Source organism: Grimontia sp. SpTr1 (genome assembly GCF_947387585.1).
GTDB lineage: Bacteria > Pseudomonadota > Gammaproteobacteria > Enterobacterales > Vibrionaceae > Enterovibrio > Enterovibrio indicus.
Genome location: NZ_CANDOD010000022.1, coordinates 1 through 57,671, shown reverse-complemented (window position 1 = coordinate 57,671; position 57,671 = coordinate 1). Strand labels below are relative to the sequence as shown.

The following is a 57,671-nucleotide window of genomic DNA, read 5'->3' as shown; positions in this document are numbered from 1 at the left end:
GGGGATCAAGCTCTTACTTCCCACCTATGCAAATTGATCAATCCCTACCCCGGTGTTAGCGTTTTTGTTAAAGAGGTATTAACGAAATCGCCATGGACGCTCAATACACCATTGTCATCGCTGACGACCACCCTTTGTTTCGCAATGCACTGTTTCAATCTGTGCATATGGCGATCAGTGGTGCCAATTTGCTGGAAGCAGACTCGCTAGACAGTCTGACTGCCCTGCTTGAAAAAGAACCCGACATTGATTTGCTGCTGCTGGATCTGAAAATGCCCGGCGCTAATGGCATGTCCGGTCTTATCCACCTTCGTGTCCAATACCCAGAGCTCCCCATCGTAGTGATTTCAGCCAGTGAAGAGGCCAGTGTGGTCCGTCAGGTGAAAGCCAATGGCGCGATTGGTTTTATTCCGAAATCCAGTGACATGCGCGAGCTGATAAACAGCCTCAACCACGTGCTTGAGGGTGAAACTTGTTTCCCTGCCGGGATTGATTTCAGTGATGACAGTGATGAAGAGTCACTGATGGATAAGATCTCTTCTCTCACGCCACAGCAATACAAAGTGCTCAACATGCTCAATGATGGCCTGCTGAACAAGCAGATTGCCTATGAACTAGATGTGTCTGAAGCAACGATTAAGGCTCATATGACAGCCATTTTCCGCAAACTTGGGGTGAAAAACCGCACTCAAGCGGTCATTCTCTTGCAGCAAATGGACCAAGACGCTTAACGTCTCCCCGCACACTTAAATCGAAGATTTTCTCAATCCCCTTCAGGCGCCGTTCAGTCAACTCGTGTACAATCACGCCTCATGGCTCGTCGTCCTGACGAGCCCTAATTGACCTTCTCTTGGTTCCAAGGAGGCCAACATGTTAAGCGCACTTATCACCCAATTTGTTGTTCTCTGGGCTGTTATCGATCCTATTGGCTCAGTCCCTGTTTATCTCTCACAAACCAGCCATATGACTGAAAAGCAACGGCGAATCGTGGCTTTGAAAGCCGTTGGTATTGCAACGCTGATACTACTGTTCTTTCTGATTGCAGGGCAGTTTTTACTGGAAGCCATGCAAATCCCTTTACCTGCCTTTCAGGCAGCAGGTGGGCTTGTATTACTACTGTTTGCCTTGAGCATGATTTTTGGTGAAAGCAAACCCGATCAGGAAACCAAACTATGCAGTCACTCACTCTCACATTCTGATCTGGCCGAAGCGGCGGTATATCCTTTGGCGGTGCCTTCTATCGCCTCACCAGGTGCCATGATGGCGATTGTCATGTTGACCGACAATCATCGTTTCGCCGTAATGGAACAAGTCGTCACCGCAGGCATTATGCTACTGGTATTAATCGTCACTTTATTACTGCTTTTCAGCGCTGGATTTATCCATCGAATCATCGGCCGCGTGGGCGCTTCGATCATAAGCCGCGTTATGGGTCTCATCCTTGCAGCCGTTGCAACAAGTAATTTGCTACAAGGCATACTCGACTTTTACACCTTAGCCTAAAGCCTATTAGACCTTGGTCTAGCTTAACATTTCATTAACACGACACTTTCTTGTCTCAAATCACAGAAACCCCCTAATAGCAGGGGGTTAGCCTCATTTCTCAGTCGACTAAAGTTGCAGTGTCTCCTTGTACCTTGGCTGCTATTGTCGAATCGTAACAATCCGTTAACTCGTCACTTAAGGAGATGGTGATGTCTGAGGAACAGAAACAAGATAACGCCAAAGCCTATTGGCAAAAGAACGTCAGGCTGATGATGTATTTGCTTGCCGTTTGGTTCGTGGTGTCGTTTGGATGCGGCATCCTGTTTGTTGATCAACTCAATGAAATTCGTATCGGCGGCTACAAGCTGGGCTTCTGGTTCGCACAACAGGGGTCAATTTATACCTTCTTGGCCATCATTTTTATTTACGCCTTTCAGATGCGCAAACTCGATAAAGAGTTTGGCGTAGATGATGACGAGTAAGGAGCAGTAGTCATGGATTTGAAAACCGTTACTTACCTTGTCGTAGGTTTCACGTTCGTTCTCTATATCGGGATCGCAATCTGGGCCCGCGCAGGTTCTACCAAAGAGTTCTATGTTGCTGGCGGTGGTGTAAACCCTGTTGCAAACGGTATGGCAACGGCAGCGGACTGGATGTCTGCAGCTTCCTTTATTTCAATGGCAGGTCTGATCGGCTTTATGGGATACGGTGGTTCTGTATTCCTGATGGGCTGGACAGGCGGCTACGTGCTTCTGGCACTGCTGCTTGCGCCTTACCTGCGTAAGTTCGGTAAGTTCACTGTTCCAGAGTTCATCGGTGAGCGTTTCTATTCGAACACAGCACGTGTGGTAGCCGTAATCTGTCTGATCATCGCATCGGTGACTTACGTTATCGGTCAGATGAAAGGTGTGGGCGTGGCATTTGGTCGCTTCCTGGAAGTTGACTACGCAACGGGCCTTTACATCGGTATGGCGATCGTATTCATGTACGCAGTACTTGGCGGCATGAAAGGTATCACTTACACCCAGATTGCTCAGTACTGTGTCCTGATCCTGGCATACACCATTCCAGCTATCTTTATCTCGCTGCAACTGACTGGCCACCCTCTGCCACAAATTGGTTTGGGTAGTACCATGTCCGGCACGGATACCTATTTGCTCGACCGGCTCGATCAGGTGGTCTCTGAACTTGGGTTCAGTGAATACACCACATCAGTCCGCGGTGACACCCTTAACATGTTCGTTTACACCATGTCACTGATGATCGGTACTGCAGGTCTACCACACGTCATCATCCGTTTCTTCACGGTACCAAAAGTACGTGATGCGCGTATCTCTGCAGGTTGGGCACTGTTCTTCATCGCGATTCTGTACACCACTGCACCAGCAGTTGCAGCAATGGCGCGCCTGAATCTGATGGATACAGTTAACCCTGCACCAGGCCAGCACCTTGCTTATGATGAGCGTCCTGACTGGTTCAAGAACTGGGAAAAAACCGGTCTGCTTGGCTTCGATGACAAGAACAACGACGGCAAGATCAACTACACCTCTGACAAAGCAACGAACGAGCTGAAAGTTGACCGTGACATCATGGTTCTGGCGAACCCTGAAATCGCGAAACTCCCTAACTGGGTTATCGCGCTGGTTGCAGCGGGTGGTCTGGCAGCGGCACTGTCAACAGCAGCAGGTCTGCTTCTGGCTATCTCGTCGGCGGTATCGCATGACTTGTTGAAAGGGGTCTTCAGGCCTGATATTTCAGAGAAAAATGAGCTCATGGCGAGCCGGATTGCGATGGCGGTAGCGATTGCCTTCGCGGGTTATCTGGGTCTCCATCCACCGGGCTTCGCAGCCGGTACGGTCGCCCTCGCCTTTGGCTTGGCCGCCTCGTCAATCTTCCCTGCACTGATGATGGGCATCTTCTCCAAGTCCATCAACAAGGAAGGTGCGATTGCCGGTATGATCGCGGGTATCAGTGTGACACTGTTCTACGTATTCCAGCACAAAGGCATCCTGTTCATCGCGGACTGGAAATACCTGGAAAGCTGGGGCAGCAACTGGTTCCTGGGCATTGAGCCAAATGCATTTGGTGCAATCGGTGCACTTGTGAACTTCACGGTTGCTATCGCGGTATCGCGCGTTACTGCAGAAACCCCACAACACGTTAAAGATCTGGTTGAGCACGTTCGTATCCCTGGCGGTGCGGGTGAAGCGCAAGACCACTAATCAATAACGCTGAGCACTTAGATAAGAGCGTCACGTTAACGCTAAAAAGCCCCGCTCAGGGGCTTTTTTTATCCTCGAGGGACTACCGCACTATGGTATGTTACCCCTTAGCCCAAGGACGAAAGCGAACTCTTTATCATGTTAAAAAACAAACACGTAATTGCCGCCATGCTCGTGGCCCCAATTCTTGCCTTGATAGCCTATTTTGGCGTGGACTTAGCAGTCAGTGAGAAACCCCACGCAGCAAAAGAAGGGGAAACCTACAAACTCGCCGCTGACTCAAACTGTCGATACACCAGTGGTATTTGCTCGCTGGAAAATGGCGACTTCAAACTCAAGCTGCGTTCAGAAAGTCTGTCTGACAGTGAAGTGGTGTTAAAGCTGACGTCAGAATACCCATTGGAAGGGGCAAAAATCAGTCTTATCCAGAAAGAAGGCGACCGTTCAAATCCGGTCGATATGGATGTTAACGGAGCAAACACGAAAGAATGGTGGGTTGATCTGCCAGCACCCAACTCAGAAGACAGTGAAATCCATCTGGTCGTGAAATCAGACGGTACGCTGTATTACGGTGAAACGACGGCAGTTTTCGTCGAGTACAAAACACTGTTGAACGAGGAGCAGCAATAAGCCGCTCCTACCTTTCCAGCAGTCATTTTATTGAGTGACGAGGTAGAGTTTGGTGGCGGTTAGAATTTCCGCCACTCTCGCTTCGTGTTCTTGCTCTGACAGCCAAAAAGTCACATCCACCCAACCGTCTGTGCCCATCTGATCAATTTCAACCAGTTGGATTTCTCCAGTCACTGGATCCCAGGTCCCTTCGACCCGTACCAAGCCCACATCGGTATCTAATCGGGGAATCGTAAACGCTTCCATATCAGCTTACCCCTTGTTGAAGCAGCGCTCTTAGTTTCAGCGGTTTTACTGGCTTGGCGATATAACCAAAGCCTAGCTCCCGCACCAGATTTCGTGTTTCTTGTGTTCTGTCGGCGGTGATCACTGCACCGACGAAGTCATCTCCCAGCATTTCACGGCAACGTTGCAAAACATCGAGCCCCGTCAGTTCCGGCGCCAAGTGATAGTCACTGAGGATGGCATTCGGCCTCTGGCCTTGTTCAATCAACGCAACAACGCCATCGAGATCTTCTGCCACATCAACCTGACACCCCCACCGTGTCAGCAGACTTTCCATACCCGCCAGGATGTCCCTTTCATTATCTACACAGAGCACGCGAACCCCAGCGAGTGGCTCACTATTTTTGTCCTTTTCTTCACGCTCAACGCCAGTGTCACAAACCTGAGGCGCAGATTCGATGCGGGCTGTAATGGAAAAAACGGTGCCTTCTCCCGGCCAGGAACGCAGGTTGAGAGGCTGGTTCAGAATACGGCTGATCCCGCGGGCAATCGCCAGACCGAGGCCTAAACCGAGCTCAGCACCTTTACGGTCAATGCGGGTAAATTCATTGAAGATGTCCTGCTGCATTTCTTGTGGAATGCCCGGACCGTTATCCCACACCTCGATGCGGCACTGCGAACCATGACGACGCACGCCCAACAGCACACGGCCATTCGGGTTATAGCGAAAGGCATTGGTGAGAAAGTTCTGCAATACGCGGCGTAGTAATCGTCTGTCAGAGCGAATGCGAAGGCCCGTTGGCTGAACACGGAAATCGATGCCCTGCTCGTTAGCGATAACGCCAAATTCTGCGGCCAGCGTTGAGAAGACTTCATCGAGCTCGAAGTTGGTGATTTTGGCCTTCATCTTGCCCGATTCAATGCGGGAAATATCCAGCAAATCACCAATAAGATCTTCTGCCGCTCCTAACGCACTCTCGATGTGACCCGCCATTTTTTGGGTTTCTTTTTCTTCAGCCATTTCGTTCAGGGAGGACGCAAAAAGACGCGCGGCGTTCATCGGTTGCATCAAGTCATGACTTACTGCCGCCAATAGCCGGCTTTTCGATTGCGAGGCCTGCTCGGCCTTGGCGGTGGCACTGATAAGGCGACGGTTCAAGGTTTCAAGCTCTTTGGTCCGCTCTATAACCCTTGCTTCCAGTGTTTCATTGGATTGCTTCAGCGCTTCTTCTGCATCTCGGAAGGCGGTGATGTCAGTAAAGCTCATAACGAATCCACCGCCCGGCATCGGATTACCCTGCACCTCAATCACCCGGCCATCAGGGTGAACACGGGAAGAAGTATGCGGCGAACCTTGACGCAAATAGCCCACGCGTTTTTTTACGTGCTCTTCAATATCACCAGGGCCACACAAACCGCGCTCGGCGTTGTAGCGGACCACATCCGCAATCGGTCTGCCAACCTGAATCAAATCCGGCGGGAAATTGAAAAGCTCCACATAACGCTGGTTCCATGCCACCAGCCTGAGTTGTTTATCGACAACGGAAATACCCTGACTGATGTGTTCGATTGCGCCTTGAAGCAAGCCACGGCTGAAATCGAAAAGCTCGGAAGCTTCATCCACGATGGTGGCGATTTCCTCCAGCTGCATGTTCCTGCCCTGCAGCGCAGAAGTCAGTACCAGCTTGGCAGACGATGCACCGAATACACCAGCCAATACACGTTCGGTATGACGAATCAGCGCAGCACTCGCCTGCTGCTGTGGCAACAAGACTTCACCGCGTTGCTCGCCGAAGGTGCGGAATGTTTGACGCATGCGAGTGCGTCCAACAAAGCGGGCGGCTAACATTTCAAGCTCTGCCACTGTCACACGGCTTTGATACAGGCTGGAATCATCCCCTTCCGGGAGCGGTGTACCCACAAAACTCGCTGCTTGCAGACGCTCACTGAGCGAAGGCCGGGTCGCCATCGACACCAGCACAAAGCAGAAGGTATTGACCATCACACTCAGGATCATGCCCCAGTTCACCGGGCTTAATGACTGGAAGAACGGGATATCCGGCGGTGCCAGAATCCAGAGCACCAGGTTGGTATCTTCGTTGCCGGCCAACATGCCCGTCTGCATCATCAGAGTCATCAACCAGACAATGAAACCGGCGAAGAGCCCGGCATATACGCCTTTCTTATTGGCCTGACGCCAGTAAATTCCCGCGACCAGTGGCGGCGCGAACTGGGCAATTGCAGCAAAGGAGAGAAAACCAATCGCCGAGAGTGACGGCACTTCAAGGATCAGTTGATAGAAGCCCCAAGCCCCGATAAGCAAGAGGAAAATCAGCGCGCGGCGCACGTTCAGCAACAAACCGGAGAATTGGGTAAAGTTGCGATTCGACACCCGCATGCGGCGAAGCAGTTGTGGCAGTACCAGATCGTTCGACACCATGATCGCAAGGGCAATGGTCGACACAATTACCATGCCGCTTGCCGCCGATGCACCACCCAAGAATGCCAGCAGTGCAATGCCTTCATTGCCGGTGGAAAGCGGCAGCTGAATAACATGGGTTTCAGCAGACATGTTAGGCAGGAAGGCCTGACCTGCATACGCCAATGGCAAAACGAACATGCCCATCAACACAAGGTAAAGCGGAAACACCCAGCGTGCGGTATGCAAATCCTGCGCACGGGCGTTTTCTACTACCATGGTGTGGAACTGGCGCGGCAAACAGATAATCGCCGCCATGGTCAGCAGAGTATGAACCAGCAAAGCGCCCCAATCCGGTGCTCCGACGACATTGGCTTCTTTCAATGTCGGCAATGGCCCTGGAGCATCGAGTAACAAGCCCACAGCAAAGAAGCCCACAACCAAAAACGCAACCAGCTTGACGATGGACTCAAAGGCCACCGCCATCATCATGCCGCGGTGGTGCTCGGTGGAGTCGATATGGCGGGTACCAAACAACACGGTAAACATCGCCAGTGACATGCAGACCAGCCAGGCAATCTGTCCTTCGTTAAGCCCTGCACTCTCGCCAATGTCAGGCGCAATCACATCCAGTCCCATGGTGATCCCGCGAAGCTGCAGCGCGATGTATGGCAGAATACCCACCACCGCTATCACAGTGACCATCACCGCTAGGCCTTGGGATTTCCCATACCTGGCGGCAATAAAATCGGCAATCGAGGTGATGTGCTCGCGCTTGGCTATCAGGATGATCCGGGCGAGAAACCGCCAGCCAATGGTAAAAACAAGGATCGGCGCAAGGTAAATAGGCAGGAATGACCAAGGCTGACTCGACGCCTGCCCCACGGTGCCAAAGAAGGTCCAGGAGGTACAATAAACGGCGATAGAAAGGCTGTATATCCACGGACGCCAGCCACGCAGCCAGCGCGGTCGACTATCTCCATACCAGGCGATAAGAAACAAAACGCCCAGGTATGCCAGTGCCACCGGCACCACTATCCATCCCGCCGACATAATCCCTTCCATGACAAACTTTTAACTAGAGTCTGTTTACCATGCTCTCAGTTGTACAACAACGCGCCACTTTATCTCCGTGAGCGAGCTCTAAATGCGTACCGCAAATTCAGGACCTTACTGCTTCTTCCGCGGTGTCGGCTTTCAATGTCAGCAGGAGAACAGGCAAGCCAAGAAGCGCCATGGCATAGAAACTGTCCCCGCCTAACTGTTCGTAGAGTTCACCGCTCACGACCGTCAGCAGTGCCATGACCACCCCCATGGGGATTGCGCTATACAATGCCTGCAACGCCATGATCTTGTCGCTTGTCTGCTGCTGGATATAGCGCATCGCGGCGATATGGGCGACGCCAAACGTCAGACCATGAAGTGACTGTGCCGTAAACAGCACACCGAGATCGGTGCTCCACCCAGTCAAACACCAACGCAGAATCACCGCCAGCGCTGCCAGTCGAAACAGTGATTGCACCTGCCAACTTCCGAATAACTTTGCGGCCAGTGCAAACATCATCACTTCCACCACTACGCCAAAGCTCCACAGGTAGCCCACCATCACGTCGGAAACGCCTGCCTGGGTCCAATGAATCGCGCTGAATGCATAATAAGCGGCGTGGCTGCCTTGAATGAAGGAGACGATAGCAAGAAACACCAACACGGATTTCACGCGAAGTACCTGAAGCAATGGCGTTCTAACCATCGCTTGGGTTTCTTCTTTCGCGGGTAGTTGCTGAGGCGAAGACAGGCTCCAACACCAGGTCAACAGTAACGCCCCTGCAGCGAGAGGTACAATGATTGGCGGCCCAAATCGCTCCACCAAGGTTCCTGCCATCATGGAACCCACCACAAACGCCAGCGAGCCCCAGAGCCTCGCCCGCCCATAATCAATCAGCTTCCGGCGGTTGTAATGATTGGCTAATGCATCTGAAACGGGAATGGATGGCCCTATCACGCTGTTAATCGCAATAGAAAGCGCGGTTAGCCAGAGTAAATCCGGCGTTGCCATCAAATGCAGAAAACCAATCACTGTGGCTAAAAATGACAGCCACCGAATAGCGGGAAGCAAATGCTCGGGTAAGTGAAAACGAGGCGTGAGGGTCAGGTTCACCACAAAGCGCGCCATAACGCCTGCACCCAACACGATACCGATGTCATCTGCAGAGAGGCCAAGCCACGCCAGCCATACTGACCAAAAAGGCAGATAAACCCCGAACGCAAAGAAATAGGCGCCGTAATAAATAGATAGCCAATGGTAGGGGGTGGGACGGGGGTAACTCATTCTGGCGCATCCTTTCTGCCGCAACGAGGATGGCTATTTTGACAGCGATTCATCCAAACTTACAGTCTCAACTTAGCATGGATTAATAGACTAAAGTCGGCTGGCAAGGTAGATTGCCGTACGACACACTGAGAGTTGCAAAGACACGCTGCACGCGTGGTTAATAACACGGAGTTTGCCGCCATGCCTGAACCGTTCGACACTTCCTCTCCCCCATTTGACCGCCTTGATGCCAAGCAAGCAAAGCATCTGCTGTCCTCATTGGATATCACCTATTACCGCCGTGGTGATGTACTGATAGAAAAAGGGGAAGGCAATAATGCCCTTTATATCGTCATCAAAGGACGCGTTCAGGAGGTCAACCCTGATACCAAGGAAGTGCAGGCGCAGTATATTAAAGACGATCTGTTTGATGCCCGTGCACTGCTGAAAGGCCATGCACACCATAGATACCGCGTGGTAGAAGACACGCTTTGTTATGTGCTGCCTAAAGCCGTGTTTCTCGAACTCTATGACCAAAACCAGTCGTTTGCTGACTACTTCAATACCAGTTTCAGTAAACGAAAACGCATGCTGGAAAAGGCGCAACAACAGCAGAACCTTGCCGAATTCATCCTGACTCAAGTGGATGAAACCAACATCCAGCCCATCATGACCATGCCCCATGGCACCTCGATTCAGGATGCCACGTTAAACCTTCGCCGCGAGCGTCAGGACTGCGCACTGGTCGCCCTCGAAGGCAAGCCGCACGATATTGGCATCATTACTCGAACCAACTTGCTGCACGCATTGGTTGAGGATGGCTGCACCTTAGCATCTCCTATCGGAGAAGTTGCAACTTCTCCGGTCATCAGTGTCGAGATGGGCGAGTACCTGTTCAACGTGATGATCCTGATGACCCGTGACCGGGTAAAACGGGTGCGCGTCACCGAAGGTGGCGAGACGGTCGGCATGCTGGATATGACTCAGGTGCTGAGTCTCTTTTCCACGCACTCTCACGTACTCACACTCCAAATCAACCGCGCGCACTCGATTGAGGAACTCGCGCTCGCAGCCAATAACCAACATCAGCTCGTCGCCAATCTCACGAATAACGGTATCCACACCCAATTTGTCATGGAACTGATTTCCGCCGTCAACGAACAGATCATCGAAAAAGCCTTCCGTCTCACCATTCCAGAAAGCTTCCACAATCTGTGCTGCCTGTTTGTGATGGGCTCGGAAGGGCGCGGTGAGCAGGTGCTGAAAACCGATCAGGACAACGGACTTATTCTCGCTGACGATGCCGATTGGCCCGACGTTCAACATTACATGGAAAGATTCAGTGAAGTGCTGAGTCGTCTCGGCTACCCGCCCTGCCCCGGCAATGTCATGGTTAACAATCCGCGCTGGGTGAAAACCCAATCTGAGTGGATGAAAGAAATGGTCGCCCTGAGCAAAATTTCTGACGAACGCACCTTGATGGACCTAGCCATCATTGCTGATAGTCATGCTGTGGCTGGCAATAAAACGTTGCTGGAGCCTGTGATGGAAAAGCTTCATGCCACACTCAAAAACAATATGCTGACGCTCAATACCTTCGTCCGCCCCTGCCTTGCGTTCCGTGTTCCTCTGACGCTTTTCGGTAGCCTAAAGGCGGATAAAGAAGGGTTGGATGTCAAAAAAGGCGGCATCTTTCCACTGGTGCATGGCGTTCGCACCTTGGCACTGGAAAAAGGGCTCACCGAAACCAACACTTTTGAAAGGCTGGATGCACTGGTCGAATGCAAGGCACTGGATCAGGAAACCGCCAACAACCTCTCCGAAGCGTTAAAGCTTTTCGTGAAAGTGCGCCTGAAACAACAGCTCGACAGCGATGCCAGCACGGGCAACCAGTTAGACGTCACCCAGCTTTCGCGGACAGAAAGGGATTTGTTGCGAGATTGCCTCGGCGTTGTCAAAAAGTTCAAAGAACGGCTGGCTTCGCACTATCAGGTAAGGGACTAGCATGAACCTGGTGGAAAGGCTCTGGCTCAGGTACAAGTGGCGCGACAGCGAGTATGCCCCCCTGTTTTCTTCACCCAGTGATGAAGAGTTGGTTTCATTGGATTGCGAAACCACCAGCCTGGACCCGCACAAAGCCGAGCTGGTCACCATCGCCGCCACCAAAATCCGCGGCAATAAAATTGTCACCAGCGAGCCTTTCACCATTTCCCTTCGCGCGCCCAACTCGCTGAGCGCCCAGTCGGTGAAAATTCACGGCATCAGACATCAGGATCTGAGCGATGGCGTCTCTGAAAAAGAAGCCATGCTCAAGCTGATCGAGTTTATTGGTAATCGGCCCATTGTTGGGTATTACATCCAGTACGACAAAGCGATCCTTGACCGCTATGCCAAAAAGCATCTTGGCTTCAAACTGCCCAACCGCACGATAGAAGTGAGTGATATATACCGTCGCAAGCTGGAACACATCCTGCCGAATGCCTATTACGACCTGAGTATGGAGGCGATAGGACACCACCTCGACCTGCCCCTTTCCGGGCGGCATGACGCCCTCGATGATGCCATTAGTGCGGCGCTGATCTATGTTCGACTAAAGTACGGTGATGTACCAATGCCCACTTATTGATAATTTCCCCGCAACCCGCTGCATGTAAATGAGAGCGACGCCTCACTGTGACTGTTGAAAGGTCACAAAACCCAGAGAAAACGGCCTCTTCATCCTAAAGTCTAATTGTCGAGAATCCCTAACTATCCGACCTTAATGGAACAAGACCGTTAGACCGTACCCTATATTCTAATTTGTCGTGGTCGAATATTTGACGATGCCAGACAGCATCACGCAGGAACACAAGGAGAAAGATAATGAGTGAGGTTCACCTGCATCCGGTAATGCCGGAAATCGAAGCCAAAGCGCACGCAAACAACGACACCTACCGCGAGATGTATCAGCAGTCTGTTGTTAACCCAGAAGGATTCTGGCGTGAGCATGGCCAGATCGTAGATTGGATCAAACCTTTCACTAAGGTGAAGAACACCTCTTTTGATACCGGACACGTCGACATCAGATGGTTCGAGGACGGCACATTAAACGTTTCTGCCAACTGTATTGACCGCCACCTTGAGACAAAAGGCGACCAGGTTGCCCTGATCTGGGAAGGCGATGACCCGAACGACGACAAATCCCTGACTTACAAAGAGCTGCACACTGAAGTGTGTAAGTTCGCCAATGCACTAAAAGGCCAAGGCGTGCGCAAAGGCGATGTTGTGTGTCTTTACATGCCTATGGTAATGGAAGCGGCGATTGCGATGCTGGCATGTACCCGCATCGGTGCCGTTCACACCATCGTATTCGGTGGCTTCTCTCCAGAAGCACTGGCTGGCCGTATCGTCGACTCCAACGCAAAAGTGGTTGTCACTGCCGATGAAGGCGTGCGCGGCGGCCGTGCGGTACCATTAAAACAAAACGTGGATGCAGCGCTTGCAAACCCATCAGTCACGTCAGTTGAAAAAGTCGTTGTTTACCAACGCACTGGTAACACTATCGAGTGGAACTCAGACCGCGATGTATGGTGGCACGAAGCAACAGCCGTGGTGTCTGCGAACTGTGAACCAGAAGAGATGAACGCAGAAGACCCGCTGTTCATTCTGTACACATCAGGCTCTACCGGCACACCAAAAGGTGTTCTTCACACTACCGGTGGTTACCTGGTTTACGCGACCATGACCTTCAAATACGTGTTCGACTATCAGGAAGGCGAAGTCTTCTGGTGTACTGCTGATGTAGGTTGGATCACCGGTCACAGCTACCTGATCTACGGACCGCTGGCAAACGGTGCGAAAACCATTCTGTTCGAAGGCGTGCCTAACTACCCATCAACTGCCCGTATGAGCGAAGTGGTTGATAAGCACCAGGTGAACATTCTGTACACCGCACCAACCGCAATCCGCGCCCTAATGGCGAAAGGTAACGAAGCGGTTGAAGGCACCAAGCGTGACTCACTGCGCATCATGGGTTCTGTGGGTGAGCCAATCAACCCAGAAGCGTGGGAGTGGTACTACAAGACAATCGGTGACAGCAAGTGTCCTATCGTGGATACCTGGTGGCAAACCGAAACCGGCGGCATCCTGATCACTCCACTGCCAGGTGCAACGGCACTGAAGCCAGGTTCGGCAACTCGTCCATTCTTCGGTGTTCAACCAGCACTGGTTGATAACATGGGTAACATCATCGAAGGCGCGACAGAAGGTAACCTGGTCATGCTGGATTCTTGGCCGGGCCAGATGCGTACCGTTAATGGTGACCACGAGCGTTTCGAGCAGACTTACTTCTCCACCTTCAAAGGCATGTACTTCACCGGTGACGGTGCACGTCGTGATGAGGACGGTTACTACTGGATCACAGGCCGTGTAGATGACGTACTGAACGTTTCCGGTCACCGCATGGGTACCGCAGAAATCGAATCCGCACTGGTGGCATTCGACAAGATTGCAGAAGCGGCAATTGTTGGTGTTCCACACGATATCAAAGGCCAGGCTATCTATGCCTACATCACGCTGAATTCAGGTGAAGTGCCAAGTGCAGAGCTGACCAAAGAAGTGAAAAACTGGGTACGTAAGGAAATCGGTCCTATCGCAACACCAGATTTCATCCACTGGACAGACGCACTGCCGAAAACCCGCTCAGGCAAAATCATGCGTCGTATCCTGCGTAAGATTGCAACCGGCGATACTGGTAGCTTGGGTGACACTTCTACCCTGGCGGACCCAAGCGTGGTCGACAAACTGATCGCGGAGAAATCCAGCGTGGTATAACCACCAAGGTTTGATCCCGAAGGGCCGCTATACGCGGCCCTTTTTTTGGCTGAAATGCATGACCACAGGCTTGGGCGGCATCAATCGCGCTAACAGGTTATCGCGAAGCCAGAACTGGTGATACAAGGCGGCACCGATGTGCATGACCACGACAATCCCCAACACCGCACAACTCGCTCGGTGAACAAAGAAGAAGAAATCATTAATGACCATATCAGTGACCGGATTAGGTATCTTAACCAGCCAGAAGAACCAGTAAGGCTCTTTGAGCATCAAATAACCGGAAACAAACACTAAGAACATTAAAAGGTAGATAACACTGTGGATGAACTTGGCGATGTTTTTTTCAAACGTAGTCGTTGAGTTAACCGACTCAACCTTTGGGCGAAAATAACTCCAAACCCATCGCATGATGAACAAGACAGTACCTATCGTTGCAAATGACATGTTCAGCACGGATAGCACATCAAACGCCTTTGTCCCCACCACCAAATGCATGACATAACCCGCCACCGTCGTATAAATGATGATGGCCGCCATACTCCAATGTAACAATCGACTCAATGAGTCATAGCGCTTCTGAATCATATTCCCCTCCCAATAATCTTGGGGCTCGCACCCAATGACGCTTGCTAAAACGAGGTGTTGCAGCACCTCGATGCCTTAATTATCGTACAAGTGAATCATTTTTTGAGCGCTTAATTGATTGGTTTTCAGATAGTGCGGTATCGCTTCCGCAAACAGAACACCATCCCATTTAAAAACCTAAAACCCCGCTACATTGAGCCAGAAATAAAAAAATAGTGGATTATATGGCATGAAAATTGAGCCTAACTGCTCACCTTGACTAACTATTTCATCCTTAAGCTGTTTTCATTTGATGTCTCAATAATTAGACAAAAAGAGCACCAAAGAGGTCGGTAAGATGAGTAGCGTAAGACAGTGCGTTTAAAACGCCGGATGAGATCTGCCTAACAGATTCACCCTCCTAACTGGTCATTTCGTGAACTACTGCCACGAAATGCCTGTCATATCTGCGTAATCTGTACACTGGATTGTCAGATTTTGTCTGATAAGACCAGTATTTTGCTGCCATTTGCGGTGAATTCTCTATAATTGCGAATCAGCAAATGGCTGGAGTGCCATTTTTCAGGTTCTCGCACCCTTGGGTGCTGAAAAGCAGAAGTTAACGCCTTTTCGCAACAAGAACAGGAACAAAGCGATCAATATGACGACAAATCGCAAAGTTTTACTTATTAATGGTCCGAACCTGAACATGCTTGGGGTTCGCGAACCAGGCCATTACGGACAGCAATCGTTAGATCAGATCGTCGCCGATCTGACGACACTAGCAGCATCTTTCAACATCCAACTTGAACACGTGCAGTCCAATGCGGAGCACGTCCTGATTGATACCCTCCATCAGGCCATGGGAAAGGTTGATTTCATCATTATCAACCCAGCCGCGTTCACGCACACCAGCGTGGCGTTGCGAGATGCCATTCTCGCTGTCGGCATTCCCTTTATTGAGGTGCACCTTTCAAACGTTCACGCCCGTGAGCCATTCCGTCATCACTCTTACTTCTCTGATAAAGCAGAAGGCGTGATTGTCGGACTGGGCGCTGACGGTTACGAATTTGCTCTACGTGCGGTCGCCAAGCGTCTGCAAGCAGAGAATAACTGAACAATAATTTCAAAGAGATAGACATCATGGATATTCGTAAAATCAAAAAACTGATTGAGCTTGTTGAAGAATCTGGCATCGCTGAGCTGGAAATCTCTGAAGGTGAAGAGTCAGTACGCATCAGCCGCGCAACCGCGCCAGTTGCCACTCAGGTTTACGCAGCACCAGCGGCTGCTCCTGCTCCAGTTGCCGCACCAGCAGCTCCTGCGGCGGCTCCGGCAGCAGCAGAAGCACCAGCAGTTGAAGCAGAAGTTGCGGGTCACCAGGTTCTGTCTCCAATGGTGGGGACTTTCTACCGTTCTCCAAGCCCAGAAGCGAAGTCTTTCGTTGAAGTGGGTCAATCAGTCAACGTTGGCGATACCCTTTGCATCGTTGAAGCGATGAAAATGATGAACCAAATCCAAGCAGACAAAGCGGGTGTAGTGAAAGCTATCCTGTGTGAAGACGGCCAAGCAGTAGAGTTTGACCAAGCTCTGGTCATCATCGAGTAATCGAGGACAGCTATGTTAGATAAAATTGTCATCGCTAACCGCGGTGAAATTGCGCTTCGCATCCTTCGTGCGTGTAAAGAGCTCGGCATCAAAACGGTTGCCGTTCACTCCACCGCCGATCGCGATCTGAAGCACGTATTGCTGGCAGACGAATCTATCTGTATCGGTCCTGCATCAAGCGTTGAAAGTTACCTGAACATCCCACGTATCATCAGTGCTGCAGAAGTGACTGGTGCGGTGGCTATCCACCCAGGTTACGGCTTCCTGTCAGAGAATGCAGATTTTGCAGAGCAGGTAGAGCAATCAGGCTTCATTTTCGTCGGTCCTCGCGCTGAAACTATCCGCCTGATGGGTGACAAAGTGTCTGCCATCAACGCGATGAAAAAAGCGGGCGTACCTTGTGTACCAGGTTCTGATGGTCCACTTGACGACGACGAGTCTAAGAACAAGGCTTTCGCAAAACGCATCGGCTACCCTGTGATCATCAAAGCATCCGGTGGTGGTGGTGGTCGCGGTATGCGTGTGGTTCGTTCTGAAGCAGAACTGACTGACGCTATTGCCATGACCCGCGCAGAAGCAAAAGCTGCCTTCAACAATGACATGGTTTACATGGAGAAATTCCTAGAAAACCCACGCCACGTTGAAGTGCAGGTTCTGGCTGATGGTCAGGGCGGTGCGATTCACTTAGGTGAGCGTGACTGTTCGATGCAGCGCCGTCACCAGAAGGTTGTTGAAGAAGCGCCAGCGCCGGGTATCACTGCTGAAATGCGCAAGTACATCGGTGAACGTTGTTGCCGCGCGTGTCTGGAAATCGGCTACCGCGGTGCAGGTACGTTTGAGTTCCTGTACGAAAACGGTGAATTCTACTTCATTGAGATGAACACCCGTATTCAGGTTGAACACCCTGTGACCGAAATGGTAACCGGCGTTGACCTGATCAAAGAACAGCTTCGCATTGCCGCTGGCCAGCCTCTGTCATTCACGCAAGATGACATCCAAATCCGCGGCCACGCGATTGAGTGTCGTATCAACGCGGAAGACCCAGAGCGCTTCCTGCCAAGCCCAGGCAAAATCGATCGCTTCCATGCGCCAGGCGGCATGGGTGTGCGTTGGGAATCTCATGTGTACTCAGGCTATTCAGTGCCACCACACTATGATTCCATGATTGGTAAACTGATCTGCTTTGGTGAAAACCGTGACGTGGCGATTGCGCGTATGCGTAACGCCCTGCAGGAAACCATCATCGATGGCATCAAAACCAACATTCCTCTTCAGCTGGAAATCATGAAAGATGAGAACTTCCAGCACGGTGGTGCAAACATCCACTACCTGGAGAAGAAGCTGGGCATTCAGAAGTAATTCTGAGCCAAAGCCAAAAGGTCGCGTTTACGCGGCCTTTTTTGTTTTTCGCGCCCAAACCCTGCACGTATAAATCTGTCACATTCTCCGTGGTTTTGTCACAATAGACCCCTTATCAACACTCTCTTATCGCGTTAAGTAAGAAGGCTCTAATGAAGACACTTAGCAGCCGATACCGCCAGGCTCACAAGGAAGCCAAATGGGCGATTGCACTCGCACTCGCGTATTTTGCATGGTGGTACGGATTTGCCTATGGTCTGGCCCCAGAAGGAATTGAACAGACTCCCCCGACGCTCTATTTCGGTTTGCCACTTTGGTTTTTAATGGCATGCGTTATCGGCCCCCTTTTATTTACCTTGCTGTGCGCACTGATGGTGAAATACCTCTACAAGGACATGCCACTCGACATCGAAGAGGAAGCGTCCGATGAATAGTCAGCTTCTTATCCCGATGGCGCTATATCTGGTCGCTGTATTTGCGCTGGCCATTTATTCCCGCAAACAAGGGGACCGCAGTGGCGGATTCCTGAATGAATACCTGCTTGGTAGCCGAAGCATGGGCGGATTTGTGCTGGCGATGACTCTCGCGGCCACCTATGCCAGTGCGAGTTCTTTTATCGGTGGACCCGGTGCGGCTTACAAAATGGGACTCGGCTGGGTGCTTCTGGCGATGATCCAGTTACCTGCTGCATGGCTGACGCTCGGTGTGCTCGGGAAGAAGTTCGCCATTGAGTCCCGTCGCCACAATGCGCTCACCCTGAATGACATGCTCTATGCGCGTTACAAAAACCGTGCAGTGGTGATTTTCGCCTCTCTGGCTTTATTGCTGGCCTTTTTTGGCACCATGGTGGTTCAGTTTGTTGGTGGCGCACGCTTGCTGCAGACTGTCACCGGGCTTTCCTATACCCACGGTCTGATGCTGTTTGCCTTGACGGTGGGCGTTTACACCACCATCGGCGGATTTCGCGCTGTAGTCATGACTGACACCGTGCAGGGCATCATGATGATCATCGGCACTATTGCGTTGCTGGTTGGCATCATCCACGCTGGCGGCAGTCTGGGTGAGATGATTACTGACCTTCATGCCATCGATCCTGCACTGGTCACGCCTTACGGGCCGAATAACTTTCTGTCAGAGCCGTTTATGCTGAGCTTCTGGGTATTGGTCTGTTTCGGTGTAATTGGCCTTCCCCATGCGGCGGTGCGTTGCATGTCTTACAAATCCAGTAAATCGCTGCATAAAGGCATGGTGATCAGCACTGCTATGGTAGCCCTGCTGATGCTGGGCATGCATTTGGCCGGTGCGCTTGGCCGCGCGATTGTACCGGAGATTGATAACCCGGATCAGATCATGCCGACCCTGATGATGACGGTTTTACCCCCTGTCGTTGCCGGTGTGTTTCTGGCAGGCCCAATGGCGGCGATTATGTCGACCATCGACTCGCAACTCATTCAGGCATCCGCAACGCTGCTGAAGGACTTGTATCTCAACTACATCAACCCCAATGCCGCCAAAGCGCCGGATGCAGAAAGCAAATTACCAAAACTCTCTTTATGGGTAACGGGTATATTCTCACTGCTGGTATTTGTCGCGGCCACCAATCCGCCCGACATGATCATCTGGCTGAACCTGCTCGCCTTTGGCGGTATGCAGGCGGTGTTCCTGTGGCCTTTGGTGCTTGGCCTTTACTGGAAGAAAGCCACCGCCTCAGGTGCGTTAGCATCCATGATTACAGGCCTTGGCAGCTATGCCGCGCTTTCGACCTTTAAACCGGACATGAGCGGCGTACACGCCATTGTGCCTTCACTGGCCATCAGTCTGTTTGCCTTCCTGCTTGTTAGCAGCCTGCAGCACAGGAAGACACACCCAGCAACCGCATAACTCCTCAGGGCAGCATTCGCTGCCCTTTTTCTTCCTTTCTTAACCCTGACCGTGCTAAGGCTATGCGGTCTGACTACTTTTTATGCTAGACTCCGCGCCTTAAAATCGTCGTTAAACGAAGAAGTGAAGAAACCATGCCTTGGATTCAAATCAAACTGAACGCAACCGCAGAAACCGCTGAAGCCATTGGTGACATGCTGATGGAAGAAGCTGGTGCGTTGTCAGTCACTTTCCTTGATGCCAAAGACACCCCGGTGTTTGAACCTATGCCGGGTGAAACCCGTCTATGGGGCGAAACCGACATCGTCGCACTTTATGATGCAGAAACCGACATGAATGCGGTGGTGGCCATTCTGAAAACCAGCCCACTGCTGGGTGAAAACTTCACGCACAAAATTGAACAGTTGGAAGACAAAGACTGGGAACGCGCCTGGATGGATAACTTCAAGCCGATGCGTTTTGGTCAGCGTCTTTGGGTTTGCCCAAGCTGGTGTGATGCACCAGAGCCAGATGCCGTCAACATCATGCTTGATCCTGGTCTGGCATTCGGTACCGGTACTCACCCAACTACAGCACTCTGTCTCGAGTGGCTAGACGGGCTGGACTTGTCTGGCAAGACAGTGATCGACTTCGGTTGCGGCTCAGGCATTTTGTCGCTAGCTGCGCTTTTGCTGGGCGCAGAGAAAGTCATCGGTATCGATATCGACCCACAAGCACTGCAAGCATCTAAAGCCAATGCAGAGCGCAATGGTGTCGCAGATCGCCTTGAGCTTTACCTGCCTCAAGATCAGCCAGAAAACCTGCAAGCAGAAGTCGTGGTTGCCAACATTCTGGCAGGTCCACTTCGTGAGCTTTCTCCAATCATCAAAAGCCTGATCGCCCCACAAGGTGTACTGGCGATGTCCGGTGTATTGGATAGTCAGGCTGAGTCTGTTGCCGACTGTTACCGCGATGAACTCAGCGTTGACGCGATTGTCGAAAAAGAGGAATGGTGCCGCATCACTGCGTGCAGAGCCTAACCCAGTGATAATTGAACAATTTTTGTACTAAAAAATTGAATTATCTGGATTTTTGAAAAATCAAGGCAAAACGCTCAAATATTGGCCTTTTCAGAGCAGGAAAAAATGCGTAAAATGCGCGCCCTTGCTGACATAGAAGGTATCCCCTTGCAAATCGGACCATACAAACTGGAAAACCAACTTATCGTGGCGCCTATGGCAGGCGTGACTGACAGACCTTTCCGCGAACTCTGTTTGCGCTATGGGGCTGGCATGGCGGTAAGTGAAATGATGTCTTCCAATCCGGCGATGTGGCACACAGCCAAATCAAAAAACCGGATGGTTCATCTCGATGAAAAGGGGATCCGTTCTGTTCAGATCGCTGGCGCTGAGCCAGCACTGATGGCAGATGCCGCACGCTTCTGTGTTGAAAACGGCGCGCAAATCGTCGACATCAACATGGGCTGTCCGGTAAAGAAGGTCAATAAGAAACTGGCTGGCTCAGCGTTGCTGACCCGACCGGATATCATTGAGCAGATCCTGAAAGCAGTGGTTTCTGCGGTAGACGTTCCCGTCACGCTGAAAACCCGGACAGGCTGGGATCCGGACAACAAGAATTGTGTCCAGATCGCCAAAATGGCCGAAGACTGTGGCATTCAGGCGTTGGCCCTTCACGGCCGCACACGCGCTTGCATGTATAAAGGGGAAGCTGAGTACGACAGCATCAGAGCGGTCAAAGAAGCTATCTCTATCCCGGTTATCGCCAACGGGGATATCGATTCGCCTCAGAAAGCCAAATTTGTGCTGGATTACACAGGTGCTGATGCCTTAATGATTGGCCGCCCCGCACAAGGGCGTCCTTGGATTTTCCGCGAAATCCAACATTACCTTGCCACGGGTGAAGCACTCGATGCGCCACCGATGGAAGAGGTAAAAGCAATTTTGTTGGGCCATGTTCAGGGGCTTCACCAGTTTTATGGTGAGCTAAAAGGACTGCGTATCGCGCGTAAGCACGTGAGCTGGTACCTGAAAGAACATGACCAAATTGGCGATTTTCGCCAGACTTTCAACGCAATCGAAGACGCTCACGAGCAGATCGATGCGCTGCAAGATTACTTCGAAAACGTTGCATAAATACGAGAAGAGCTGACAGAGTATGTTCGAACAAAACCTGACTTCAGAAGCATTGACAGTGACTACTGTGACTTCACAAGATCAAATCACCCAGAAGCCACTGCGTGACTCAGTAAAAGCCTCCCTGAAAAACTACCTAGCGCAGTTGAATGGCCAGGAAGTCAATGACCTGTACGAGCTGGTACTGGCAGAAGTTGAGCAACCACTGCTGGACACCATCATGCAATACACTCGCGGTAACCAAACCCGCGCAGCAACCATGATGGGTATCAACCGTGGTACTCTGCGTAAGAAACTGAAAAAGTACGGCATGAACTAAGTTCCGCTAACTTAACAGTTTTCAGTAAAAGCCAGGCTGCGAAGTCTGGCTTTTATGTTTTCTAGCCCAACGCAGAATCACACTGCCCCTCTGATGCCCCTTCGTTATATACTCCTTGCTGTATCCGGCCGCACGATAGACTTTTTCGGGAGAACACCATGGCTCAGGCTAACGCCTCAACAAACACCGCAGACAGCAAACCGGGCATTTTGCATATTTGCCTGTCAACGGGCTGGGGCGGTCTGGAAATGTACCCATCACGTATGGGCAAAGAGTTTATCGATAAAGGTTACCGAGTCTTTGGTCTTGCCTCGGAAAACTCCCGTGTAGCCAACGCGATGAAAGATGCCGGCATGGACGTTTTTACCGTGCCGAAGAAAGCTGCGCTTTTCGGTCCAACACTCTTCGGCCTCAATAAGTGGCTAAAAGCGAACAATGTGCAAATTGTGCATTGCCACAAATCTGGCGACATCCTCGTTTCTGCACTTCTAAACATACTGACCCGCCGCTACACCCTGTTTACCGAACACATGGGTGTGAAACGCCCGAAAAAAGACATCTATCACCGCTGGGTTTACCGACACGTTGATCAGGTACTGTCTATCAGTAATGAAACTTATCAACGTAATATCAAGGCACTGCCCGTAGCAGAAAGTAAAATCGAGAGACTGTGGCTTGGTACCTACATCGAGCAAAAGCAGTTTAGCGAAGACAATCGCCCTCACCTGTTAGCCGATGAATATGAGCTATCTCACGACACCACGTTTATCGGCTCCGTAGGGCGGATTTGTGATGGTAAAGGCCAGGCAGATTTGTTGGCAGGCTTTGAGCTTATCGCTGCCGATTACCCGGACGCCCATTTAGTGCTGATTGGTGGACTGAACCCTGATGAGGGCGCAGACGAAGCCTTTTCACAATTGCTGCAAGAAAAAGCGAAGGCTTCTCCTTTCTCTGACCGCGTCCATCTGGCCGGTTACCGTAAAAACGTTCCGACGCTGTTGGAAGAAATTCAAATTGTCTGTCTGCCGTATTGGAACGAGGCATTTGGTCTGACGGCCATTGAAGCTATGGCGCAACACTGTGCTTTAGTGGTATCCAACACAGGTGCGCTGCCAGAAATTCTTGAAGAGACTGGTGTGTACTGCACACCAAAGGATGCCGAATCAATCGCTGTAGGGCTCAAGCGCTATCTGGATGACGAGTCATTGCGTGCATCAAACGCTGCCAATGCCTATCAACGCGCGCTGGAACATTTCTCCATGCAGGGTCATGCAGATAAGCTAGAGCAGATTTACCTTCGCGGTCTTTGATAGATCTCAGAAACAGAAAAAGCGCCGTTTAGGCGCTTTTTGCTTATCATTTGCAGTGAATTACAAGTATTCACAAAGGTATGCGGTCGTTTGCTCTACCTTCACCTGGAAAGACGACTCACCCGGGACTTCGAAGTTATCACCTGAACCGAAGGTTTCCCACTCAATGTGGCCTGGCAGCTTCACTGTCAGTTCACCTTTCACGACATGCATACGCTCAGGTGCCGCAGTACCGAAGGTGTATTCACCGACTTCCATCACGCCCACGCTCAATGGACCTTTGTTTTCAAAGCTGATGGACTTTACGCCACCATCAAAATATTCGTTAACCTTTAACATCTGTTTCCCTACTTTCGTACTCCTGTCGAGTTTCTCCGACGCTACCATACAATTTTCACGTTCCCAAACAAATTTTCCGGGTTACCGGGTCTATTTTCACGTGGCTGAGGTAAGTTGCTTATTTCTCAGTCATACCGTGATAAATCTGGCTATGATTGGCTAAAAGGAAAATTAACTAAAAGGAGAACAAAATGTCTCAAATCCTATTTCAGGGTCAACCAATACCGCTAAATGGCTCGCTCCCCCAAGCTGGCTCAGAAGCTCCTTCGTTTGTACTGACAGCGGGCGATTTGTCAGACCTCACTTTAGACACCTTTCGTGGTAATAAAGTGGTACTGAATATCTTCCCAAGTATCGACACTCCAACGTGCGCAAACAGCGTGCGTAAATTCAATGAAAAAGCCGCCTCACTTGGTAATACCAAGGTCGTTTGTATCTCAGCGGACTTACCTTTTGCTGCCAGTCGATTTTGTGAATTAGAAGGGTTGGAGAATGTGCAGCACGCATCAACCTTCAGAAGTCCATCTTTCATCGAGGACTATGGCTTAGCCATTGCAGAGGGGCCACTTAGAGGGCTATCAGCCCGCGCGGTTGTCGTGCTTAACGAAGGTGGTGTCGTTAAACATGTTGAGCTGGTTAATGAGCTGGCGGATGAGCCTGATTATGATTCAGCGTTGGCCGCGCTAGCTTAACTATATGTAAACAGGGAAAGGAAGAGGCACCTCTTTCTTTCCCTCTCTTAGTTAGCTATCTGAGCCAAGAGCCTCCAAAATCGAACAGTGGCTGGCATCGTCGTCCACATGCCCACAGCAAGCATCATTGAGCTTTTTCAACGCAGCGCGGATCTCAGTCAGCTCAGCGATTTTCTCATCCAGTTCATCAAGTTTTTTCTGGGTAATGCCCTTCACCTCTGCACAGCTGTGTTGGGTCGCCTCTAAACGGATTTCAAGCAGTTCCTGAATCTCTTCCAACGTCAGTCCAATGCGTTTGCCTTTGATAATAAAGTGTACTCGAGACACTGCATCTTCATCATAAAGACGGTAACCACTTTCACTTCGGGATGCTGGCTGCAACAGGCCGACTTTTTCGTAAAACCGCAGCGTATCACCCGACACGCCTGCGCGTTTGGCTAACTGCCCGATTTGTAACATCTTCATAGATCCCTTCTCGCGTATTTTTGTGACAAAACCACAAAAGCAATCGATTGCGTCAATAAATTAGGTTAGAATGTGCGCCGATTCAATCAAGGCTTCGCCGTAGCGGGTATTTGGCAAAGCGGCTCTCACAGCGGCGGTTTTGCCAAATATCCTATCCCCACATTTAAAGAGATGGTAGCAATGGAAAACGCTCGTCCTATTCGTCGCGCATTGATTAGCGTATCTGATAAAACCGGCATTGTAGAATTTGCCAAAGCTCTCGCAGAAAAAGGTGTCGATATCCTGTCGACTGGCGGTACCGCTCGCCTGCTGGCAGAGCAAGGCCTGGCAGTAACTGAAGTGTCTGACTACACCGGTTTTCCTGAGATGATGGATGGGCGCGTGAAAACCCTGCACCCGAAAGTACACGGTGGCATCCTTGGCCGTCGTGAAACAGACGATGCTGTGATGAACGAGCACGGCATTTCACCTATCGACATGGTTGTCGTCAACCTGTACCCATTCGCGGAAACCGTCGCCAAAGAAGGCTGTACGCTGGAAGATGCGGTTGAAAACATCGATATCGGTGGCCCAACCATGGTTCGCTCTGCGGCGAAAAACCACAAAGACGTGACCATCGTGGTGAATGCATCAGATTACGACCGCGTGCTGGCTGAGCTTGATGCCAACAACGGTTCACTGACACTGCAAACCCGTTTTGATCTGGCTATCTCTGCATTTGAACACACGGCTGCTTACGACGGCATGATCGCCAACTACTTCGGTACCATGGTTCCGTCTTATGGCGACAACAAAGAGGGCGACGAGGAGTCGAAATTCCCACGCACCTTCAACCAGCAGTTCATCAAAAAACAGGACATGCGCTACGGCGAGAACAGCCATCAGGCTGCGGCGTTCTACACCGAAGCTAATCCGGAAGAAGCATCTGTCTCTACGGCTACCCAGCTTCAGGGTAAAGCACTGTCTTACAACAATATCGCAGATACCGATGCCGCGCTTGAGTGTGTGAAAGAGTTCATCGAGCCAGCGTGTGTGATTGTTAAGCACGCCAACCCATGTGGTGTGGCACTCGGCGAAAACATCCTTGAAGCATACGACCGTGCTTACAAGACTGATCCAACTTCCGCGTTTGGTGGCATCATCGCGTTTAACCGTGAACTGGATGCGGAAACCGCACAAGCTATTGTTGACCGTCAATTCGTAGAAGTCATCATTGCACCAAGCGTGTCAGACGCAGCGGTAGAAGTGGTTAGCGCGAAGAAGAATGTTCGCCTGCTGGTTTGCGGAGAGTGGAGCACACAGACAACTGGCTTTGATGTGAAACGCGTTAACGGCGGTCTGCTGGTTCAGGACCGTGACCAAGGTATGGTCTCTCTGGATGACCTGAAAGTGGTCTCCAAGCGTCAGCCTTCTGACGAAGAACTGCGTGATGCGCTGTTCTGCTGGAAAGTTGCGAAATACGTGAAATCCAACGCGATTGTTTACGCGAAAGGTAACATGACCATCGGTGTAGGCGCAGGCCAGATGAGCCGCGTTTACTCGGCGAAAATTGCGGGCATCAAAGCCGCTGACGAGAATCTGGAAGTGGCAGGCAGCGTGATGGCGTCTGATGCATTCTTCCCATTCCGCGATGGTATCGATGCAGCAGCAGAAGCCGGCATTACCTGTGTTATCCAGCCAGGCGGTTCAATGCGTGATGACGAAGTGATTGCCGCTGCTGACGAACACGGCATGTCTATGGTCTTCACTGGCATGCGCCACTTCCGCCACTAAGCATTTTTCACAGCCCAGAGTCACTCTGGGCTGCTTTGATTGAAGGATTCAAAATGGACGTATTGGTTATTGGCAGCGGCGGCCGTGAACACGCTCTGGCGTGGAAAGTCGCACAGTCTGCAAAAGTTGAGACCGTTTTTGTCGCGCCGGGCAACGCAGGTACCGCGCTGGAGCCAAAGCTTGAAAATGTCGCCATTGGCGTCGAAGACATCGCAGCGCTGGTCGCTTTTGCTCAGGATAAAAATATCGGCCTGACCATTGTCGGCCCGGAAGCTCCACTTGTGATTGGTGTGGTTGATGCTTTCCGTGAAGCTGGCTTGCCTATCTTCGGCCCAACCGAAGCTGCTGCGCAGCTGGAAGGCTCAAAAGCCTTCACCAAAGACTTCCTCGCCCGTCACCAAATCCCGACAGCGGAATACCAAAACTTTACCGAAATTGATCCAGCACTCGCGTATGTGCGCGAGAAAGGTGCACCTATTGTTGTTAAAGCAGACGGTCTGGCGGCAGGTAAAGGCGTTATCGTTGCGATGACCCTGGAAGAAGCGGAAAACGCGATTCGTGACATGCTGGCAGGCAATGCCTTTGGTGATGCTGGCAGCCGTGTGGTTATCGAGGAGTTCCTTGATGGCGAAGAAGCAAGCTTTATTGTCATGGTTGACGGTGAAAACGTTCTGCCAATGGCCACCAGCCAGGATCACAAGCGTGTCGGTAACGGCGATACAGGCCCGAACACTGGCGGTATGGGCGCGTACAGCCCGGCACCTGTAGTCACAGCTGAAATTCACGATCGCGTGATGAACGAAGTGATTTACCCAACCGTTCGCGGCATGGCGTCAGAAGGCCACCCATACACAGGTTTCCTCTATGCAGGCCTGATGGTGATGGCTGACGGTACACCGAAAGTGATTGAATACAACTGCCGCTTTGGCGACCCAGAAACCCAGCCAATCATGTTGCGTCTGCAATCTGATCTGGTTGAACTTTGCGAAGCTGCGGTAGCCGGTAAGTTGGATACCGTAGAGTCCAAGTGGGACCCACGCGCATCCATCGGTGTTGTGCTGGCAGCGGGCGGCTACCCTGCGTCTTACAACAAGGGCGATGTCATTTCTGGCTTGCCAACCACTGAGCTGGATGCTGCGAAAGTGTTCCATGCCGGTACCGCAGAAAAAGACGGTAATGTTGTGACTGCTGGCGGTCGCGTGCTATGTGCGACTGCGATGGGTGACACTGTTTCAGAAGCGCAAAAACGTGCTTACGAGCTGGCATCACAAATCAGTTGGAATGGTATGTTCCACCGTGATGACATTGGCTACCGTGCGATTGCACGTGAGCAGGGTGAGTAATCCCTCAAGCTAAAATGCTGTACTAAAACGTCAAAACGCGCCAATCGGCGCGTTTTTTCTTTCTGGGAGAAGCAAACTTTAGAATTCCGGTCTTTCGAAACAATCAGCACTGTCGTTATCCAGCACGATAATGGTTTCTGCCGTATTGGTGTTACGGCCGACTTTGCCGACAGCTGCGATGAAATTATCTTCTTTCTTCAGCCTGTGAAGAATGTAATCTGGAAACTCTGCACTGAACTTCAATGTCTTTACTTCACCAGAACCACACTCTTCAAACACTCCTTCATTCCAGTAACCTTGGAAGAAGCTTTTGTTGTTCTTTCCTAGCGCCTTAGCGGTTTCTAAGGCCTTTTCTGCTTGCTGGTAATACCTTATCAGCTCAGTGCTACGTATTGGCAGCAAAGCGCCATCGAGGCGATATTGCTGATACACCGCTTGCCCCTCAGAGTCATAGCGGATCAGAATCGACTGATGCTTTAGCTCACCATCAATCAAAGCATTCCCTTCGCGCTGAATCTCACGCACGACACCTTTGCGCCAGCGGTATTCAGATGAATACTGACCATAGTCACCCATCATCACTGTTTCAGTGAGGGTTTCGGGAAAGCGTTGACGTTCATCAAGCCAGAAAATACTCGTGGCATCACCCTGCACAGAGGCAGTGACGGTTTGAACAGGAGGTTGGATTTTCTCTGTCGAGCTACAGCCCGCCAAAGTAAGAATAAGAGATGAAACGAGGAGAGACGCTTTAACGCGCATAAATATCCGCCAAAACAAAAAATTGCTTTGGCGGAGTATAACTTACTTAACTGCGTCTTTAAGCGCTTTGCCCGCAACAAACGCAGGAACGTTTGCAGCTGCAATTTGGATTTCCTGACCAGTTTGTGGGTTACGGCCAGTGCGCGCAGCACGGTGGTTAACTTTAAACGTACCGAAACCGATCAGTTGAACCTGGTCACCGTCTTTCAGTGCACCTTCGATACCCGCCAGAGTTGCTTCCAGTGCAGCTTTAGCTTGTGCTTTAGACAGGTCTGCTTTTTCAGCAATCAGGTCGATCAAGTTGGTCTTGTTCATTAGGTCTTCCCTTCTTAGGTTTTCTTGAGACAAGTGAACTCTAATTCAAAAGAAGCCCAGCTGGCAAAGGTTTGTGGCGCTACAAGTGACTGTATGCAGAGTCTTTAACCACAAACTGAGCGCATCCTCACAAAATATTGGGTATATTTTGACGGCAACTCTTGTATTTACTGCCCTCAGACCCGATCTTTGGCGCTACTATTGGTTCTGTTTATTACATTTACGCTGGAAAAAGATGATCCTGCTATTCATGTTTGTGGCACTTTCTATTGGTGTCTCATTTATCTGTTCGGTGCTCGAAGCGGTGCTTTTGAGTATTACCCCGAGTTATCTCGCCCAAATGCGACAGCAAGGTCACCCGGCTGCCGGACGTCTGTCTTCGTTGAAAGATGATATCGACCGTCCTTTGGCTTCTATTCTGACCCTGAACACCATCGCTCACACCGTAGGTGCAGCAGCATCCGGTGCACAAGCGGCAAAAGTCTTCGGTGATGCCTGGTTAGGCGTGTTCTCCGGCGTGCTTACGCTAGCGATTCTGGTGTTGTCTGAAATCGTGCCAAAAACCATTGGTGCAACCTACTGGCGTCAACTGGCGCCGGGCGCAGCCACCGTGCTTCGTTGGATGGTATGGGCATTGACCCCTTTCGTTTGGGCTTCGGAGCAACTGACCCGTCGACTGGCGCACGGTAAAGAGCAGCCAAAGCTGCGTGATGAAATTTCTGCCATGGCGATGCTGGCGAAAGAAAGCGGCGAGTTGGAAGACGACGAGTCAACCATGCTGACTAACTTGCTGAGTCTTCGCGACGTACCGGTAACCAAACTGATGACACCGCGCCCTGTGCTGTTCCGTGTTGATGCCACCATGACCATTGAGGACTTCCTGCGTGAGCACCACGACACGCCGTTCTCCCGTCCGCTGGTTTACGCAGAGTCACGTGACAATATTCTGGGCTTTGTTCACCGTCTTGAACTGTTCTCCGCCAGCCAGCACGGTAAAGGTCAGAAGCAACTTGGCAGCCTGATGCGCCCAATCCCAGTGGTTCATGATTCCACTATCGTGCCGAAAGCTTTTGACCGTCTAATGGCACAGCGCTCTCAACTGGCGTTGATTGTTGACGAGTATGGCGACGTTCAAGGCATCATCACGCTGGAAGATATCTTCGAACACCTTATGGGCAAAGAAATCATGGATGAGGCCGACAAGACTTCAAACATGCAGGCATTAGCCCATGAACGCTGGGAAGACTGGAAAGAAGCCCACGGCGTGATTGAAAGCAAAGATGATGACGAAGAAGAAGCGGATAAAGCGGCGGAAGAGTCAGCAGAAGCCTCAGAAAAAGAAGAGGCCTCTCAAAAGAACACCGAGGACGGGAAATCGACTTCGCTGAACGATGAAGAGAAAACCTCAAAGTAATCGTCACCAAAAGAAAACGGGCCATCAGGCCCGTTTTTTTTATCAGTGCCATGCTGGCTTAGAGTGATAAACCGAGGTTACTCACGCCTTCTTCACGCAGTTCATTGCGAATGCCGCGAATCATCTCAACATCGCGCTCTTCCGCTTCTTTCAGTGCACGGAAGATAGCCCACTGCATGTCCCACTCGGCACACACAGACTCAATCTCTTTCTGGTTTTCGTTCGTCACTTCAACGCCGGTTTGCGCTTCTTCAAGCTGCGCCACACTTGCCACCGATTGCTGGCTGACTTTCAGCACAGATTCCAGCAGCAGGTCGCGGTCCAGCAGCGTATGGATCAGCGTCGACATCGACACACAGGCATCAATCGCTGGGTAAACCAGATAAATATCGAATTCTTCCGTGGTCGGGATCAGCTCTTCCAACTTCTCCAGTTGACGCTCAAAGTTGATTTTGGCGTTCTTAACCGTCAGCACTTCCCATACTGCATCCAAAAGCTGGCGGAATGCCTGAGGCTCCGCAAACTCTGTTTGTTGGCAAAAAGCCGCGTAGTTGGGATACATGCGCTCCACCAGCGCCGTCATAAAAGTGATATGCTGCCATGAGTCGAGTTTTTCGAGTCGCAGCTGGATCGGATTCTGTAACATGGTCTGCCGTCTACAGTGATTGCCGACGTGTAATGCCGGATAGGATTTCCGCGCAAGTGTACTTTATATACTGCAATAGCAAAAGGAACAGATTTGAACCATCTTTATCTTTGCTCAGCCCAACAAAAACGTTATCTGGCGTTATTGGAAGACGCCGCCCTACCCAATCTGCAAATCACCGAAGATATCAGCAAAGCCAATATCATCCTCGCAGACCCGCCTAAATTCGCCCCGAAGCTTGAAAAGGCAGAGAACCTTCAGTGGTTACAGTCGACCTTTGCAGGTTGTGATGCCCTGCTGGCCAAAGCAAGAAGTGACTATCAACTTACCAATGTGCGTGGGATTTTCGGCCCCTTGATGTCGGAGTATGTTATCGGTCAGCTTCTGACATTAACCCGCCATTTTGCCCATTACCGCGATGCGCAGCTGGAAAGCAAATGGTCACCAGTGCCTTATCAGGGCCTGACCGGAAAATGTATGGTGATACTTGGGACAGGCTCGATTGGTACGCATGTTGCTAAAACCGCACGTTATTTTGGGATGCAGGTGATGGGTGTGAGCCGCTCCGGAAGAGCCTTAGAAGGGTTTGATAAGATCATCACCAACGCCGACATGACAGAGGCTTTTGCCAAGGCCGATGTGATTGTCTCAGTCTTGCCTTCGACGCCGGAAACCAAAGGCTTACTCAACCGGGATACGCTGTCTGCTTGCAAACAAGCCATTCTGTTTAACGTTGGCCGTGGGCCTGTGCTGGAAGAAGAAGGTCTCCTCGACGCTATCAAAGATGGAAATATCCAACATGCGGTGTTGGATGTATTCAGCAAAGAGCCGCTCGCACCTAAGCACCCGTTTTGGACACATCCATCTATCACGGTCACGCCCCATATTTCAGCCGAAAGCTTCCCGGAACAAGTGTTTGGCATTTTCGTCGACAACTACACACGCTGGCTAAATGGCGAGCCATTAAACTATCAAATGGACTTCACGTTGGGGTATTGATGACAAACACGCCTTTAGGAATCTTGTTGAAAGAGGTGCAAGAGTGCCACCACTGCGAAGCCCATTTACCATTGGGTCCGCGTCCTGTGGTGCAGGCTGAGTCTTCAGCAAGGTTACTCATTATCGGTCAGGCACCGGGAACCCGCGTGCATGAAACGGGGATTCCGTGGAATGACCCCAGCGGTGATCGACTGCGTGAATGGCTTCAGATGGATAAAGAAAGATTCTATGACCCTGCTCAGGTCGCCATCATGCCGATGGGTTTTTGCTATCCGGGTCGAGGTAATTCTGGCGATCTGCCGCCAAGACCCGAGTGCGCACCCAAGTGGCACGCTGCGATTAAATCCCATCTTCCCAATGTCGAATTGACCCTTTTGATTGGCGATTATGCACAGCGCTATTATCTGGAAGGGAAACCTAAAACCCTGACTGAAACGGTGAAAGCCAACACTAACTGGTCACCGGATTTTATCGCGCTACCCCACCCTTCTCCCCGCAATAATCTGTGGCTGAGGAAAAATCCGTGGTTTGAAGCGGAGATCCTGCCCATCTTGAGAAAACGCATTGATCAGCTTTTCTTATGACAATCAGCTTTTTTCTGAACACCAAATAATGTTAAACAACTTATGACTTTTAATTGATTGATTTTTAAATCATTAACTGGAGCGTACAGCTTTGCGAGGAATTTTCCCGGTGAAGCTTTTCGATGCAATTTCGGTTAAATAACCAAAAATTTTCATCCATCAACAACTTGATCAGCATTTAACAAGTCAAACAGCTTTAACCTGTACATCATTTTTCAAATGAAAGAGTGAACAATCTAATTATCTGTTTTTAAATGAAATAAACATTATGTACAGCTTTCTCGGGAAAATTTCCGACGAACCCTGTACAAGACGGCAGAAACGAAAAAGGCCAGCATATGCTGGCCTCAATAAACGTAAACTTTGTTACTTGTGGTAAGGCTTGGAAAGCTCGTGTACCGCATCCACAAACACACCTGCATTTTCAGGCGGCACATCCAAGTGAATGCCGTGACCCAAGTTGAACACATGGCCAGTGCCGTTGCCGAAACCTTCCAGAATCGTCGCCACTTCCTGGCGGATGCGCTCTGGTGACGCGTAAAGCATGGATGGGTCCATGTTGCCTTGCAGCGCCACTTTGTCACCGATGCGACGTTTGGCATCTGCCATATCAATGGTCCAGTCCAGACCCACACCATCACAGCCTGTTGCTGCGATTTTCTCCAGCCACATCCCGCCGTTTTTGGTGAACAGGGTGACTGGTACGCGACGGCCATCGTTTTCACGGATCAGGCCATCAACAATCTTGTGCATGTATTGCAGCGAGAAGTCGTTGTAATCACGTGGGGTCAGCACACCGCCCCAAGTATCAAAGACCATTACTGACTGTGCACCCGCTTTAATTTGCGCGTTCAGGTACTCAATCACGCTGTCTGCCAGCTTATCCAGCAGCAGGTGAAGGGTTTGTGGCTCGGCGTACATCATCTTTTTGATTTTGGTGAAAGCTTTAGAGCTACCGCCTTCAACCATATAAGTCGCCAATGTCCAAGGGCTGCCAGAGAAACCAATCAGTGGCACTTTACCTTCCAGACCTTTACGGATAGTGCGCACTGCATTCATCACGTATTGCAGTTCACCTTCCGGATCTGGCAGACCGATTTTTTCTACGTCAGCTTTACAGGTGATTGGGCGCTCGAATTTCGGGCCTTCGCCAGTTTCGAAGTAAAGGCCCAGACCCATCGCATCTGGAATGGTCAGAATATCGGAGAACAGGATAGCCGCGTCCAGATCGTAACGACGCAGCGGCTGAAGGGTCACTTCACACGCCAGCTCAGCATTTTTACACAATGACATAAAGTCGCCAGCTTCCGCGCGGGTTGCCTTGTACTCAGGCAGATAGCGGCCAGCCTGACGCATCATCCATACCGGTGTGTAATCTACCGGTTCCTTCAACAGCGCACGCAAATAGCGGTCATTCTTTAGTTCTGTCATTGTCTACATCCTGCAAATTTGGTGGCGGTATTGTACCACCCTCGGAGGACAACAAAAGACACCCTTTGTGGAGGCGATCATAAATATTGTCTCTAGTGATACCGTACATTTGCCGGATCTTTAATGACATGTTAAATATTTGCACAAATAACAAAATGTCTGACAGACACTACCCATAATCGCATCTTACCCCCGCCTCCCTACGGCGGGTTTTTTTTGCCTGTTACCCCCTTCCCTGTTGCGACACCTGAAGCGCGACACCTGTTGCACTTTGCTTCATCACCCTGACTAAGCAACCAATTAACCGATTGATTTAAAACAACACTCATATTGGCACTCTACTTGCGATAGGCGACCAAACCCATTGCAAAGGATGCAAAGTGATGACAAAAAATGCCACCTACTCATATTGGCTTGCTCTCCCCCTGCTATTCCTACTGGCCATTTATTTTATTCCACCGGCTAACGCTGCAACATCAGACAGCGACTGGCCAAAATACCATCGACTGGATAATGGCTGGCGATACAGCCCTTTGTCAGACATCAATAAAGCCAATGTGGACAAACTCAAGGTGGCATGGATTCACCAGCCCGGGGACATTCAACATGGCTTACAGGCCACCCCTATTGTCCTTGATGGTGTCATTTATTACGTGGCAGCCAATAACAATGTCTATGCCGTGGATGGCGAAACAGGCGAAACACTGTGGCACTACCAGCCTGAACTCGACCCTATTGTGACCCGGGTGTTTTATCAAGCCGCCAGCCGCGGTGTGACGGTAGGGCATGGCATGGTTTATCTTGGCACTCTGGATGGACGTTTTATCGCCCTCAACCAGAAAACGGGTAAGCCCGTCTGGAAGCGCAAAATTACGGACCTAAAATCCTGCTACGGTTGCCTGTTTTCATCACCACCACAACTGGCGGGCGAGGTGCTGTATGGCGGAACAACAGGCGGCGACCAGCCTCAGCGGGGAAAAATTTATGCGGTCAATGCCCTTAACGGCCAACCGATTTGGGAGTTTGACACCATCAGTGATGATCCTGAAAGCTGGCCGGGCGACACAGGGAATGTCGGAGGCGGCGGAGCGTGGATGCCGGGTGTGTACGACGAGAAAACCGACCTCATCCATATTGGAACCTCCAACGCTGCCCCGGATTTTTTTGGTGAAGTGCGCAAAGGCGACAACAAATACACTGCATCCTTACTGGCGATTGAAGCCAAGACCGGGAAGTTGAAATGGTTCTTTCAGGAGGTTCCCCACGATGTCTGGGACTATGACTCGGCGTATGAAATTGTCACCATTGAACACGAAAACCGGGATGTCATTTTCCATCTCAACAAAGGAGGATTCGTTTACGTTCTGGATAAAAAGACTGGCAAGCCTATTAATATCTGGCCCCTTTCACAAACCTACAACTGGGTCGAATCAGTCAATCCAAAAACCGGAGAGTTGATAGGTCGCAACGAGCCTAAACTGGGTGAAGAAAAAGTTCTCTGCCCTTACCTTCTCGGTGCGCGCAGTTGGAACCACGGAGCCTATAGTCCGAAAACTGGGCTCTGGTATACCAATGCAATGGAAGTCTGTAACAAGATCATCGCCGCAGAGCAAAATCCCGAGAAAATTGGCATATCAGGTCTCTATCTAGGTGTTTCCCTGCTGGAAGCCGTAGCCCCACCGAATCAAAAAGCCAGTGCCCGACTCGATGCCCGCGACCCCATCACGGGTGAAGTCCGTTGGAGTGTTAATTATCCCATTCCTGGTTTAGGCAGTGTTTTAGCCACTGCAGGCGGGTTGGTTTTTAACGGAGATGTGTTTGGCAAAGTGTTCGCTTATGACGCTGCTAACGGTGATGAGTTGTGGTCTTTCAACACAGGGTCTGGTATTCGCTCAGGGATAATCAGTTACGGAAAAAATGGAAAACAATATCTACTCGTGCCAAGTGGCTTTGGCTCCCACGCCCCAGGCTTTATGGCAAGTGCGTTTCCTGAAGTCTCCGGCCTGCCCGGCGGGGCGGCGCTCATCGCATTCAGCATCGACAAATAAGGAGAATTTGCGATGAATAGGCCATTTACTTCCAACGCTCTAGGGCAATGTTTAGCAGTGATAGGACTGGTATTGATGCTGCTCCTATCCAATGAAGCAATTGCTGTCGCCGTACCAATCACACAGGAATCACCACTAAACATCCCCACCTCTCCTGCCGAAATAAAGCAGGGAGAAATCCGCTTCTACCAGAATTGTGCCTACTGCCATGGCGCAAAAGGAATTGGCGGGAAGTCTAAAAAGCTGCAATGCCGTGACTTTGAGGGTGATTACCTGTTTGACACCATTTCAAATGGGCTCCGAAGGGGCAGCCAGTTCATGCCCCCTTGGGGCGATACGTTTTCTGAGTCTGAACGGCTGGAGCTGGTCGCGTATATTCTTTCACTTCGCACTCTTGAGACCTGCCTGTGAGTCCTGAATCTAGAAAGCATTTTGTTTGGCTGATAATAAGTGGGCTATGGGCGATATCGCCCATAGCCCGTCCTTTTTCCCTTCAGGAGTCAGTGCAGCAAGCAGGGCTCCTTACCGTCTGTGCCTCCCGTGAGGCTCTCCCCCTTTCTGGCGAAGACAGCCCCAAAGGCGCATTCATTGAGATTGCCGAAGCGGTGGCCAAAGCATGGCATGTATCCCTGTCCGTCGAATGGATCTGGGCAAGGTATCAGATACGAAAGTCCGACTGCCAATTGATACTCGGCGTTGCGCTGGCACAAAATCCACAAACCCATGCCCGCTTTGCCCCAGCGCTACTTGAGCATAATCTTGTTTGGGTGCAGGCTGTCCCGAACTCCTATGAACTTGCTTCACTCCCAGACAACCTGCGAGTTGCAGTCTCTTCAGGGTCAGCCGCCCACCGGAAAATGCTGGAGCATCTGCCAAACAGTCAACTCAGGGTAGGATTCGGCAATGACCAAGATATGCTGAGCGCAGTTATGGCTGGTAACGTGGATATGGCTATCGTCTCGAATCTCTCGTTTTCATGGTTTATCCACCAGTTGGCCAATAATAAGGAGCGGTTACGCGCTTCGCCATTTCCTGATACTGAGCAGGTCATTTCCTATCCCATGACCATAAGTATCCGCCATGCTGACTCGCTGGACGAGTCGGATGTTCGTGAAGTGCTAGAGAATTTGGAAGAAAGTGGCACGCTAACCGAGATTTTAAGCCAGTATGGTCTGACATTGAGCCCAAGGTTTTCAGACGCCGATGCCAGCCTCCCCCGCCAATATCAGGAACCTATTGGGAAGTCGCCTCGCCACAACATCATTACTGGTCAATAACGTTGAATTAGCGTTTCCCTTGCGGTTGGTAGTGACGCCCGATGCTCTCTTTTTTCATCCTGCGATGGATGGTGGATCGATCCACTCCCAAAGCACGGGCAGTTTCTGAAATGTTCCAGTTGTAGGCTTCCAGTGTTGCCAACAGCTCTTGCGTGACGGAGGAAACACACTGTGGCCGCCCTAACCCTGTTTTAATCTCTTCGGGTAAATGCTCTGGCTGGATTTCACCCTCAACACAAAATGCCAACGCGAAGCGGAGCGTATTCTCTAGCTCCCTGATATTGCCCGGCCACGAGTACTTTTCAAGCAGATCGCCCGCCAGTGTTGAAACGTGTACTGGCTTATCTGTCAGTCCCGTTAGAATCTGTCCCGCCAACCACAATATATCCGAGCGCTCGCGCAGGGCGGGAATTGTAAGGGTCGCTCCGTTGATGCGATAGAAAAGGTCTTCCCTAAAACTGCCATTACTTACCAGATCTGGCAAAGCTTTATGAGTAGCTGCAAGCACCCGGAATGACACAGGGATCGCTTTGGTCGCTCCCACTGGAAGCAACTCTCTTTCGGCGAGAACCCTGAGTAACCTTGCCTGAAGCGACAAGGGCATATCCCCAATTTCATCCAAAAACAGGGTGCCGTTGTTGGCCTGCTCAATCAGCCCTCTTTTGCCTTTGCTGCGCGCGCCGGTAAAGGCACCGTCTGCATAACCAAAGAGCTCGCTTTCAATCAGACTTTCGGGGATCGCTGCACAATTGATGGCAATGAAAGGGCCGGATTTGCGTGACGAACTCTCATGAATGGCTTTAGCCAAAAACTCCTTCCCTGTGCCGGTTTCCCCGTTCAGCAGAAGTGGCAAATCCGACATTGATAGCGTGGTCGCTTTGATTGCCAAATCCGCCATCTTGGCATCATCACCATAAAGCGATGCCAAACTGCCACTCACGACTTTTTTGCGCCGCTGTATTGAAGAAGGCTGCGGGGCTATAGCATGGGCAAACCACAAATCACCATGAATGGTGGCCAGCAACCTTTCTTCCGTGGGAAGTGCACGGCTGAGCGCGGGAAGCTCATTGATATCGAGATTGAAAAAGTCCGACAGCAAGCAGCCTAGTATTGCGTGTGGTTGCCGCCAGTCATTGCCTTTAATCCGCGAAAGCAGGCGTTGGGTACTATGTGTCATCCCAATAATCCGGCCTTCCGCATCCACCGCCATCGCGCATTCAGGGTCGACATCCAAAAACGCCGGAGATTGACTGAGCCGGATTATCCAGTCCCGCCTGAAGGTATTCATCAACGACGCCATCTCGATGCGACGCGTGCAGGAAGTGACAAGTTGCAAGGTCAATGCCTGGCTGGCTTTGGGCTCAGGGCTTTGGAGCGCAGAGATATCGAGCACAGCAGCAAGTGAACCGTCTACATCGTAAATCGGCGCAGCCGTGCAGGAGAGTGGCGAATGCGTGGCATCAAAGTGATCGCTCTGGTGCACCGTCAACGCTTCCCCGGTGTAGATACAGGAGCCCACACCACAGGTTCCTGCCCGCGCTTCAGACCACTCTGCCCCAAGGTAAAGCCCGGCTTTTTTGAGCTCCCAAGTGAGCGATGCATCACCCTGATAATCGACAGTGACTCCCTCAGCATCGGTCAGCATCAACACATAACCATGATCAGCGACCTGGTGATACAAGGCATCGAGTCCGTATTTTGCCGTGCGAATAAGCTTATCTAGCCGTTCCCTATGCTCCTTGAGCTGGGTATGGGGAACAATATATGCCTCCTGCATCACCACAGGATCAAGGTGATAATCGTCGATACACCGTGTCCAAGACGTGGCAATGACATCGTCACGGGATGTTTGACTCCCTTCAATAACGCTTTGCACTTCCTTGATGTGTTCACTGACTCGCATAGTGACTGCCATATGCTACCGCTCCTGTCATTTGGTTAATTATTAACCAACAACAAAACAGTCATACAACTCTGTACAACGATAAAGCCGACTTTCCTGCTCCGATTTCTCACTCACAACACAGAATTTATTTCCCTGTGACATTCACTACCTGATAACGCCACACCTGTTGCACGCCGAGGCATCAGTGCCACACATCACCGTAAGAATAAAAACAGTAAAACCATGATATTTATGAATATATTCAAGAGTCACTGGTTGGCACGCATCTTGTTCAGTCCCTTCCACCAGCCAAGGATGAGGAATGACTGTGACAGGATTGACAGTAGGGATCATTGCCAACCCCATTTCTGCCCGCGATATTCGCCGGGTGATTGCCAAAGGCGCAAACCTGCAACTGACAGACAGAGCCAACATGGTACTTCGCATTCTGACAGGACTTGCTCAGGGTGGCATTGAGCATGTGGTGATGATGCCAGAACGGGCTGGCCTTAGAACGCATATAGAACGTGGATTACATCAGGCTTCGCTGGATAGTTTCCGAATGCCAGATGTGCGCTGGCTCTCCATGCCTGTTTCATCCACGGCGCAGGATACCCTTGATGCCAGCCATGCCATGCGCGAACTCGGTGTTTCCGCGATTGTCGTTCTTGGCGGAGACGGTACTCACCGTCTGGTGGTCAAAGCCTGTGGAAACATTCCCATTTCAGGCGTTTCCAGCGGCACCAATAATGCCTTTCCACCACTGACAGAGCCCACCATCACCGGCATCGCCACAGGCCTTGCAGTATCAGGGAGAATTCCACCCTCTCAGGCTTTCGAAGCCAACAAACTACTGGAAGTGAGGGTTAACAACACCCGTGACATTGCTCTTGTCGATGCCGCTATCGTGCAGGAACGTTTTGTCGGAGCCCGAGCCGTCTGGCGACCAGAAAGCCTTCGGGAGTTGTTTGTTACCTTTGCCGACCCCTCACTGATTGGGCTTTCTTCCATTGCCGGTCTAATCCAGCCTATCGCACGCAAAGCGCCTGTGGGCATGCACCTTACGTTTACCCGTCCACAAGAAGCACTTTATTCCGTCAATGCGCCACTCGCTCCCGGATTGCTGACGCCAGTTCATATTGAGCACAGCCAGCTTTTTGAACCCGATTTACTCATTACGCCTGTCAGCCAGCAGGGCTCTTTCGCCCTCGACGGCGAGCGGGAACTGCCATTTGGCCCTGACGATAAAGTCTCAGTCACCCTCAAACATGACGCTTTCAACACGGTCGATGTGCCGCGCTGTATGACCTTTGCCGCTGAGCATGGCCTGCTTCGCTTTCCATCGACACACACAACGACAACATTAAGGAGAAACTCATGAGTGATAATCCATTTCCACTCTCTCGTGAACAGTTGCTGGACGCATACCGGATGATGAAAACCATCCGCGATTTCGAAGAGCGCTTGCACGTCGATTTTTCCCGTGGCGACATTCCGGGTTTTGTCCACCTCTATGCTGGTGAAGAAGCCACGGCCGTTGGCATCATGATGCATTTGAATGACAACGACCGCATCGCTTCCACTCACCGCGGACACGGCCACTGTATTGCCAAAGGCGTGGACGTACACGGGATGATGGCGGAAATCTATGGCAAGGAGACCGGTTCGTGTCGCGGTAAAGGTGGCTCGATGCACATTGCAGATTTGTCCAAGGGCATGATGGGCGCCAACGGCATTCTGGGGGCTGGTTCACCGCTGGTTTGTGGCGCAGCCCTTGCCGCGAAACACCTTGGCCACGGTGGTGTAGGCATCAGCTTTACCGGTGATGGCGCATCCAACCAAGGGACCTTTCTTGAAAGCTTAAACCTTGCTGCCGTCTGGCAACTTCCCACCATTTTTGTGATTGAAAACAACGGTTATGCGGAATCAACCTCTGTGGATTGGGCGGTAGCCTGTGATTCCTATGTCGACCGCGCAACAGGCTTTGGACTGCCGGGCGTCACTGTCGATGGCACGGATTTCTTCGCTGTTTATGAAGCCGCTGGAGAAGTCATCAAACGCGCCAGAAACGGTGGTGGCCCCTCCATGCTCGAGTGCAAAATGGTGCGCTTCTTTGGCCATTTTGAGGGGGATGCCCAGACCTACCGGGCTGACGGCGAAGTGGAAGATATCCGTACCAACCGCTGTTGCCTGAAACTCTTCCGCCAGCGCGTGGAAGAAACTGGCCTTATCAACGCTGACGAATTCAACGCCATTGATGACGAAGTGGCCGCACTTGTCGAAGATGCCGTTCGCGCTGCGATTGATGCGCCACAACCACCAGCAAGTGCCCTACTGACGGATGTTTACGTCAGCTATTCAGAATAACAAGGAGAGTGATGATGGCCAGAACACTATCAATCAAGGATGCAATTAACGAAGCAATTGATCAGGAAATGTCCCGTGATCCTAACGTCATTATGATGGGCGAAGACATTGTCGGCGGTACCGGCGCACCGGGTGAAGACGATGCATGGGGTGGCGTACTTGGTGTCACCAAAGGGCTTTATGCCAAACATCCTAACCAAATGATGGATACGCCTCTGTCGGAAAGTGCCTATGTGGGTGCTGCCATTGGCGCTGCTACCTGCGGACTCCGTCCGATCGCAGAGCTGATGTTTATCGATTTTATGGGCGTCTGCTTCGATCAGATTTTCAACCAGGCCGCCAAGTTCCGCTATATGTTTGGGGGTAAAGCAGAAACGCCAGTTGTTATCCGCGCCATGTGCGGTGCTGGCTTCAGAGCCGCAGCACAACACAGCCAGATGCTCACGCCTCTTTTCACCCATATTCCAGGGCTAAAGGTGGTTTGCCCATCAAACGCCTACGATGCCAAAGGGCTGCTTATCCAGTCCATCCGAGACAATGACCCAGTTATCTTCCTCGAGCATAAAAATCTCTATGCCACTGAATCTGATGTCCCGGAAGCCCCATATGCCATTCCTTTTGGCGAAGCCAATGTGCTTCGAGAAGGAAAAGACGTCACTTTGGTGTCTTATGGCCTGACCGTAACACGTGCAATGGAAGCGGCTGAGCAACTGGCAAAGCAAGGCGTGCAGTGTGAGGTGATTGACTTACGAACCCTCTCCCCACTCGATATCGATACTGTGGTGGAAAGCGTCGAAGAAACAGGCCGTTTGGTGTGTATAGACGAAGCCAGCCCACGCTGCTCAATCGCTGCGGACGTTTCTGCACAGGTGGCTGAATCAGCCTTCTCGTCACTAAAAGCACCGATTGCCATGGTGAGCCCTCCCCATACTCCCGTGCCTTTCTCTCCATCACTGGAAGACATCTATGTACCGACCGTTGACGACATTGTCAGCGCCGTAAACCGAACGATGGGGGCGAATGCATGAGTGAGAAAATCATACCTGTGGTGATGCCCAAATGGGGGCTTTCCATGAAGGAAGGCACCCTCACAGAATGGCATGTCGACGAAGGGGATACCATTGAAGTCGGTCAGGTGATCATGGATGTGGAAACCGACAAGATTGCCAGCGAGGTGGAAGCGCCGGATGCAGGGCTCCTAAGACGCAAGGTCGCTGAGGAAGGTGACGTCTATTCGGTTCAGGCTCTGCTCGGTGTACTTGCGCCACCAGAGGTGACAGACGAAGAGATCGATGCCTATATCGCCGCCTTTGTTCAGCCCTCCTCCGAAGAAGGAGATGAGGAAGAAGCGGCCTCAGCCTATGCATTTATCGACACCGACGCAGGACGCATTCGTTACAGTCATCTGAATGCCGACGCCTCTGGAACACCTTATTTGCTGATACATGGCTTTGGCGGCGACTTGGATAACTGGTTGTTTAATCTAGATGCCCTTGCCGAAAAAGCGCCTGTGCTGGCGCTTGATCTTCCAAACCATGGACAGTCAGCGATTTCAGCAGATGTGCAGTTTAACGACCTCATCAACACTGTCGTGACTGTGATGGACAAGCTCGATATTGAGAGAGCCCATTTGGTCGGTCATTCGATGGGCGGGCTTATCAGTGGTGAACTCGCAAGGCTACATCCCAATAAGGTCGCTTCGCTGACTTTGATTGGCAGCGCTGGCCTTGGGAAAGACATTAACAGCAACTATATCCGTGGCTTTGTCGATTCAGAAAGCCGGAAAACCCTAAAACCTGTGTTGCAGCTGCTTTTTGCAGACAGCAGTTTGGTCACGCGCAATCTGGTCGATGATGTGCTCAAATACAAACGGCTCGATGGTGTAAAAGATTCACTAAACGCGCTAGCCGATCAGCTTTTTGTGGATGGCGCCCAAAGCGTTGCGCTGGATTTAGATGCGATTCCGTCACCGCTTATGATTTGGGGGGAGTCGGATGCGGTAATCCCTGCTTCGCACGCTTCAAACATCAGCAATGCAGAAGTGCACGTTCTCGCGGGGGCTGGGCATATGGTGCAAATGGAGCAAGCGGCAGCCGTTAATGCCTTGATCCTTTCCCACACCCAATAACGCTTCGGTAACCACTAAAAAGGGATGCTGCTCTGCATCCCTTCAGTCTATCCTTTGACGGCTTCAATTAAACGTCTGGCAATGGTGCCTTCCGGTGCCACCAGCGGCAGGTCATCGACATCAAACCACTGCGCGTCCGTGAGCTCTTCATAGTCTGGATTAATCTCACCGCTCTCATAGTCTGCGATAAAACCCATCATCAAGTTGGAGGGAAAAGCCCAAGGTTGACTGTCAAAGTAACGGATATTGCTGACATCTATTCCTGTTTCTTCCTTCACCTCACGGGCAACGCATTGCTCCAACGTCTCTCCCGCTTCCACAAAGCCCGCAATGACTGTATACATACCGTTTTTATGGCGAGGATGATGGGCCAACAGAATTTGGCCGCCCTTTTTAACAGCCACAATCACACAGGGGGAAACCCGTGGGTAATGAACCGTCTCACAGGCATCACACACCATCGCTGGATGAGATGGCTCGAAGCGGTTTTTATTGCCACAACGGCTACAAAACACCTGAGAATCACGCATGTAATCAATCTGAATAGCGCGCCCTGCGAGATTGAACAATTCCCCGGGCAGGTGTAACAAAGATCGCAATCCGTCTAACTCAGTTTCAGATGCATTATGTTGCCCATACGCATACACAACCTCATGCCCATCAAAGTGTCCTATGACGTAGCTTGCCTTAACCCATTTATCCAATTGATTTTTAGAGATAAGTGGCACGTTGTGATCCGCCAACCAGAGTTGTCCCCTAGTTACACAACACAGATATACAAGATCTTTTTGATCAGACATAACAACACTTCGATCCTTGCTTGGCCGGGCGATTTGAGGCACTCTAAAATCAGTAACCTGATGTTAGACAATTGATGGCCTGATTGATATGGCTGTAATCCTATAAAAGCGCTCAGGTGCGCTGATCATGAGGAACGTGGTCATGCTAAATAAACTCGAAAAAGCACAACAGCAGTGGGGCGGTTACAGTGATGTGATCGACTACTGGTTAACGTTAAGACAGGAACTGCTGGTTCAATACTGCAAAGTGGCAGGCCTTTCTGGCAACAATAAAAACTGTCTGCCAACCGAAGAAGAATTGAATCGCTTCTGTGAAGCTTTGGTGGACTATATCTCCGCCGGTCACTTCAAAATCTATGACATGGTCATGGAGCGTTGGAAAGCCACTGGTTTCTCCACAAACGAAGAGATTGATGGTCTCTACTTACATATAGTAGAAACGACAGAGCCCCTTCTGAACTTTAATGACAAGTACAGTGGATTTGTCTTAGATGACGACAATTTCGCGGGTTTTGACAACGACATCTCTACTGTTGGCGAAATCATGGAAATACGCTTCGAAAAAGAGGACATGCTGATCCAGCTGATTGCGGACAGCTTAGCAATTCCTCCCGGCGCTTAATATTTAACGTTTTCAGGCCTTCCGGTTGATGATATCCATCAGCCGGCCTTTTAGACCCCGCTTCTCGCTTCGCAAATAGTCTCTGGCTTATTGAAAATCAGGCAATAAAAAAGGCACCCCGAAGGATGCCTTTTATCAGTCATGATGCGAGATTAGTTCTCGTCGCTCAGACCTGCGTTCAGCAGTGCTGCCAGATCCTGAGATGCTTGTTCAGCATCGATTTGCGGAGCTACTGGCTCTTCTACCACGTTGCGACGCGCTTGGCGTGACTTGTGGTAAGCAAAACCGGTACCCGCAGGGATAAGACGACCAACGATTACGTTCTCTTTCAGGCCGCGCAGTTCGTCGCGCTTGCCAGATACAGCTGCTTCGGTCAGTACGCGGGTCGTTTCCTGGAACGATGCCGCAGAGATGAACGATTCAGTTGCCAGAGACGCTTTGGTGATACCCAGCAGATCGCGCTCGAAGCTTGCTGGCTGTTTGCCTTCCGCTTCCAGCATACGGTTCGCGATAGTGACGCGAGAGTATTCTACCTGCTCGCCTTCCAGGAACTCAGAGTCGCCTGAAGACAGGATAGTTACCTTGCGCAGCATCTGACGAACGATAGTCTCGATGTGCTTGTCGTTAATCTTAACGCCCTGCAGACGGTAAACGTCTTGTACTTCGTTAGTGATGTACTCAGTTACCGCACGCACGCCACGAAGACGCAGAATGTCGTGTGGAGATTCTGGACCATCGGCGATGACGTCACCTTTCTCAACCTTCTCACCTTCAAATACGTTCAGCTGACGCCACTTAGGAATCATCTCTTCGTATGGAGAACCGTCAATTGGCGTGATGATCAGGCGGCGTTTACCTTTGGTTTCTTTACCGAAGGAAACCGCACCCGTGATCTCTGCCAGAATTGCAGGCTCTTTAGGCTTACGAGCTTCGAACAGGTCCGCAACGCGTGGCAGACCACCGGTGATATCTTTCGTACCGCCAGATTCCTGAGGAATACGAGACAGAGTATCACCCACACCTACGTTTGCACCGTCTTCCAGCTGGACAATTGCTTTACCAGGCAGGAAGTATTGTGCAGGCATGTCAGTACCAGGGATCATCACAGCGTTACCAGATGCATCAAGCAGTCGAACGGTAGGACGCATGTCTTTACCCGCTGACGTACGCTCTGCAGCGTCCAGAACAACCATTGAAGACAGACCGGTCAGTTCGTCCGTTTGACGTTGAACGGTTACACCGTCAATCATGTCAACGAACTCGATACGACCTTCTACTTCAGTGATGATCGGCATGGTGTGTGGATCCCAGTTAGCCACGGTTTCGCCCGCGTTAACTGCATCGCCATCCAGCTTGCTCAGCACACAACCGTAAGGCAGCTTGTAGCTTTCCTTGGTACGGCCGAACTCATCAACGATAGTCAGCTCAGATGCACGTGAAGTGATCACCAGCTTGCCAGCGTTGTTAGTAACGAACTTCGCATTGTGCAGGTGCATAGAACCGTTGTTCTTCACCTGGATACTGCTTTCTGCTGCCGCACGAGATGCCGCACCACCGATGTGGAACGTACGCATCGTCAGCTGGGTACCTGGTTCACCGATTGACTGTGCCGCGATAACACCAACAGACTCGCCGTGGTTAACAATGTGACCACGAGCCAGGTCGCGACCGTAACAGTTTGCACAACAACCGAAGTCAGTTTCACAGGTTACGACAGAACGCACTTTCACCTGGTCAACAGAGTTTTGCTCCAGGATGTCACACCACTTCTCATCAAGCAGGGTGTTGCGTGGCGCCAGTACTTCGTCAGTACCAGGCTTGAGTACGTCTTCTGCAACCACACGGCCCAGAACACGCTCACGCAGTGCTTCTTTAACGTCACCACCTTCGATAACTGCCATCATGTTGATACCTTCTGAGGTACCACAATCAGTTTCAGTGACCACAACGTCTTGAGCTACGTCTACCAGACGACGAGTCAGGTAACCGGAGTTCGCAGTCTTCAGTGCGGTATCCGCAAGACCTTTACGTGCACCGTGCGTCGAGATGAAGTACTGAAGTACGTTCAGACCTTCACGGAAGTTTGCGGTGATTGGCGTTTCGATGATCGAGCCATCTGGTTTCGCCATCAGACCACGCATACCCGCCAACTGACGAATCTGTGCAGCAGAACCACGAGCACCTGAGTCGGCCATCATGTATACGCTGTTGAACGACTTCTGCTCTTCTTCTTCACCATCACGGTTAATCACGGTGTCGAAAGACAGGTTATCCATCATCGCTTTAGCAACTTGTTCGTTCGCTGCAGCCCAGATATCGATAACTTTGTTGTAACGTTCGCCAGCAGTAACCAGACCAGACTGGAACTGCTCCTGGATCTCAGCAACTTCAGCTTCTGCCGCTTCGATCAGGTCGTATTTTGCCTGTGGGATAACCATGTCGTCGATACCAACAGATACACCAGACAGTGCCGCGTAAGCGAAACCGGTGTACATGATTTGGTCAGCGAAAATAACGGTATCTTTCAGACCCAGTGCACGGTAACAGGTGTTCAGCAGAGCCGAGATTTGCTTCTTGCCTAGCGCCTGGTTAACGATGCTGTATGGCAGGCCTTCAGGCACGATTTGCCACAGCATTGCACGACCAACAGTGGTGTCTACCAGCTCAATTTTCTCAGAGCGGTTACCCATTTCGTCGAACAGCACTTCTTTGATACGAACCTTAACGCGCGCGTGCAGTTCTGCGCTGCCGGTACGGTATGCTTTTTCAGCTTCCGCAGGGCCAGACAGGTAAAGTGCTTCACCTTTCGCGTTAACTTTCTCACGGGTCATGTAGTACAGACCCAATACAACGTCCTGAGAAGGTACGATGATTGGATCACCGGACGCAGGAGACAGGATGTTGTTGGTCGACATCATCAGAGCACGCGCTTCTAGCTGTGCTTCCAGTGTCAGAGGTACGTGAACAGCCATCTGGTCACCATCGAAGTCGGCGTTGTATGCCGCACAAACGAGTGGGTGCAGTTGGATTGCTTTACCTTCAATGAGCACTGGCTCAAACGCCTGGATACCCAGACGGTGAAGTGTCGGTGCACGGTTCAGCAGTACTGGGTGTTCACGGATAACTTCATCCAGAATATCCCAAACGACCGCTTCTTCGCGCTCTACCATCTTCTTAGCCGCTTTGATGGTGGTCGCTAGACCACGAGCTTCCAGCTTGCCGTAGATAAATGGTTTGAACAGCTCAAGTGCCATCTTCTTAGGAAGACCACACTGGTGCAGACGCAGGTATGGACCAACGGTGATTACCGAACGGCCAGAGTAGTCTACACGCTTACCAAGCAGGTTCTGACGGAAACGACCTTGCTTACCTTTGATCATGTCAGCCAGAGACTTCAGAGGACGCTTGTTCGAACCAGTAATGGCACGACCACGGCGACCGTTGTCCAGCAGGGCGTCAACTGACTCTTGCAGCATACGTTTTTCGTTACGTACGATGATGTCAGGTGCAGCCAGATCCAGCAGGCGCTTCAGACGGTTGTTACGGTTGATAACACGACGGTACAGATCGTTCAGATCTGATGTCGCGAAACGACCGCCATCCAGTGGTACCAGCGGACGCAGATCCGGCGGCAGTACTGGAAGAACAGTCAGGATCATCCACTCAGGATTGTTTCCAGACTGCAGGAATGCTTCAACAAGCTTCAGGCGCTTGGTGATTTTCTTGCGCTTGGTTTCAGAGTTGGTTTCTTCCAGCTCTTCGCGCATCAGTTCAGCTTCAGCTGCCAGATCCATGTTCGCCAGCAGGGCTTTCACTGCTTCGGCACCCATACGAGCGTCGAATTCATCACCCCATTGCTCCAGCGCGTCCAGATACTGTTCTTCAGACAGCATTTGGCTACGCTCAAGATCGGTCATGCCTGGTTCGATCACAACGTATGATTCGAAGTACAGAACACGCTCGATGTCACGCAGAGGCATGTCCATCAGCAAACCGATACGGCTAGGCAGTGATTTCAGGAACCAGATGTGGGCAACAGGTGAAGCCAGCTCAATGTGACCCATACGCTCACGACGTACTTTGGTCTGAGTAACTTCAACACCACATTTTTCACAGATCACGCCACGGTGCTTCAGGCGCTTGTATTTACCACAAAGACATTCGTAGTCTTTTACCGGGCCAAAGATACGTGCACAGAACAGACCGTCACGCTCAGGCTTAAAGGTACGGTAGTTAATGGTTTCTGGCTTTTTCACTTCACCAAAAGACCATGAACGGATCATGTCTGGTGAAGCAAGACCGATTTTGATTGCATCAAATTCTTCGGTCTTGTGCTGTGCTTTCAGAAACTTAAGTAAGTCTTTCACATTCGGCTCCTGTGAGGAGTTGACCCATAAAAGTGCAGACACTCTGCACTTTCATATTGATACCGGAAATTCCCTTTGTATTTGAGATGCAGCCTTATTGCTGCATCTCGTTTTACGCTGGGAAGTGCAAACAAGCCTGGGCTTATTCGTCTTCCAGCTCGATGTTGATACCCAACGAGCGGATTTCTTTCAGCAATACGTTGAAAGATTCCGGCATACCCGGTTCCATGCGGTGATCGCCGTCGACGATGTTCTTATACATCTTCGTACGACCGTTCACGTCATCCGACTTAACAGTCAGCATTTCCTGCAGGGTGTATGCTGCGCCGTATGCTTCCAGCGCCCACACTTCCATCTCACCGAAACGCTGACCACCGAACTGAGCTTTACCACCCAGCGGCTGCTGAGTAACAAGGCTGTAAGAACCGGTAGAACGGGCGTGCATCTTATCGTCAACCAAGTGGTTCAGTTTCAGCATGTACATGTAACCAACAGTTACAGGACGCTCAAACTTCTCACCAGTACGACCGTCGAACAGGTTCAACTGGCCAGATTCTGGCAGATCACCCAATTTCAACAGTTCTTTGATTGCCGGCTCTGGTGCACCATCGAACACAGGGGTTGCGATTGGCAGACCGCTTCGCAGGTTCTTGATCAGCGTATGCACTTCTTCGTCAGTCAGCGTACTGATGTCCACTTTCTGACGCGTGTCACCCAGATCGTAAACCTTCTGCAGGAACTCACGGAATTTCGCCAGTTCTTGCTGCTCTTTGATCATCTTGTTGATCTTGTTACCGATACCTTTAGCCGCCAGGCCAAGGTGGGTTTCAAGGATCTGACCGATGTTCATACGAGACGGTACACCCAGTGGGTTCAGTACGATGTCTACTGGCTCACCGGTTTCGTCATACGGCATGTCTTCAACAGGGTTGATCTTAGAGATAACACCCTTGTTACCGTGACGACCCGCCATCTTATCACCAGGCTGGATGCGACGTTTAACAGCCAGGTATACCTTAACAATCTTAAGGACGCCCGGCGCCAGATCGTCACCCTGAGTGATCTTACGGCGTTTGGTGTCGAACTTCTTATCGAAGTCAGCTTTCAGTTCGTCGTACTGCTCAGCCAGTTGCTCCAGCTGAGTTTGCAGTGCTTCGTCGTCAAGAGTCTGAGAAAGCATCGCCTGACGATCCATGTTCGCCAGTTTGTCTTGGCTGTAACCAGCATTTGCCAGTACGCCACGAACACGTGCTACCAGACCACCTTCCAGAATAGAGAACTCTTCTGTCAGGTCTTTTTTGGCTTCTTTCAGCTGCATTTCTTCGATTTCAAGCGCACGCTTGTCTTTCTCTACACCATCACGGGTAAATACTTGTACGTCGATAACCGTACCAGATACGCCGTTAGGAACACGCAGAGAAGAGTCTTTCACGTCAGACGCTTTCTCACCGAAGATTGCACGTAGCAGTTTTTCTTCTGGAGTTAGCTGAGTTTCGCCTTTAGGCGTCACTTTACCTACCAGAATGTCGCCACCTTTCACTTCCGCACCGATGTATACAACACCAGATTCGTCAAGCTTAGACAGCGCAGCCTCACCCACGTTAGGGATGTCAGCAGTAATTTCTTCGCTACCCAGTTTAGTATCACGCGCCACACACTGGAGTTCCTGGATGTGGATGGTAGTCAGGCGGTCTTCCTGTACTACGCGCTCAGATACAAGGATGGAGTCCTCGAAGTTGTAACCGTTCCAAGGCATGAACGCGATACGCATGTTCTGGCCAAGTGCCAGTTCACCCAGATCAGTCGAAGGACCGTCTGCCAGTACGTCACCGCGCTGCACAGGCTCGCCTGGCATCACACATGGACGCTGGTTAATACAGGTGTTCTGGTTAGAACGGGTGTACTTCGTCAGGTTGTAGATGTCGATACCCGCTTCACCTGGTACCAGCTCATCTTCATTAACCTTAATAACGATGCGTGATGCGTCTACGGACTGAACCATACCGCCGCGTTTCGCAACAGCTGTTACGCCCGAGTCAACCGCTACTGCACGTTCAATACCAGTACCTACCAGCGGCTTATCAGCGCGCAGAGTTGGTACTGCCTGACGTTGCATGTTCGCACCCATAAGTGCACGGTTAGCATCGTCGTGCTCAAGGAATGGGATCAGAGATGCCGCCACCGATACAACCTGGTTGGTTGCAACGTCCATGTACTGAACATGGTCACGTGGGTGCAGACCTGATTCACCTTTCTGACGAGCAGTGATCAATTCATCTGTGAAAGAGCCGTCTTCGTTCAGCGCGGCGTTTGCCTGCGCGATAACGAACTGACCTTCTTCAATCGCAGATAGGTAGTCGATGTCATCGGACACTTTACCGTCAACAACTTTACGGTAAGGCGTTTCCAGGAAGCCGTACGGGTTAGTACGCGCAAACGCTGAAAGCGAGTTGATCAGACCGATGTTTGGACCTTCAGGTGTTTCGATAGGACACAGGCGACCGTAGTGGGTTGCGTGTACGTCTCGAACTTCAAAGCCTGCGCGTTCACGCGTCAGACCGCCTGGACCCAGTGCAGAAATACGACGCTTGTGCGTGACTTCTGACAGCGGGTTGTTCTGGTCCATAAACTGTGACAGCTGAGAAGAGCCAAAGAACTCTTTAACCGCCGCAGAGATAGGCTTAGCGTTGATCAGATCCTGTGGCATCACATTGTCGAGATCGCCAAGGCTCAGACGCTCTTTAACCGCACGCTCAACACGTACCAGACCTACACGGAACTGGTTCTCAGCCATTTCACCAACAGAGCGGATACGACGGTTGCCCAGGTGGTCGATATCGTCCACCTCACCGATACCGTTACGGATATCGATCAGCTTGCGCATCACTTCAATGATGTCATCGTGGCTCAGTACGCCCGGACCGGTCATTTCTTCACGAGTCAGGGAGCTGTTGAACTTCATACGGCCTACCGCAGACAGATCGTAACGATCTTCTGAGAAGAACAGGCTTTCGAACAACTGTTCTGCTGCTTCACGCGTTGGTGGCTCACCAGGACGCATCATGCGGTAGATTTCAACCAACGCGGTCAGACGGTCAGTCGTGCTGTCGATACGCAGGGTATCAGACATGTACGGACCGTGATCCAGGTCGTTGGTGAACAGGGTTTCGATCTTCTTATGGCCAGCCTGAGACAGAAGCGCCAGAGTTTCCAGGCTCAGCTCTTGGTTAGCACCCGCGATGATCTCACCGGTTTCCTCGTTGATGTAGTCACGTGCAGCAACTTTGCCCACGATGTACTCAACAGGGACTTCAATTTGTTTCACGCCGTCTTTTTCGAGCTGGCGAATGTGGCGCGCAGTGATGCGGCGACCTTGCTCGATGTATACCTTACCGTCAGCTTCAATATCGAAGCTCGCGGTTTCACCACGAAGACGATCAGGTACCAATTCCATCACCAGTGACTTGCCTTGAACTTCGAAAACAACTTTCTCGAAGAACATGTCCAAGATCTGGTCGGTGGTGTATTCCAACGCACGCAGGATGATCGATGCAGGCAGCTTACGACGACGGTCAATACGTACGTACAGCAGGTCCTTAGGATCGAATTCAAAGTCCAACCATGAACCACGGTATGGAATGATACGCGCGTTATACAGCACTTTACCTGAGGAATGGGTTTTACCCTTATCGCTGTCGAAGAAGACGCCCGGGCTACGATGCAGCTGGGATACGATAACCCTCTCAGTACCGTTAATAACAAAGGTACCATTGTCCGTCATGAGTGGAATTTCACCCATGTAGACTTCTTGCTCTTTGATGTCTTTTACGGTGCCAGCAGGTGCATCTTTGTCAAACATCACCAGGCGCAGTTTAACGCGCAGTGGTGCAGAGTAAGTTACGCCACGGATCTGACATTCTTTAACATCGAAAACTGGCTCACCGAGACGATAGCTAACGTATTGCAGCTCGGAATTGCCGTTGTAGCTCTGAATCGGAAAGACAGAGCGAAAGGCAGCTTCAAGACCGTATTGCCCTTCTGGATCCTGCTCGATAAACTTTTCAAAAGAATCAAGCTGGATCGACAGCAAGTATGGCACGTCCAGAACTTGAGGACGCTTACCAAAATCCTTACGGATACGCTTTTTCTCGGTATAAGAGTAAACCATAGGGTTCCTCAGCTCGCTGATAAGTGACCCAAACTGTCCAGACTGAGGGACAGTAACTAATAACCACCGTTTACTGTAGGAACATCAGAGGGTTAATTCCGATGTATTTGCATGGTCAGCAGTGACTAAACGGGGTGCAAAATTCACCACTGCCCTACAGCGCAAAAAGGCCGGTGGCTATTTAGCCACCAGCCATTAGCCTTTTCAGGCTAAGAAGCTAAGCAATAATTACTTAACTTCAACAGAAGCACCAGCTTCTTCCAGATCTTTCTTCAGAGCTTCTGCTTCTTCTTTAGAAACAGCTTCTTTCAGAGGTGCTGGAGCGCCGTCAACAACTGCTTTCGCTTCTTTCAGGCCCAGACCAGTCGCGCCGCGAACTGCTTTGATTACTGCAACTTTGTTTGCACCAGCAGCAGTCAGGATTACGTCGAATTCAGTTTGCTCTTCTGCAGCTTCACCGGCAGCAGCGCCGCCAGCAACAACTGCTGCAGCAGCAGAAACACCGAACTTCTCTTCCATAGCTTCGATCAGTTCAACAACTTGCATTACAGACATTTCTGCAACTGCGTCTAGGATTTGCTCGTTAGTGATAGACATAACAATTCTCTTTAAAGTCAACAATTAGTTTAAATAGCAACCAGTAAAAAGCAATGCGAATTACGCAGCTTCTTTCTGATCGCGAACAGCCGCGATAGTGCGAACCAGCTTGCCAGCAGACGCTTCTTTCATGCACATCATCAGACGTGCGATAGCTTCGTCGTAAGTTGGCAGCGTTGCCAGTACGTCAGCGTTAGTCAGCGCGCCTTCGAATGCAGCAGCTTTGATCTCGAAATCTTTGTTCTCTTTCGCGAAGTCTTTGAAAAGACGCGCTGCAGCACCTGGGTGCTCAGTAGAGAACGCAATCAGTGTAGGACCAACAAAAATGTCTTTCAGACATTCGTAGTCAGTACCGTCTACTGCACGACGAGCCAGTGTGTTACGAACAACTTTCATGTAAACACCCGCTTCACGCGCTTGTTTACGAAGAGAAGTCATCGCGCCAACTGTTACGCCGCGAGAATCAGCTACAACTGCAGACAGGGCACCGCTGGCAGCTTCGTTGACTTCAGCAACAATTGCTTTTTTGTCTTGAAGATTTAATGCCATTTGGATTTGCTCCTGGATTGTTTTTACACCACTCGCTGCTTCACAGCAGGAGAGTAATTACGGCGCAGATCCAAGAAAGAAATATATCTATCATGTTCCTGGCACCGTCTACGTAGGTAACGATTAAGTCTTACTTATGTAAGACGCCTACGGTCTTGGACGAAGTTCGGCAAGCCGAACTTAGCCATAAATTTGAAGCGACGAATTATACAGCAACTCATCGCTTCAAGCAATTAGTTTGCTTGTGCGTCCAGAGTGTTCTGGTCAACCGCAACACCTGCACCCATAGTGGTAGAGATGCTTACTTTCTTGATGAAAGCGCCTTTCGCTGAAGAAGGCTTAGCTTTCTTCAGAGCTACCAGCAGAGCTTCCAGGTTACCTTTCAGCTTGTCAGCGTCGAAGTCAACCTTACCGATGGTGGTGTGGATGATACCGTTCTTGTCGTTACGGTAACGAACCTGACCAGCTTTAGCGTTCTTAACTGCTTCAGCAACGTTAGGAGTTACAGTACCAACTTTCGGGTTTGGCATCAGACCGCGAGGACCCAGGATAGTACCCAGTTGACCTACAACGCGCATTGCATCTGGAGATGCGATAACTACGTCGAAGTTCATTTCGCCTTTCTTAACTTGCTCAGCCAGGTCTTCCATACCAACGATGTCAGCACCCGCTTCTTTAGCAGCTTCAGCGTTCGCACCTTGAGTGAATACCGCTACGCGGATGTCACGGCCAGTACCGTGTGGCAGTACAGTTGCGCCACGAACGTTTTGGTCTGATTTACGTGCATCGATGCCCAGGTTAACAGCAACGTCTACACTTTCAACGAATTTAGCAGTAGCCAGTTCTTTCAGAAGAGCAACAGCTTCGTTGATGTCGTACTCACGAGTCACATCAACTTTCTCGCGGATTACGCGCATGCGCTTAGTCAGTTTTGCCATTGTCTTAACCCTCTACTACCAGACCCATTGAACGAGCGGTACCAGCGATTGAGCGTTTCATCGCTTCAATGTCTGCACCAGTCATGTCTTTCGCTTTAGTTTCAGCGATTTCCTGGATCTGAGCGTCGGTAACAGTACCAACCTTCTCAGTGTTAGGACGGCCTGAACCAGACTTAATACCCGCTGCTTTCTTCAGCAGAATTGCTGCAGGTGGAGTCTTCATTTCGAAAGTGAAAGAACGGTCGCTGTATACAGAGATAACTACTGGAGTTGGCAGACCTTTCTCTAGAGATTCTGTACGTGCGTTGAACGCTTTACAGAATTCCATGATGTTCACGCCGTGCTGACCCAGAGCTGGACCAACTGGTGGACTTGGGTTAGCCATACCAGCTGCAACTTGCAGCTTGATGTAAGCTTCTACTTTTTTAGCCATTACTAAATACCTAAATTTGGGTTCAAACGTCTACTTTCGACAAGCAGACTCCCCGTTTAACAAAAGGGCGCGAAATTGTATTCAAATTTCGCGCCCCTCGCAACTGTTACCGAGCAAAAAATGATCAGGATTTTTCTACTTGGCTGAATTCCAGTTCTACCGGTGTTGCACGGCCGAAGATAGAGACAGATACCTTTAAGCGGCTCTTCTCGTAATCGACTTCTTCTACCACACCGTTGAAGTCCGCAAATGGGCCTTCAGTAACACGGATAACTTCACCCGCTTCATACACAGTTTTGTGTACTGGCGATTCGCTCGCTTTCTCCAGACGGTTCAAGATAGCGTCTGCTTCTTTATCAGAAATCGGCGCTGGGCGATCTGGTGTACCGCCGATGAAGCCCATTACACGTGGTACGCTACGCACCAGGTGCCATGACTCATCGTTCATCAGCATCTGAACCAGAACATAACCTGGGAAGAACTTACGCTCGCTCTTGCGACGCTGACCTGCGCGCATTTCAACTACTTCCTCGGTCGGTACCAGTACCTCACCAAAGAAGTCTTCCATCTCGTGCATTTTGATATGTTCTTTCAGCGACTTCGCTACACGGCCTTCAAAGCCAGAGAAAGCCTGAACAACATACCAACGTTTTTTTGGAGCTTCGCTCATGTAGTTAACCTCACACGCCAGTGAATAGGCGGACCAGACGGACCATGATTCCGTCGATGCCCCACAGGATGAGCGCCATGACGACAGTGACAGCCAGAACGATGAGAGTGGTCTGCAAAGTTTCCTGGCGAGTAGGCCATACCACTTTACGCACTTCCATACGCGATTCACGTGCAAAGGTGATCGCTGCTTTACCTTTGGCAGTTAGTGCGGCAACACCACCAGCGGCGGCAACCAACACAACTACAGCTGCAGCTCGTAGCACGACAGACATATCACTGTACAGGCTATTTCCCACTACCGCTACGGCCAATAAGGCAAAGACCACAACCCATTTCAGGGCGTCCATTGACCCGGTTTGGGCTTCAGCATTCGCTTTCATACATTCTACCTGTAACTAGTCTACTTCATAGACGACAACAACCTCGCGTCAGCGAGGTAAAAGAACAAGGAAAATAGCTTTAGATTCATATGATCGTCTATTTTCTTATCCCTAAAACAATGTTCACTGCAGCAAATCGGTGAAAAAAAGTTCAATCCAAAGATTTGGCGCAGAAAAAGGGCATCAAATGATGCCCTTTTTGCTAGTCCGTCGTCAAATCTTATTCGACGATTTTAGCAACAACGCCCGCACCAACAGTACGGCCGCCTTCACGGATTGCAAAGCGCAGACCTTCGTCCATCGCGATTGGTGCAATCAGAGTTACAACCATTTGGATGTTGTCGCCTGGCATTACCATCTCAACGCCTTCTGGCAGTTCGATAGTACCGGTCACGTCAGT

Annotated in this window: 51 protein-coding genes and 1 pseudogene; 31 read left to right on the top strand and 21 right to left on the bottom strand. The window is 50.8% G+C overall.

Annotated features, from left to right (window positions below; all coding sequences use genetic code 11):
• Positions 1-92 precede the first annotated feature (92 nt).
• From QL223_RS22985 to QL223_RS22965, 5 genes are all read left to right on the top strand, one after another.
• The gene (locus QL223_RS22985) at positions 93-731 is read left to right on the top strand and encodes a response regulator transcription factor (protein ID WP_002541985.1); all 639 of its coding nucleotides are present in this window, start codon (positions 93-95) and stop codon (positions 729-731) included.
• Positions 732-870: 139 nt separating this feature from the next.
• Positions 871-1,503, top strand: coding sequence for a MarC family protein (locus QL223_RS22980; protein ID WP_002541986.1), 633 nt, complete (start codon positions 871-873; stop codon positions 1,501-1,503).
• A gap of 191 nt (positions 1,504-1,694) precedes the next feature.
• Positions 1,695-1,967 (top strand): DUF4212 domain-containing protein, encoded by a 273-nt coding sequence (locus QL223_RS22975; protein WP_281546074.1) that lies wholly within the window; start codon positions 1,695-1,697, stop codon positions 1,965-1,967.
• Positions 1,968-1,979: 12 nt separating this feature from the next.
• Positions 1,980-3,707 carry a sodium:solute symporter family protein gene (locus QL223_RS22970; RefSeq protein WP_251876784.1) on the top strand — a complete coding sequence of 576 codons (1,728 nt, stop codon included), beginning with the start codon at positions 1,980-1,982 and terminating at the stop codon, positions 3,705-3,707.
• Between the two features lie 138 nt (positions 3,708-3,845).
• The gene (locus QL223_RS22965) at positions 3,846-4,337 is read left to right on the top strand and encodes a hypothetical protein (RefSeq protein ID WP_002541989.1); all 492 of its coding nucleotides are present in this window, start codon (positions 3,846-3,848) and stop codon (positions 4,335-4,337) included.
• Positions 4,338-4,364: 27 nt separating this feature from the next.
• Here QL223_RS22965 and QL223_RS22960 read toward each other — a convergent pair whose 3' ends face one another.
• From QL223_RS22960 to QL223_RS22950, 3 genes are all read right to left on the bottom strand, one after another.
• Positions 4,365-4,583 carry a hypothetical protein gene (locus QL223_RS22960; protein WP_002541990.1) on the bottom strand — a complete coding sequence of 73 codons (219 nt, stop codon included), beginning with the start codon at positions 4,581-4,583 and terminating at the stop codon, positions 4,365-4,367.
• A 1-nt stretch (position 4,584) separates the two neighbouring features.
• The gene (locus tag QL223_RS22955) at positions 4,585-8,034 is read right to left on the bottom strand and encodes a hybrid sensor histidine kinase/response regulator (protein ID WP_281546083.1); all 3,450 of its coding nucleotides are present in this window, start codon (positions 8,032-8,034) and stop codon (positions 4,585-4,587) included.
• Between the two features lie 109 nt (positions 8,035-8,143).
• Positions 8,144-9,310, bottom strand: coding sequence for a 3-phenylpropionate MFS transporter (locus QL223_RS22950; protein WP_281546073.1), 1,167 nt, complete (start codon positions 9,308-9,310; stop codon positions 8,144-8,146).
• Positions 9,311-9,493: 183 nt separating this feature from the next.
• On the opposite strand from QL223_RS22950, the gene QL223_RS22945 reads away from it, so the two are divergent.
• The 3 genes from QL223_RS22945 to acs all read left to right on the top strand — a co-directional run bounded on the left by QL223_RS22945 (position 9,494) and on the right by acs (position 14,104).
• The gene (locus tag QL223_RS22945) at positions 9,494-11,296 is read left to right on the top strand and encodes a DUF294 nucleotidyltransferase-like domain-containing protein (RefSeq protein WP_281546072.1); all 1,803 of its coding nucleotides are present in this window, start codon (positions 9,494-9,496) and stop codon (positions 11,294-11,296) included.
• Between the two features lies 1 nt (position 11,297).
• Positions 11,298-11,918: a 3'-5' exonuclease gene (locus tag QL223_RS22940; RefSeq protein ID WP_002541995.1), complete on the top strand. Its 621-nt coding sequence runs from the start codon at positions 11,298-11,300 to the stop codon at positions 11,916-11,918.
• 236 nt (positions 11,919-12,154) lie between these two features.
• Positions 12,155-14,104: an acetate--CoA ligase gene (gene acs, locus QL223_RS22935; RefSeq protein WP_281546071.1), complete on the top strand. Its 1,950-nt coding sequence runs from the start codon at positions 12,155-12,157 to the stop codon at positions 14,102-14,104.
• 27 nt (positions 14,105-14,131) lie between these two features.
• Here acs and QL223_RS22930 read toward each other — a convergent pair whose 3' ends face one another.
• Positions 14,132-14,692 carry a cytochrome b/b6 domain-containing protein gene (locus QL223_RS22930; protein WP_046303622.1) on the bottom strand — a complete coding sequence of 187 codons (561 nt, stop codon included), beginning with the start codon at positions 14,690-14,692 and terminating at the stop codon, positions 14,132-14,134.
• 640 nt (positions 14,693-15,332) lie between these two features.
• Here QL223_RS22930 and aroQ point away from each other — a divergent pair.
• The 9 genes from aroQ (at position 15,333) to QL223_RS22885 (ending at position 23,280) form a co-directional block, all read left to right on the top strand.
• Positions 15,333-15,788: a type II 3-dehydroquinate dehydratase gene (aroQ, locus tag QL223_RS22925; RefSeq protein WP_039850575.1), complete on the top strand. Its 456-nt coding sequence runs from the start codon at positions 15,333-15,335 to the stop codon at positions 15,786-15,788.
• A gap of 26 nt (positions 15,789-15,814) precedes the next feature.
• Positions 15,815-16,279, top strand: coding sequence for an acetyl-CoA carboxylase biotin carboxyl carrier protein (gene accB, locus QL223_RS22920; RefSeq protein ID WP_046303621.1), 465 nt, complete (start codon positions 15,815-15,817; stop codon positions 16,277-16,279).
• Between the two features lie 12 nt (positions 16,280-16,291).
• Positions 16,292-17,638 carry an acetyl-CoA carboxylase biotin carboxylase subunit gene (accC, locus tag QL223_RS22915; protein ID WP_002542000.1) on the top strand — a complete coding sequence of 449 codons (1,347 nt, stop codon included), beginning with the start codon at positions 16,292-16,294 and terminating at the stop codon, positions 17,636-17,638.
• A gap of 152 nt (positions 17,639-17,790) precedes the next feature.
• Positions 17,791-18,072 (top strand): YhdT family protein, encoded by a 282-nt coding sequence (locus QL223_RS22910; RefSeq protein ID WP_062667798.1) that lies wholly within the window; start codon positions 17,791-17,793, stop codon positions 18,070-18,072.
• Positions 18,065-19,519, top strand: a complete 1,455-nt coding sequence (panF, locus tag QL223_RS22905; RefSeq protein ID WP_281546070.1) for a sodium/pantothenate symporter — start codon at positions 18,065-18,067, stop codon at positions 19,517-19,519. Before QL223_RS22910 ends, panF begins: the two co-directional genes overlap by 8 nt.
• 134 nt (positions 19,520-19,653) lie before the next feature.
• A complete protein-coding gene (gene prmA, locus QL223_RS22900) occupies positions 19,654-20,538 on the top strand; it encodes a 50S ribosomal protein L11 methyltransferase (RefSeq protein ID WP_281546069.1) in 885 nt (294 codons plus the stop codon).
• A 147-nt stretch (positions 20,539-20,685) separates the two neighbouring features.
• Entirely contained in the window at positions 20,686-21,651 is a 966-nt protein-coding gene (gene dusB, locus QL223_RS22895) for a tRNA dihydrouridine synthase DusB (RefSeq protein WP_197076262.1), read from the top strand.
• A gap of 22 nt (positions 21,652-21,673) precedes the next feature.
• Positions 21,674-21,970: a DNA-binding transcriptional regulator Fis gene (gene fis / locus QL223_RS22890; protein WP_002542007.1), complete on the top strand. Its 297-nt coding sequence runs from the start codon at positions 21,674-21,676 to the stop codon at positions 21,968-21,970.
• Positions 21,971-22,128: 158 nt separating this feature from the next.
• Complete coding sequence (locus QL223_RS22885; RefSeq protein WP_281546068.1) at positions 22,129-23,280, top strand: glycosyltransferase family 4 protein; 1,152 nt, start codon at positions 22,129-22,131, stop codon at positions 23,278-23,280.
• 60 nt (positions 23,281-23,340) lie between these two features.
• On the opposite strand, the gene QL223_RS22880 is transcribed toward QL223_RS22885, so the two are convergent.
• Positions 23,341-23,619: a pyrimidine/purine nucleoside phosphorylase gene (locus QL223_RS22880; RefSeq protein ID WP_002542010.1), complete on the bottom strand. Its 279-nt coding sequence runs from the start codon at positions 23,617-23,619 to the stop codon at positions 23,341-23,343.
• 191 nt (positions 23,620-23,810) lie between these two features.
• Here QL223_RS22880 and tpx point away from each other — a divergent pair, with 191 nt between their 5' ends.
• Positions 23,811-24,311, top strand: coding sequence for a thiol peroxidase (gene tpx / locus QL223_RS22875; RefSeq protein WP_002542012.1), 501 nt, complete (start codon positions 23,811-23,813; stop codon positions 24,309-24,311).
• Between the two features lie 51 nt (positions 24,312-24,362).
• Here the strand turns inward: tpx and zntR are convergent, their stop codons facing one another.
• Positions 24,363-24,776 (bottom strand): Zn(2+)-responsive transcriptional regulator, encoded by a 414-nt coding sequence (zntR, locus tag QL223_RS22870; RefSeq protein ID WP_039850570.1) that lies wholly within the window; start codon positions 24,774-24,776, stop codon positions 24,363-24,365.
• Positions 24,777-24,956: 180 nt separating this feature from the next.
• Between zntR and purH the strand changes: the two genes are divergently transcribed.
• Positions 24,957-26,549, top strand: coding sequence for a bifunctional phosphoribosylaminoimidazolecarboxamide formyltransferase/IMP cyclohydrolase (gene purH / locus QL223_RS22865; RefSeq protein WP_039850577.1), 1,593 nt, complete (start codon positions 24,957-24,959; stop codon positions 26,547-26,549).
• A gap of 53 nt (positions 26,550-26,602) precedes the next feature.
• The gene (gene purD / locus QL223_RS22860; RefSeq protein WP_281546067.1) at positions 26,603-27,892 is read left to right on the top strand and encodes a phosphoribosylamine--glycine ligase; all 1,290 of its coding nucleotides are present in this window, start codon (positions 26,603-26,605) and stop codon (positions 27,890-27,892) included.
• A gap of 78 nt (positions 27,893-27,970) precedes the next feature.
• Here purD and QL223_RS22855 read toward each other — a convergent pair whose 3' ends face one another.
• Complete coding sequence (locus QL223_RS22855) at positions 27,971-28,651, bottom strand: DUF1481 domain-containing protein (RefSeq protein ID WP_281546066.1); 681 nt, start codon at positions 28,649-28,651, stop codon at positions 27,971-27,973.
• A 42-nt stretch (positions 28,652-28,693) separates the two neighbouring features.
• Positions 28,694-28,966, bottom strand: a complete 273-nt coding sequence (gene hupA, locus QL223_RS22850; protein WP_002542017.1) for a nucleoid-associated protein HU-alpha — start codon at positions 28,964-28,966, stop codon at positions 28,694-28,696.
• 235 nt (positions 28,967-29,201) lie between these two features.
• On the opposite strand from hupA, the gene QL223_RS22845 reads away from it, so the two are divergent.
• The gene (locus QL223_RS22845; protein WP_281546065.1) at positions 29,202-30,380 is read left to right on the top strand and encodes a hemolysin family protein; all 1,179 of its coding nucleotides are present in this window, start codon (positions 29,202-29,204) and stop codon (positions 30,378-30,380) included.
• A gap of 58 nt (positions 30,381-30,438) precedes the next feature.
• Here QL223_RS22845 and QL223_RS22840 read toward each other — a convergent pair whose 3' ends face one another.
• Complete coding sequence (locus QL223_RS22840) at positions 30,439-31,026, bottom strand: DUF416 family protein (RefSeq protein WP_046303612.1); 588 nt, start codon at positions 31,024-31,026, stop codon at positions 30,439-30,441.
• 93 nt (positions 31,027-31,119) lie between these two features.
• On the opposite strand from QL223_RS22840, the gene QL223_RS22835 reads away from it, so the two are divergent.
• Entirely contained in the window at positions 31,120-32,025 is a 906-nt protein-coding gene (locus tag QL223_RS22835) for a D-2-hydroxyacid dehydrogenase (RefSeq protein ID WP_281546064.1), read from the top strand.
• Positions 32,025-32,609: a uracil-DNA glycosylase family protein gene (locus QL223_RS22830; protein ID WP_281546063.1), complete on the top strand. Its 585-nt coding sequence runs from the start codon at positions 32,025-32,027 to the stop codon at positions 32,607-32,609. Before QL223_RS22835 ends, QL223_RS22830 begins: the two co-directional genes overlap by 1 nt.
• Positions 32,610-32,975: 366 nt before the next feature.
• Here QL223_RS22830 and hemE read toward each other — a convergent pair whose 3' ends face one another.
• Positions 32,976-34,040, bottom strand: a complete 1,065-nt coding sequence (hemE, locus tag QL223_RS22825; RefSeq protein ID WP_002542022.1) for a uroporphyrinogen decarboxylase — start codon at positions 34,038-34,040, stop codon at positions 32,976-32,978.
• A gap of 383 nt (positions 34,041-34,423) precedes the next feature.
• Between hemE and QL223_RS22820 the strand changes: the two genes are divergently transcribed.
• From QL223_RS22820 to QL223_RS22810, 3 genes are all read left to right on the top strand, one after another.
• On the top strand, positions 34,424-36,088 hold the full coding sequence (locus QL223_RS22820) for a PQQ-binding-like beta-propeller repeat protein (protein ID WP_281546062.1): 1,665 nt from the start codon (positions 34,424-34,426) through the stop codon (positions 36,086-36,088).
• 12 nt (positions 36,089-36,100) lie between these two features.
• Positions 36,101-36,499: a cytochrome c gene (locus QL223_RS22815; RefSeq protein WP_052737501.1), complete on the top strand. Its 399-nt coding sequence runs from the start codon at positions 36,101-36,103 to the stop codon at positions 36,497-36,499.
• Between the two features lie 92 nt (positions 36,500-36,591).
• Entirely contained in the window at positions 36,592-37,365 is a 774-nt protein-coding gene (locus QL223_RS22810; RefSeq protein ID WP_281546061.1) for a transporter substrate-binding domain-containing protein, read from the top strand.
• Between the two features lie 7 nt (positions 37,366-37,372).
• On the opposite strand, the gene QL223_RS22805 is transcribed toward QL223_RS22810, so the two are convergent.
• A complete protein-coding gene (locus tag QL223_RS22805) occupies positions 37,373-39,280 on the bottom strand; it encodes a sigma-54-dependent Fis family transcriptional regulator (protein ID WP_281546060.1) in 1,908 nt (635 codons plus the stop codon).
• A 292-nt stretch (positions 39,281-39,572) separates the two neighbouring features.
• On the opposite strand from QL223_RS22805, the gene QL223_RS22800 reads away from it, so the two are divergent.
• Genes QL223_RS22800 through QL223_RS22785 form a run of 4 tightly spaced genes read left to right on the top strand, consistent with a single transcriptional unit; the run spans position 39,573 to position 43,745 of the window.
• Positions 39,573-40,631, top strand: a complete 1,059-nt coding sequence (locus tag QL223_RS22800) for an NAD(+)/NADH kinase (RefSeq protein ID WP_281546059.1) — start codon at positions 39,573-39,575, stop codon at positions 40,629-40,631.
• A complete protein-coding gene (locus tag QL223_RS22795; protein WP_281546058.1) occupies positions 40,628-41,617 on the top strand; it encodes a thiamine pyrophosphate-dependent dehydrogenase E1 component subunit alpha in 990 nt (329 codons plus the stop codon). The genes QL223_RS22800 and QL223_RS22795 overlap by 4 nt, the downstream gene beginning before the upstream one ends.
• Before the next feature lie 14 nt (positions 41,618-41,631).
• Positions 41,632-42,645, top strand: coding sequence for an alpha-ketoacid dehydrogenase subunit beta (locus QL223_RS22790; RefSeq protein ID WP_281546057.1), 1,014 nt, complete (start codon positions 41,632-41,634; stop codon positions 42,643-42,645).
• Positions 42,642-43,745 (top strand): acetoin dehydrogenase dihydrolipoyllysine-residue acetyltransferase subunit, encoded by a 1,104-nt coding sequence (locus tag QL223_RS22785; RefSeq protein WP_281546056.1) that lies wholly within the window; start codon positions 42,642-42,644, stop codon positions 43,743-43,745. The genes QL223_RS22790 and QL223_RS22785 overlap by 4 nt, the downstream gene beginning before the upstream one ends.
• Positions 43,746-43,792: 47 nt before the next feature.
• Here QL223_RS22785 and nudC read toward each other — a convergent pair whose 3' ends face one another.
• A complete protein-coding gene (nudC, locus tag QL223_RS22780; protein ID WP_281546055.1) occupies positions 43,793-44,545 on the bottom strand; it encodes an NAD(+) diphosphatase in 753 nt (250 codons plus the stop codon).
• Positions 44,546-44,687: 142 nt separating this feature from the next.
• Here nudC and rsd point away from each other — a divergent pair, with 142 nt between their 5' ends.
• The gene (gene rsd, locus QL223_RS22775; RefSeq protein WP_281546054.1) at positions 44,688-45,167 is read left to right on the top strand and encodes a sigma D regulator; all 480 of its coding nucleotides are present in this window, start codon (positions 44,688-44,690) and stop codon (positions 45,165-45,167) included.
• Between the two features lie 152 nt (positions 45,168-45,319).
• Here the strand turns inward: rsd and rpoC are convergent, their stop codons facing one another.
• From rpoC to tuf, 9 genes and pseudogenes are all read right to left on the bottom strand, one after another.
• Positions 45,320-49,534: a DNA-directed RNA polymerase subunit beta' gene (gene rpoC / locus QL223_RS22770; RefSeq protein WP_281546053.1), complete on the bottom strand. Its 4,215-nt coding sequence runs from the start codon at positions 49,532-49,534 to the stop codon at positions 45,320-45,322.
• 142 nt (positions 49,535-49,676) lie between these two features.
• Complete coding sequence (gene rpoB / locus QL223_RS22765; RefSeq protein WP_002542037.1) at positions 49,677-53,702, bottom strand: DNA-directed RNA polymerase subunit beta; 4,026 nt, start codon at positions 53,700-53,702, stop codon at positions 49,677-49,679.
• A gap of 228 nt (positions 53,703-53,930) precedes the next feature.
• Positions 53,931-54,299, bottom strand: coding sequence for a 50S ribosomal protein L7/L12 (rplL, locus tag QL223_RS22760; RefSeq protein WP_002542039.1), 369 nt, complete (start codon positions 54,297-54,299; stop codon positions 53,931-53,933).
• Positions 54,300-54,359: 60 nt separating this feature from the next.
• On the bottom strand, positions 54,360-54,848 hold the full coding sequence (rplJ, locus tag QL223_RS22755; protein WP_002542041.1) for a 50S ribosomal protein L10: 489 nt from the start codon (positions 54,846-54,848) through the stop codon (positions 54,360-54,362).
• Positions 54,849-55,081: 233 nt separating this feature from the next.
• On the bottom strand, positions 55,082-55,786 hold the full coding sequence (rplA, locus tag QL223_RS22750) for a 50S ribosomal protein L1 (RefSeq protein ID WP_002542043.1): 705 nt from the start codon (positions 55,784-55,786) through the stop codon (positions 55,082-55,084).
• 4 nt (positions 55,787-55,790) lie between these two features.
• The gene (gene rplK, locus QL223_RS22745; protein WP_002542045.1) at positions 55,791-56,219 is read right to left on the bottom strand and encodes a 50S ribosomal protein L11; all 429 of its coding nucleotides are present in this window, start codon (positions 56,217-56,219) and stop codon (positions 55,791-55,793) included.
• A gap of 124 nt (positions 56,220-56,343) precedes the next feature.
• Entirely contained in the window at positions 56,344-56,889 is a 546-nt protein-coding gene (gene nusG / locus QL223_RS22740) for a transcription termination/antitermination protein NusG (protein WP_002542046.1), read from the bottom strand.
• A gap of 10 nt (positions 56,890-56,899) precedes the next feature.
• A complete protein-coding gene (gene secE / locus QL223_RS22735) occupies positions 56,900-57,271 on the bottom strand; it encodes a preprotein translocase subunit SecE (protein ID WP_002542047.1) in 372 nt (123 codons plus the stop codon).
• Between the two features lie 220 nt (positions 57,272-57,491).
• Positions 57,492-57,671: pseudogene (gene tuf / locus QL223_RS22730) on the bottom strand (elongation factor Tu); the annotation flags it as partial.

What these genes read in the sequence shown, in the direction of transcription:
- hemE (WP_002542022.1), bottom strand. Translation starts at nt 34,040, where the DNA reads ATGACAGAACTAAAGAATGACCGCTATTTGCGTGCGCTGTTGAAGGAA.
- QL223_RS22805 (WP_281546060.1), bottom strand. Translation starts at nt 39,280, where the DNA reads ATGGCAGTCACTATGCGAGTCAGTGAACACATCAAGGAAGTGCAAAGC.
- QL223_RS22955 (WP_281546083.1), bottom strand. Translation starts at nt 8,034, where the DNA reads ATGTCGGCGGGATGGATAGTGGTGCCGGTGGCACTGGCATACCTGGGC.
- QL223_RS22790 (WP_281546057.1), top strand. Translation starts at nt 41,632, where the DNA reads ATGGCCAGAACACTATCAATCAAGGATGCAATTAACGAAGCAATTGAT.
- QL223_RS22960 (WP_002541990.1), bottom strand. Translation starts at nt 4,583, where the DNA reads ATGGAAGCGTTTACGATTCCCCGATTAGATACCGATGTGGGCTTGGTA.
- QL223_RS22845 (WP_281546065.1), top strand. Translation starts at nt 29,202, where the DNA reads ATGATCCTGCTATTCATGTTTGTGGCACTTTCTATTGGTGTCTCATTT.
- purH (WP_039850577.1), top strand. Translation starts at nt 24,957, where the DNA reads ATGGAAAACGCTCGTCCTATTCGTCGCGCATTGATTAGCGTATCTGAT.
- QL223_RS22855 (WP_281546066.1), bottom strand. Translation starts at nt 28,651, where the DNA reads ATGCGCGTTAAAGCGTCTCTCCTCGTTTCATCTCTTATTCTTACTTTG.
- QL223_RS22940 (WP_002541995.1), top strand. Translation starts at nt 11,298, where the DNA reads ATGAACCTGGTGGAAAGGCTCTGGCTCAGGTACAAGTGGCGCGACAGC.
- rpoB (WP_002542037.1), bottom strand. Translation starts at nt 53,702, where the DNA reads ATGGTTTACTCTTATACCGAGAAAAAGCGTATCCGTAAGGATTTTGGT.
- rsd (WP_281546054.1), top strand. Translation starts at nt 44,688, where the DNA reads ATGCTAAATAAACTCGAAAAAGCACAACAGCAGTGGGGCGGTTACAGT.
- QL223_RS22840 (WP_046303612.1), bottom strand. Translation starts at nt 31,026, where the DNA reads ATGTTACAGAATCCGATCCAGCTGCGACTCGAAAAACTCGACTCATGG.
- prmA (WP_281546069.1), top strand. Translation starts at nt 19,654, where the DNA reads ATGCCTTGGATTCAAATCAAACTGAACGCAACCGCAGAAACCGCTGAA.
- nudC (WP_281546055.1), bottom strand. Translation starts at nt 44,545, where the DNA reads ATGTCTGATCAAAAAGATCTTGTATATCTGTGTTGTGTAACTAGGGGA.
- QL223_RS22910 (WP_062667798.1), top strand. Translation starts at nt 17,791, where the DNA reads ATGAAGACACTTAGCAGCCGATACCGCCAGGCTCACAAGGAAGCCAAA.
- QL223_RS22950 (WP_281546073.1), bottom strand. Translation starts at nt 9,310, where the DNA reads ATGAGTTACCCCCGTCCCACCCCCTACCATTGGCTATCTATTTATTAC.
- QL223_RS22795 (WP_281546058.1), top strand. Translation starts at nt 40,628, where the DNA reads ATGAGTGATAATCCATTTCCACTCTCTCGTGAACAGTTGCTGGACGCA.
- aroQ (WP_039850575.1), top strand. Translation starts at nt 15,333, where the DNA reads ATGACGACAAATCGCAAAGTTTTACTTATTAATGGTCCGAACCTGAAC.
- zntR (WP_039850570.1), bottom strand. Translation starts at nt 24,776, where the DNA reads ATGAAGATGTTACAAATCGGGCAGTTAGCCAAACGCGCAGGCGTGTCG.
- QL223_RS22985 (WP_002541985.1), top strand. Translation starts at nt 93, where the DNA reads ATGGACGCTCAATACACCATTGTCATCGCTGACGACCACCCTTTGTTT.
- accB (WP_046303621.1), top strand. Translation starts at nt 15,815, where the DNA reads ATGGATATTCGTAAAATCAAAAAACTGATTGAGCTTGTTGAAGAATCT.
- QL223_RS22930 (WP_046303622.1), bottom strand. Translation starts at nt 14,692, where the DNA reads ATGATTCAGAAGCGCTATGACTCATTGAGTCGATTGTTACATTGGAGT.
- panF (WP_281546070.1), top strand. Translation starts at nt 18,065, where the DNA reads ATGAATAGTCAGCTTCTTATCCCGATGGCGCTATATCTGGTCGCTGTA.
- rplA (WP_002542043.1), bottom strand. Translation starts at nt 55,786, where the DNA reads ATGGCAAAACTGACTAAGCGCATGCGCGTAATCCGCGAGAAAGTTGAT.
- QL223_RS22820 (WP_281546062.1), top strand. Translation starts at nt 34,424, where the DNA reads ATGACAAAAAATGCCACCTACTCATATTGGCTTGCTCTCCCCCTGCTA.
- fis (WP_002542007.1), top strand. Translation starts at nt 21,674, where the DNA reads ATGTTCGAACAAAACCTGACTTCAGAAGCATTGACAGTGACTACTGTG.
- rplL (WP_002542039.1), bottom strand. Translation starts at nt 54,299, where the DNA reads ATGTCTATCACTAACGAGCAAATCCTAGACGCAGTTGCAGAAATGTCT.
- rplJ (WP_002542041.1), bottom strand. Translation starts at nt 54,848, where the DNA reads ATGGCATTAAATCTTCAAGACAAAAAAGCAATTGTTGCTGAAGTCAAC.
- purD (WP_281546067.1), top strand. Translation starts at nt 26,603, where the DNA reads ATGGACGTATTGGTTATTGGCAGCGGCGGCCGTGAACACGCTCTGGCG.
- acs (WP_281546071.1), top strand. Translation starts at nt 12,155, where the DNA reads ATGAGTGAGGTTCACCTGCATCCGGTAATGCCGGAAATCGAAGCCAAA.
- QL223_RS22975 (WP_281546074.1), top strand. Translation starts at nt 1,695, where the DNA reads ATGTCTGAGGAACAGAAACAAGATAACGCCAAAGCCTATTGGCAAAAG.
- accC (WP_002542000.1), top strand. Translation starts at nt 16,292, where the DNA reads ATGTTAGATAAAATTGTCATCGCTAACCGCGGTGAAATTGCGCTTCGC.
- rplK (WP_002542045.1), bottom strand. Translation starts at nt 56,219, where the DNA reads ATGGCTAAAAAAGTAGAAGCTTACATCAAGCTGCAAGTTGCAGCTGGT.
- QL223_RS22965 (WP_002541989.1), top strand. Translation starts at nt 3,846, where the DNA reads ATGTTAAAAAACAAACACGTAATTGCCGCCATGCTCGTGGCCCCAATT.
- QL223_RS22800 (WP_281546059.1), top strand. Translation starts at nt 39,573, where the DNA reads ATGACTGTGACAGGATTGACAGTAGGGATCATTGCCAACCCCATTTCT.
- QL223_RS22945 (WP_281546072.1), top strand. Translation starts at nt 9,494, where the DNA reads ATGCCTGAACCGTTCGACACTTCCTCTCCCCCATTTGACCGCCTTGAT.
- hupA (WP_002542017.1), bottom strand. Translation starts at nt 28,966, where the DNA reads ATGAACAAGACCAACTTGATCGACCTGATTGCTGAAAAAGCAGACCTG.
- QL223_RS22830 (WP_281546063.1), top strand. Translation starts at nt 32,025, where the DNA reads ATGACAAACACGCCTTTAGGAATCTTGTTGAAAGAGGTGCAAGAGTGC.
- nusG (WP_002542046.1), bottom strand. Translation starts at nt 56,889, where the DNA reads ATGAGCGAAGCTCCAAAAAAACGTTGGTATGTTGTTCAGGCTTTCTCT.
- QL223_RS22880 (WP_002542010.1), bottom strand. Translation starts at nt 23,619, where the DNA reads ATGTTAAAGGTTAACGAATATTTTGATGGTGGCGTAAAGTCCATCAGC.
- QL223_RS22980 (WP_002541986.1), top strand. Translation starts at nt 871, where the DNA reads ATGTTAAGCGCACTTATCACCCAATTTGTTGTTCTCTGGGCTGTTATC.
- QL223_RS22815 (WP_052737501.1), top strand. Translation starts at nt 36,101, where the DNA reads ATGAATAGGCCATTTACTTCCAACGCTCTAGGGCAATGTTTAGCAGTG.
- tpx (WP_002542012.1), top strand. Translation starts at nt 23,811, where the DNA reads ATGTCTCAAATCCTATTTCAGGGTCAACCAATACCGCTAAATGGCTCG.
- QL223_RS22970 (WP_251876784.1), top strand. Translation starts at nt 1,980, where the DNA reads ATGGATTTGAAAACCGTTACTTACCTTGTCGTAGGTTTCACGTTCGTT.
- secE (WP_002542047.1), bottom strand. Translation starts at nt 57,271, where the DNA reads ATGAAAGCGAATGCTGAAGCCCAAACCGGGTCAATGGACGCCCTGAAA.
- QL223_RS22885 (WP_281546068.1), top strand. Translation starts at nt 22,129, where the DNA reads ATGGCTCAGGCTAACGCCTCAACAAACACCGCAGACAGCAAACCGGGC.
- QL223_RS22785 (WP_281546056.1), top strand. Translation starts at nt 42,642, where the DNA reads ATGAGTGAGAAAATCATACCTGTGGTGATGCCCAAATGGGGGCTTTCC.